51 protein-coding genes, 1 tRNA gene and 1 pseudogene (2 of these 53 only partly in view) are annotated in these 55,670 nt (G+C 73.1%); 30 read left to right on the forward strand and 23 right to left on the reverse strand.

What is annotated here, in order from left to right; translation table 11 throughout:
* From O7595_RS27290 to O7595_RS27305, 4 genes are all read left to right on the forward strand, one after another.
* A protein-coding gene (locus O7595_RS27290; RefSeq protein WP_269731253.1) for a molybdopterin oxidoreductase family protein crosses the window boundary here: on the forward strand, window positions 1-1,315 show its 3' portion. 926 nt of this gene lie to the left of the window's left edge; 1,315 of the gene's 2,241 nt are visible here — the last part of the coding sequence; the start codon falls outside the window, past its left edge; it ends in the stop codon at window positions 1,313-1,315.
* 314 nt (window positions 1,316-1,629) lie between these two features.
* The gene (locus O7595_RS27295; RefSeq protein WP_269731254.1) at window positions 1,630-1,977 is read left to right on the forward strand and encodes a hypothetical protein; all 348 of its coding nucleotides are present in this window, start codon (window positions 1,630-1,632) and stop codon (window positions 1,975-1,977) included.
* Between the two features lie 348 nt (window positions 1,978-2,325).
* Complete coding sequence (locus O7595_RS27300; protein WP_269731255.1) at window positions 2,326-3,717, forward strand: aldehyde dehydrogenase family protein; 1,392 nt, start codon at window positions 2,326-2,328, stop codon at window positions 3,715-3,717.
* A gap of 17 nt (window positions 3,718-3,734) precedes the next feature.
* Complete coding sequence (locus O7595_RS27305) at window positions 3,735-4,817, forward strand: Zn-dependent alcohol dehydrogenase (protein WP_269731256.1); 1,083 nt, start codon at window positions 3,735-3,737, stop codon at window positions 4,815-4,817.
* Between the two features lie 37 nt (window positions 4,818-4,854).
* On the opposite strand, the gene O7595_RS27310 is transcribed toward O7595_RS27305, so the two are convergent.
* Window positions 4,855-5,436 (reverse strand): putative glycolipid-binding domain-containing protein, encoded by a 582-nt coding sequence (locus O7595_RS27310; RefSeq protein ID WP_269731257.1) that lies wholly within the window; start codon window positions 5,434-5,436, stop codon window positions 4,855-4,857.
* A 143-nt stretch (window positions 5,437-5,579) separates the two neighbouring features.
* On the opposite strand from O7595_RS27310, the gene O7595_RS27315 reads away from it, so the two are divergent.
* Window positions 5,580-6,914: an MFS transporter gene (locus tag O7595_RS27315; protein WP_269731258.1), complete on the forward strand. Its 1,335-nt coding sequence runs from the start codon at window positions 5,580-5,582 to the stop codon at window positions 6,912-6,914.
* A 164-nt stretch (window positions 6,915-7,078) separates the two neighbouring features.
* On the opposite strand, the gene O7595_RS27320 is transcribed toward O7595_RS27315, so the two are convergent.
* Window positions 7,079-7,756 carry a TetR/AcrR family transcriptional regulator gene (locus tag O7595_RS27320; RefSeq protein ID WP_269731259.1) on the reverse strand — a complete coding sequence of 226 codons (678 nt, stop codon included), beginning with the start codon at window positions 7,754-7,756 and terminating at the stop codon, window positions 7,079-7,081.
* Between the two features lie 66 nt (window positions 7,757-7,822).
* Here O7595_RS27320 and O7595_RS27325 point away from each other — a divergent pair, with 66 nt between their 5' ends.
* Window positions 7,823-8,974, forward strand: coding sequence for an acyl-CoA dehydrogenase family protein (locus O7595_RS27325; RefSeq protein ID WP_269732645.1), 1,152 nt, complete (start codon window positions 7,823-7,825; stop codon window positions 8,972-8,974).
* A 225-nt stretch (window positions 8,975-9,199) separates the two neighbouring features.
* Complete coding sequence (locus tag O7595_RS27330; protein WP_138056146.1) at window positions 9,200-9,823, forward strand: TetR/AcrR family transcriptional regulator; 624 nt, start codon at window positions 9,200-9,202, stop codon at window positions 9,821-9,823.
* A gap of 134 nt (window positions 9,824-9,957) precedes the next feature.
* Here O7595_RS27330 and O7595_RS27335 read toward each other — a convergent pair whose 3' ends face one another.
* The 4 genes from O7595_RS27335 to O7595_RS27350 form a co-directional block, all read right to left on the reverse strand.
* On the reverse strand, window positions 9,958-10,419 hold the full coding sequence (locus tag O7595_RS27335; RefSeq protein ID WP_269731260.1) for a MaoC family dehydratase: 462 nt from the start codon (window positions 10,417-10,419) through the stop codon (window positions 9,958-9,960).
* Between the two features lie 216 nt (window positions 10,420-10,635).
* Window positions 10,636-11,349 carry a YoaK family protein gene (locus tag O7595_RS27340; protein WP_269731261.1) on the reverse strand — a complete coding sequence of 238 codons (714 nt, stop codon included), beginning with the start codon at window positions 11,347-11,349 and terminating at the stop codon, window positions 10,636-10,638.
* 162 nt (window positions 11,350-11,511) lie between these two features.
* Entirely contained in the window at window positions 11,512-12,123 is a 612-nt protein-coding gene (locus O7595_RS27345) for a hypothetical protein (protein WP_269731262.1), read from the reverse strand.
* 650 nt (window positions 12,124-12,773) lie between these two features.
* Window positions 12,774-14,024 (reverse strand): exo-beta-N-acetylmuramidase NamZ family protein, encoded by a 1,251-nt coding sequence (locus tag O7595_RS27350; protein ID WP_269731263.1) that lies wholly within the window; start codon window positions 14,022-14,024, stop codon window positions 12,774-12,776.
* Between the two features lie 166 nt (window positions 14,025-14,190).
* Here O7595_RS27350 and O7595_RS27355 point away from each other — a divergent pair, with 166 nt between their 5' ends.
* The 3 genes from O7595_RS27355 (at window position 14,191) to O7595_RS27365 (ending at window position 17,270) form a co-directional block, all read left to right on the forward strand.
* On the forward strand, window positions 14,191-14,955 hold the full coding sequence (locus O7595_RS27355) for an SDR family oxidoreductase (RefSeq protein ID WP_269731264.1): 765 nt from the start codon (window positions 14,191-14,193) through the stop codon (window positions 14,953-14,955).
* The gene (locus O7595_RS27360) at window positions 14,952-16,607 is read left to right on the forward strand and encodes an AMP-binding protein (protein ID WP_269731265.1); all 1,656 of its coding nucleotides are present in this window, start codon (window positions 14,952-14,954) and stop codon (window positions 16,605-16,607) included. The genes O7595_RS27355 and O7595_RS27360 overlap by 4 nt, the downstream gene beginning before the upstream one ends.
* Before the next feature lie 69 nt (window positions 16,608-16,676).
* The gene (locus tag O7595_RS27365) at window positions 16,677-17,270 is read left to right on the forward strand and encodes a TetR/AcrR family transcriptional regulator (RefSeq protein WP_269731266.1); all 594 of its coding nucleotides are present in this window, start codon (window positions 16,677-16,679) and stop codon (window positions 17,268-17,270) included.
* A 71-nt stretch (window positions 17,271-17,341) separates the two neighbouring features.
* Here the strand turns inward: O7595_RS27365 and O7595_RS27370 are convergent, their stop codons facing one another.
* From O7595_RS27370 to O7595_RS27380, 3 genes are all read right to left on the reverse strand, one after another.
* Window positions 17,342-18,556: an acyl-CoA dehydrogenase family protein gene (locus O7595_RS27370; protein WP_269731267.1), complete on the reverse strand. Its 1,215-nt coding sequence runs from the start codon at window positions 18,554-18,556 to the stop codon at window positions 17,342-17,344.
* 6 nt (window positions 18,557-18,562) lie between these two features.
* Complete coding sequence (locus O7595_RS27375; RefSeq protein WP_269731268.1) at window positions 18,563-19,585, reverse strand: phosphotransferase family protein; 1,023 nt, start codon at window positions 19,583-19,585, stop codon at window positions 18,563-18,565.
* Between the two features lie 896 nt (window positions 19,586-20,481).
* The gene (locus O7595_RS27380; protein WP_269731269.1) at window positions 20,482-20,778 is read right to left on the reverse strand and encodes a hypothetical protein; all 297 of its coding nucleotides are present in this window, start codon (window positions 20,776-20,778) and stop codon (window positions 20,482-20,484) included.
* A gap of 182 nt (window positions 20,779-20,960) precedes the next feature.
* On the opposite strand from O7595_RS27380, the gene O7595_RS27385 reads away from it, so the two are divergent.
* Complete coding sequence (locus tag O7595_RS27385) at window positions 20,961-21,899, forward strand: NADP-dependent oxidoreductase (RefSeq protein ID WP_269731270.1); 939 nt, start codon at window positions 20,961-20,963, stop codon at window positions 21,897-21,899.
* 48 nt (window positions 21,900-21,947) lie between these two features.
* Here the strand turns inward: O7595_RS27385 and O7595_RS27390 are convergent, their stop codons facing one another.
* From O7595_RS27390 to O7595_RS27400, 3 genes are all read right to left on the reverse strand, one after another.
* Window positions 21,948-22,265, reverse strand: coding sequence for a DUF202 domain-containing protein (locus O7595_RS27390; RefSeq protein ID WP_269731271.1), 318 nt, complete (start codon window positions 22,263-22,265; stop codon window positions 21,948-21,950).
* Window positions 22,262-22,651 (reverse strand): YidH family protein, encoded by a 390-nt coding sequence (locus O7595_RS27395; RefSeq protein ID WP_269731272.1) that lies wholly within the window; start codon window positions 22,649-22,651, stop codon window positions 22,262-22,264. The genes O7595_RS27390 and O7595_RS27395 overlap by 4 nt, the downstream gene beginning before the upstream one ends.
* 80 nt (window positions 22,652-22,731) lie before the next feature.
* Window positions 22,732-23,292, reverse strand: a complete 561-nt coding sequence (locus tag O7595_RS27400) for an NUDIX hydrolase (protein WP_269731273.1) — start codon at window positions 23,290-23,292, stop codon at window positions 22,732-22,734.
* A gap of 197 nt (window positions 23,293-23,489) precedes the next feature.
* Between O7595_RS27400 and O7595_RS27405 the strand changes: the two genes are divergently transcribed.
* From O7595_RS27405 to O7595_RS27425, 5 genes are all read left to right on the forward strand, one after another.
* Window positions 23,490-25,145 carry an FAD-binding dehydrogenase gene (locus O7595_RS27405; RefSeq protein ID WP_269731274.1) on the forward strand — a complete coding sequence of 552 codons (1,656 nt, stop codon included), beginning with the start codon at window positions 23,490-23,492 and terminating at the stop codon, window positions 25,143-25,145.
* 259 nt (window positions 25,146-25,404) lie between these two features.
* Window positions 25,405-26,361, forward strand: a complete 957-nt coding sequence (locus tag O7595_RS27410; RefSeq protein ID WP_269731275.1) for a hypothetical protein — start codon at window positions 25,405-25,407, stop codon at window positions 26,359-26,361.
* A 30-nt stretch (window positions 26,362-26,391) separates the two neighbouring features.
* Entirely contained in the window at window positions 26,392-27,957 is a 1,566-nt protein-coding gene (locus O7595_RS27415; protein ID WP_269731276.1) for an APC family permease, read from the forward strand.
* 63 nt (window positions 27,958-28,020) lie between these two features.
* Complete coding sequence (locus O7595_RS27420; protein ID WP_269731277.1) at window positions 28,021-28,914, forward strand: molybdopterin-dependent oxidoreductase; 894 nt, start codon at window positions 28,021-28,023, stop codon at window positions 28,912-28,914.
* Complete coding sequence (locus O7595_RS27425) at window positions 28,856-29,521, forward strand: cytochrome b/b6 domain-containing protein (RefSeq protein ID WP_269731278.1); 666 nt, start codon at window positions 28,856-28,858, stop codon at window positions 29,519-29,521. The genes O7595_RS27420 and O7595_RS27425 overlap by 59 nt, the downstream gene beginning before the upstream one ends.
* A 6-nt stretch (window positions 29,522-29,527) precedes the next feature.
* Here O7595_RS27425 and O7595_RS27430 read toward each other — a convergent pair.
* Window positions 29,528-29,713: pseudogene (locus O7595_RS27430) on the reverse strand (GntT/GntP/DsdX family permease); the annotation flags it as partial.
* Between the two features lie 86 nt (window positions 29,714-29,799).
* Window positions 29,800-30,309 (reverse strand): gluconokinase, encoded by a 510-nt coding sequence (locus tag O7595_RS27435; protein WP_269731280.1) that lies wholly within the window; start codon window positions 30,307-30,309, stop codon window positions 29,800-29,802.
* A 154-nt stretch (window positions 30,310-30,463) separates the two neighbouring features.
* Between O7595_RS27435 and O7595_RS27440 the strand changes: the two genes are divergently transcribed.
* The 4 genes from O7595_RS27440 to O7595_RS27455 all read left to right on the forward strand — a co-directional run bounded on the left by O7595_RS27440 (window position 30,464) and on the right by O7595_RS27455 (window position 34,864).
* Window positions 30,464-31,165, forward strand: a complete 702-nt coding sequence (locus tag O7595_RS27440) for a FadR/GntR family transcriptional regulator (protein ID WP_269731281.1) — start codon at window positions 30,464-30,466, stop codon at window positions 31,163-31,165.
* Window positions 31,166-31,408: 243 nt separating this feature from the next.
* Window positions 31,409-32,872 carry an amino acid permease gene (locus tag O7595_RS27445; RefSeq protein ID WP_269731282.1) on the forward strand — a complete coding sequence of 488 codons (1,464 nt, stop codon included), beginning with the start codon at window positions 31,409-31,411 and terminating at the stop codon, window positions 32,870-32,872.
* Between the two features lie 280 nt (window positions 32,873-33,152).
* Window positions 33,153-34,238 carry an S-(hydroxymethyl)mycothiol dehydrogenase gene (locus O7595_RS27450; RefSeq protein ID WP_269731283.1) on the forward strand — a complete coding sequence of 362 codons (1,086 nt, stop codon included), beginning with the start codon at window positions 33,153-33,155 and terminating at the stop codon, window positions 34,236-34,238.
* Window positions 34,235-34,864: an MBL fold metallo-hydrolase gene (locus O7595_RS27455; RefSeq protein ID WP_269731284.1), complete on the forward strand. Its 630-nt coding sequence runs from the start codon at window positions 34,235-34,237 to the stop codon at window positions 34,862-34,864. Before O7595_RS27450 ends, O7595_RS27455 begins: the two co-directional genes overlap by 4 nt.
* Here the strand turns inward: O7595_RS27455 and O7595_RS27460 are convergent.
* Window positions 34,837-35,757, reverse strand: a complete 921-nt coding sequence (locus tag O7595_RS27460; protein WP_269732646.1) for a pseudouridine synthase — start codon at window positions 35,755-35,757, stop codon at window positions 34,837-34,839. The two genes, O7595_RS27455 and O7595_RS27460, sit on opposite strands and share 28 nt — an antisense overlap.
* Before the next feature lie 107 nt (window positions 35,758-35,864).
* Window positions 35,865-35,952, reverse strand: a tRNA-Leu gene (locus O7595_RS27465).
* Window positions 35,953-36,153: 201 nt separating this feature from the next.
* Between O7595_RS27465 and O7595_RS27470 the strand changes: the two genes are divergently transcribed.
* The 3 genes from O7595_RS27470 to O7595_RS27480 all read left to right on the forward strand — a co-directional run bounded on the left by O7595_RS27470 (window position 36,154) and on the right by O7595_RS27480 (window position 38,870).
* The gene (locus O7595_RS27470; protein WP_269731285.1) at window positions 36,154-37,479 is read left to right on the forward strand and encodes a M20/M25/M40 family metallo-hydrolase; all 1,326 of its coding nucleotides are present in this window, start codon (window positions 36,154-36,156) and stop codon (window positions 37,477-37,479) included.
* A 228-nt stretch (window positions 37,480-37,707) separates the two neighbouring features.
* Complete coding sequence (gene chpH / locus O7595_RS27475) at window positions 37,708-37,941, forward strand: chaplin ChpH (protein ID WP_093657249.1); 234 nt, start codon at window positions 37,708-37,710, stop codon at window positions 37,939-37,941.
* A 137-nt stretch (window positions 37,942-38,078) separates the two neighbouring features.
* Complete coding sequence (locus O7595_RS27480; RefSeq protein WP_269731286.1) at window positions 38,079-38,870, forward strand: chaplin; 792 nt, start codon at window positions 38,079-38,081, stop codon at window positions 38,868-38,870.
* Window positions 38,871-38,937: 67 nt separating this feature from the next.
* On the opposite strand, the gene O7595_RS27485 is transcribed toward O7595_RS27480, so the two are convergent.
* A complete protein-coding gene (locus O7595_RS27485) occupies window positions 38,938-39,126 on the reverse strand; it encodes a DUF5703 family protein (RefSeq protein WP_093657245.1) in 189 nt (62 codons plus the stop codon).
* A 47-nt stretch (window positions 39,127-39,173) separates the two neighbouring features.
* On the opposite strand from O7595_RS27485, the gene O7595_RS27490 reads away from it, so the two are divergent.
* On the forward strand, window positions 39,174-39,827 hold the full coding sequence (locus O7595_RS27490; RefSeq protein WP_269731287.1) for a hypothetical protein: 654 nt from the start codon (window positions 39,174-39,176) through the stop codon (window positions 39,825-39,827).
* 444 nt (window positions 39,828-40,271) lie between these two features.
* Here O7595_RS27490 and O7595_RS27495 read toward each other — a convergent pair whose 3' ends face one another.
* Both O7595_RS27495 and O7595_RS27500 read right to left on the reverse strand, forming a co-directional pair.
* On the reverse strand, window positions 40,272-42,581 hold the full coding sequence (locus tag O7595_RS27495; protein ID WP_269731288.1) for a helix-hairpin-helix domain-containing protein: 2,310 nt from the start codon (window positions 42,579-42,581) through the stop codon (window positions 40,272-40,274).
* Window positions 42,578-43,561: an aldo/keto reductase gene (locus O7595_RS27500; RefSeq protein WP_269731289.1), complete on the reverse strand. Its 984-nt coding sequence runs from the start codon at window positions 43,559-43,561 to the stop codon at window positions 42,578-42,580. Before O7595_RS27500 ends, O7595_RS27495 begins: the two co-directional genes overlap by 4 nt.
* Window positions 43,562-43,739: 178 nt before the next feature.
* On the opposite strand from O7595_RS27500, the gene O7595_RS27505 reads away from it, so the two are divergent.
* On the forward strand, window positions 43,740-44,789 hold the full coding sequence (locus O7595_RS27505) for an LLM class F420-dependent oxidoreductase (RefSeq protein WP_269731290.1): 1,050 nt from the start codon (window positions 43,740-43,742) through the stop codon (window positions 44,787-44,789).
* Window positions 44,790-45,223: 434 nt separating this feature from the next.
* The gene (locus tag O7595_RS27510; RefSeq protein ID WP_269731291.1) at window positions 45,224-46,009 is read left to right on the forward strand and encodes a ferritin-like domain-containing protein; all 786 of its coding nucleotides are present in this window, start codon (window positions 45,224-45,226) and stop codon (window positions 46,007-46,009) included.
* A gap of 166 nt (window positions 46,010-46,175) precedes the next feature.
* On the opposite strand, the gene corA is transcribed toward O7595_RS27510, so the two are convergent.
* A complete protein-coding gene (gene corA, locus O7595_RS27515) occupies window positions 46,176-47,165 on the reverse strand; it encodes a magnesium/cobalt transporter CorA (RefSeq protein ID WP_269732647.1) in 990 nt (329 codons plus the stop codon).
* A gap of 144 nt (window positions 47,166-47,309) precedes the next feature.
* On the opposite strand from corA, the gene O7595_RS27520 reads away from it, so the two are divergent.
* The 4 genes from O7595_RS27520 (at window position 47,310) to mshC (ending at window position 51,034) form a co-directional block, all read left to right on the forward strand.
* Window positions 47,310-48,017, forward strand: a complete 708-nt coding sequence (locus O7595_RS27520; protein WP_269731292.1) for a histidine phosphatase family protein — start codon at window positions 47,310-47,312, stop codon at window positions 48,015-48,017.
* An 85-nt stretch (window positions 48,018-48,102) separates the two neighbouring features.
* The gene (locus tag O7595_RS27525) at window positions 48,103-48,693 is read left to right on the forward strand and encodes a DUF3090 domain-containing protein (RefSeq protein WP_138056179.1); all 591 of its coding nucleotides are present in this window, start codon (window positions 48,103-48,105) and stop codon (window positions 48,691-48,693) included.
* Window positions 48,657-49,487: an SCO1664 family protein gene (locus O7595_RS27530; protein WP_269731293.1), complete on the forward strand. Its 831-nt coding sequence runs from the start codon at window positions 48,657-48,659 to the stop codon at window positions 49,485-49,487. Before O7595_RS27525 ends, O7595_RS27530 begins: the two co-directional genes overlap by 37 nt.
* Window positions 49,488-49,804: 317 nt before the next feature.
* Window positions 49,805-51,034 carry a cysteine--1-D-myo-inosityl 2-amino-2-deoxy-alpha-D-glucopyranoside ligase gene (gene mshC / locus O7595_RS27535; RefSeq protein ID WP_269731294.1) on the forward strand — a complete coding sequence of 410 codons (1,230 nt, stop codon included), beginning with the start codon at window positions 49,805-49,807 and terminating at the stop codon, window positions 51,032-51,034.
* 420 nt (window positions 51,035-51,454) lie between these two features.
* Here the strand turns inward: mshC and O7595_RS27540 are convergent, their stop codons facing one another.
* The 3 genes from O7595_RS27540 to O7595_RS27550 form a co-directional block, all read right to left on the reverse strand.
* The gene (locus O7595_RS27540; RefSeq protein ID WP_269731295.1) at window positions 51,455-52,537 is read right to left on the reverse strand and encodes a PAC2 family protein; all 1,083 of its coding nucleotides are present in this window, start codon (window positions 52,535-52,537) and stop codon (window positions 51,455-51,457) included.
* Window positions 52,538-53,398: 861 nt separating this feature from the next.
* Complete coding sequence (locus O7595_RS27545) at window positions 53,399-54,070, reverse strand: FadR/GntR family transcriptional regulator (RefSeq protein WP_269731296.1); 672 nt, start codon at window positions 54,068-54,070, stop codon at window positions 53,399-53,401.
* Between the two features lie 105 nt (window positions 54,071-54,175).
* Window positions 54,176-55,670: the 3' portion of a glycerol-3-phosphate dehydrogenase/oxidase gene (locus O7595_RS27550; protein ID WP_269731297.1), read on the reverse strand. The gene runs 116 nt beyond the window's last position; only the last 1,495 of its 1,611 coding nucleotides appear in the window; the start codon falls outside the window, past its right edge; the stop codon is at window positions 54,176-54,178.

Here is a 55,670-nt window from a genome sequence, read left to right on the forward strand (position 1 = left end):
AAGCTGCACCGTCGAGCACGGCACCCTCGCCAGCTGGCTCGTCGACGTCCTCAACGTCCTCACCGGCAACCTCGACCGGCCCGGCGGGGTCCTCTTCCCACTCGCCGCGCACGACCGCGCACCCCGTCCCGCCACCGAACCGGCCCCGCCCGGGAAGGGCTTCGCCCTCGGCCGCTGGGCCAGCAGGGTCGCCGGCCACCCCGAGGCCAAGGGCGAACTGCCCATCGCCGCACTCCCCGAGGAGATCGAGACGCCCGGCGAGGGCCGGATCCGCGCCGTGATCACCATCGCCGCCAATCCCGTGCTGTCCGCGCCCGACGGCGACCGGCTGGACCGGGCGCTCGGCGCACTCGACCTCATGGTCAGCGTCGACCCCTACCTGAACGAGACCTCGCGCCACGCCGACGTCGTCCTGCCACCGCCGCCCCCGTCGCGCAGCGGGCACTACGACTTCTCGTTCAACGGACTCGCCGTGCGCAACCAGGCCCGCTACACCCCTCCCGCCGTCCCGCTCGACGAGGGCGCGCCGGACGAGTGCGAGATCCACGCCCGGCTGATCCTGGCGGTGGGCGGTATGCACGGGGCCGACCCGTCCACGGTCGACGACATGGTCATATCGGCCTCCCTCGGCAGGGCCGTCGCCGATCCCCGTTCGCCGGTGCACGGCCAGGACGCGGGGGAGCTCGCGGGTCGGCTCAGCGGCCGCAGCGGCCCGGAGCGGCGCCTCGACATGATGCTGCGTCTAGGACCGTACGACCTCACCCTCGACGATCTGCTCGCGCACCCGCACGGCATCGACCTCGGGCCGCTGAGGCCGCGGCTGGCCCAGGTGCTCAGGACCCGCAGCGGGCGCGTCGAACTGCTGCCCGGCCCCATCGCGGAAGACCTGCCGCGGCTGCGGCAGGCGCTCGGGGCCCGGGACGACCGGCTGGTGCTCGTCGGCCGCCGTCATCTGCGCTCCAACAACAGCTGGATGCACAACGTCCCGGCCCTCAACGGGGGTTCGAACCGCTGCACCCTCCAGGTCCATCCCGACGACGCCGCCCGGCTGGGGCTGGCGGACGGCGCCCTCGCCCGGATCAAGGCGGCCGGGGGGGAGCTGGAGGCCCCGGTCGAGATCACCGGCGATGTGCGCACGGGGGTGGTGAGCCTCCCGCACGGCTGGGGGCACGACCGCCCGGGCACCCGGATGCGGGTGGCGGCGGCCCGTCCGGGCGTCAACGTCAACCAGCTGCTCGACGGCTCGCTGCTCGACCCGCTCTCCGGCACCGCCGTGCTCAACGGCTTTCCCGTGGAGGTGGCGCCGGCCCACTGAGGTCCCGCGGGGCGGGACGGGCGGTCCTCGCCGCCCGTGGTCCCCGCACCGGTCTTGCGCCGGGCTCTGCGCCCGTCGGTCACTCGTCGACACCTTGTTGACGCGCAGCGCCGGCACCTGGCGTCGTCCGGACCGCCGGCTCCACCGGTGGTCGAGGGCGAACGCGGGGTGCTGCCCCATCCCTCGCTCCCCGTCCGCAGGGAACAGCGACCTTCGGGCAAAGGGCGGAACCGAGCTGAACGCGCGGAGGACCCGCTGCGTACTAGTGGGCACCCGGGGATTCGAGCGTCTGTGCCTCAACGACAGGAGCGGCAATGACTGATGGTGACGGGCCGATCATGAAGGGACTCCCGGACGGCGGGGCCGAGCTGTCCGTGGTGCTCAGGCTGCGGTGGGAGGACGTGGCCGCGCTCGGCCGCGAGGCCAGCCGGCTCGCGGAGCAGCGCGGGGCGCCGGTGACTCTCGACGAGGCGGCCAGTCACCGGCTGCGCACCTGGTCGTCGGTGGCCAAGTCCCCGGAGCAGAAGGCCCAGTCCGCGCCGGCGGCGATCAGCGGGGGTCAGCAGGTCGACCGCGGCCGTGCCCAGGTCGCGTCCATCTCCCCGCCGTCCGCCCGCCCGCCGCAGCCCTCCCCGACGGCGCTCGGTCAGACCCCGGCCTGAGCGCCCCCGCGGTGCGGGGCACCCCCCATCCCCCGCAACCGCGGGCCGGACGCCGGACCGCCGGCCGGGCCCGGGGTCCCGGCGCGTCCGGCTTCCGGTGACGTACCCCCGACATCCGACCCGCTCGTCGCCTGGCCGCCGGCCCCGGTCCGCCGTGCACCGCCACCGGGGGCGAGGCGGGGTGACCGGCCGGCCCGGTACCGTCACTCCCGGCTCCCGGCTCCCGGCTTGCGGAGTGGGCGGTGGGGGAGAATCACATCCCCCCGCGCCCGACCGCCCTGGCGCCGAAAAACTAACACCGCTAGTTTGGGTCGCGGTCAGCTCTTGCCGTGCCCGAAGGAGTAGCGGATGAAGGCCCACGACGGGATGTACATCGGCGGGGCGTGGCGCCCCGCCGCCGGTGCCGACTCCATCGCGGTGGTCGATCCCGCGGACGAGCAGATCATCGCCCATGTCCCGGCCGGCACGCCGGAGGACGTCGATGCGGCGGTGCGTGCCGCCCGTGACGCCTTCCCCGGCTGGGCCGCCACCGCGCCCGCCGAGCGTGCCGGGCACATCGCGGCGCTCCGCGACGTGCTCGCCGCCCGCAAGGACGAGATCGCCGCGACCGTCACCGCCGAGCTCGGCGCCCCGACCAGGCTCGCCGAGACCGTCCACGCCGGTCTGCCGGTCCTCGTCGCCGGTTCGTACGCCGAGCTCGCCGCCTCGTACGACTTCGAGGAGAAGATCGGCAACTCCACCGTGCTGCACGAGCCGGTCGGCGTCGTCGGCGCGATCACCCCGTGGAACTACCCGCTCCACCAGATCGTCGCCAAGGCCGCGCCCGCCCTCGCCGCCGGCTGCACCGTGGTGCTCAAGCCCGCCGAGGACACTCCGCTCACCGCCCAGCTCTTCGCCGAGGCCGTTCACGAGGCCGGGCTCCCGGCCGGTGTGTTCAACCTCGTCACCGGCCTCGGGCCGGTCGCCGGCCAGGCCCTCGCCGAGCACCCCGGCGTGGACCTGGTCTCCTTCACCGGCTCCACCGCCGTCGGCCGCCGCATCGGCGCGACCGCGGGCGGCGCGGTCAAGCGCGTCGCGCTGGAACTCGGCGGCAAGTCCGCCAATGTGATCCTCCCCGGCGCCGATCTCGCCCGCGCCGTGAACGCCGGGATCGCGAACGTCATGTCCAACTCCGGCCAGACGTGCAGCGCCTGGACCCGCATGCTGGTGCACAGGGACCGGTACGAGGAGGCAGTGGCCCTGGCCGCCGAATCCGTCGCCAAGTACGTCCCCGGCGACCGCCTCGGCCCGCTCGTCAGCGACCGGCAGCGGGAACGCGTCCGCGGCTTCATCGAGCGCGGCCTCGCCGAGGGCGCCCGGCTCGTCGCCGGCGGCCCGGAGGCCCCGCGCGAGAAGGGCTACTACGTCTCGCCGACCGTCTTCGCCGACGTCACCCCGGAGATGACCATCGCGCAGGAGGAGATCTTCGGCCCGGTCGTCTCGCTCATGGAGTACGAGGACGTGGACGACGCCCTGCGGATCGCCAACGGCACGGTCTACGGGCTCGCGGGCGCCGTATGGGGCGAGCAGGACGAGGCCGTCGCCTTCGCCCGCCGGATGGACACCGGCCAGGTCGACATCAACGGCGGCCGTTTCAACCCACTGGCACCCTTCGGCGGGTACAAGCAGTCGGGCGTGGGCCGTGAACTCGGCGCGCACGGCCTCACCGAGTACCTGCACACCAAGTCCCTGCAGTTCTGAACCGGGAGACAACCACCGTGGTCCGCGCCGCAGTCCTGCCCGCCGTCGGCTCCGCCCTGGAGATCACCGGCATCCGCCTCCCCGAGCCGGGTCCCGGCCGCGTGAGGGTCCGCCTCGCCGCCGCCGGGGTCTGCCACTCCGATCTGTCCCTGTCCGACGGCACCATGCAGGTGCCGGTCCCCGCCGTTCTCGGGCACGAGGGCGCGGGCACGGTCGTCTCCGTCGGCGAGGGCGTCACCCATGTCGCCCCCGGCGACGCGGTGGTGCTCAACTGGGCGCCGTCCTGCGGGCGTTGCCACCACTGCTCCATCGGCGAGGTGTGGCTCTGCGCCGGTGCGCTCAAGGGCGCCGGCGCCGTCCACGCCGTCACCGAGGACGGCACCGAACTGCACCCCGGGCTCAACGTCGCCGCCTTCGCGGAGGAGACCGTCGTCGCGGCGAACTGTGTGCTGCCGCTCCCGGAGGGCGTGCCGCTCACCGATGCCGCGCTGCTCGGCTGCGCGGTCCTCACCGGCTACGGCGCGGTCCACCACTCGGCCCGGGTCCGGGAGGGGGAGTCCGTCGTCGTCCTCGGGGCCGGCGGGGTCGGCCTCGCCACCGTCCAGGCGGCCCGGATCGCCGGCGCCTCGAGGATCGTCGCCGTGGACGTGTCGCCGGGGAAGGCGGAACTCGCCCTCGCCGCCGGGGCCACCGACTTCGTCGTCGCCTCGGAGAACACCGCCCGCGAGGTCCGCGGGCTGACCGGCGGGCAGGGCGCCGACGTGGCCGTGGAGTGCGTGGGCCGCGCCGTGACGATCCGCGCCGCCTGGGACTCCACCCGGCGGGGCGGGCGGACCACGGTGGTCGGCATCGGCGGCCGGGACCAGCAGGTCACCTTCCACGCCCTGGAGCTGTTCCACTGGGGACGTACGCTCTCCGGCTGCGTCTACGGCAATTCCGACCCGGCCCGGGACATCCCCGTGCTCGCAGAGCACATCCGGGCCGGCCGGCTGGACCTGAGCGCCCTCATCACCGAGCGGATCGGCCTCGACGGCATCCCGGCCGCCTTCGAGAACATGCTCGCGGGCAAGGGCGGCAGAGCGCTCGTCGTCTTCCCGTAGGCGAACCCCCGCAGGCGAATCGCCCGGGGGGTGTCCGTCAGCCCGCGCGGACGGCGATCCCCGGGTACTCCAGCGGCAGCCCGGACTCGTCGTAGACGATCCGGGAAGAGAAGCCGGAGGCGGGCGCCCGGTAGTCGTAGCAGCTGTGGGTGCCCCGGTCGGTGGTACGGGTGTAGGTCTGCTCCAGCCGTCCCACGGTGAGGTCGCGGGCGCGCACCCACACGGCGGGCGCGGACGCCTCGGTGCCGTGGGGCAGCGCCATCCTGCGCACGGGCAGGGCGTTGGTCATCGCCGACGCCTCGAGGTCGACGTCGAAGCAGCCGTCGAGGTACGGCGCCCGTTCGCCGTCGACCGCCCAGTGGCCCGAGCCGTCCGACTCCAGCAGCACCGTTCGGCTGCCGGAGGGCGCGCGGCCGTGGATCCGTGCCGTCCGTGTCCGCCACGTCGTGTCCAGTTCGATGTCGTACTCGACGGCGAAGGCGTCGCCGTCCTCCGTGACCGCCGCGTAGCCGTCGATGCGTCGGCCGTCGTCCGCGAACCGGAAGAACGCCACTTCGAAGCCCTGCCTGGAGTCCTGGTGGAGCCAGGCCGCGGTCGCGGGCGGATGCGTGAATTCCACGGGCCCACCCTGGCACGCCCCGCACGCTACTGACGGGTAATGATCGAGCAAAAAGTCCTGTCGCGCGACCCGTTGACCTCCATACCATCCGGTCGGTACGGTCCCCGCACCCTTCGTCCCCGCACCCATCGGAGTGTGCACGCATGGACACGGCACCCCCTTCCCCGCTCGCCGGAACTCCACGGGCGACGGCTCCCACCGACCGGCACCGCCGCCGCGTGGCCGGTGCCGCCGCCCTGGCCTCGGCCGTCGAGTGGTACGACTACTTCGTCTTCGGCATCGCCGCCGCACTGGTCCTCGGCGACCTCTACTTCCCGGCGGGCAGCGCCTCGGCCGGAGTCCTCGCCGCCTTCGCGACCTTCGCCGTCGGCTTCCTCGCGCGTCCCGTCGGCGGGATCATCGCCGGACAGCTCGGCGACAAGCGCGGCCGCAAGCCGATGCTCGTCCTCGCCCTCACCCTCATGGGCCTCGCCACCACCGGCATCGGCCTGCTGCCGACGTACGAGACCATCGGCATCGCCGCACCGCTGCTCCTCGTACTGCTCCGGGTGATGCAGGGCCTGGCGGTCGGCGCCCAGTGGGGCGGCGCGATGCTCATGGCCACCGAGTACGCACCGGAGGGCAAACGCGGGCTGTACGGCAGCCTCGTCCAACTCGGGGTGCCCATCGGCGTGGTGACCGCCAACACCGTGTTCCTCGCCGCCGGCGCCCTCACCGACGACGCCGCGTTCGCGTCCTGGGGCTGGCGGGTGCCGTTCCTCGTCGGCTTCCTGGTGCTCGGTCTCGCCTGGTACATCCACGCCCGGGTCGAGGAGACCCCCGAGTTCCGGGAGGCCGAACAGGCCCTGGCCGAGAAGGAGAGGAACGAGCCCCGCTCGCCGCTGCGGACCATCCTGCGCCGGCACCTGGGCACGGTCTTCCTGGCGGGCGGCTCCTTCGCCGTCAACACCGCGACCTTCTACATCATCATCACCGGCGTGCTGGACTACTCGACCCGCGAACTCGGGATGGAGCGCGAGGCGGTGCTCACCGTGTCCCTGTGCGTGAGCCTCACCCAGCTCGCACTCATACCGGCGTCCGCGGCCCTCTCCGACCGCGTGGGCCGGCTGCGCATCTACGCGGCGGGCGCGATCGGTCTGCTGGTGTGGGCCTTCCCGCTGTTCCTGCTCATCGACACCGCGTCGCTGCTGTGGCTGGCCGTCGGTACCTTCGTCACCAGCTGTTTCCTCAGCATCATGTACGGGCCCCAGGCCGCCCTGTTCGCCGAGTTGTTCACTCCCGAGATGCGCTACACCGGCGCCTCGCTCGGCTACCAGATCGCGGCCGTCTTCGGTGGCGGTCTGGCCCCGTTCATCATGGTGCTGCTGCTGGAGGCGTCGGGCACGTCGCTGGCGGTCTCCGCCTACATCACCGTGCTGGCCGTCGTCGCGCTCGGTTCGATCAGGGTGCTCGCGAAGCGGGCGGCCGCCCGGGAGTGACACCCGGTGCCCCGCCCCCGTCGCCGGTCCGGTCCCGCCGGGCCGGCGTACGGGGGCGCGGGAGCGCCCCGCCCGCCGGGCGGACCCGCGCGGCCTCCCGCGCGCTTCCGCCCCGGTACGGCAGGCCTCCGGGTGGACGGCGCCGGTTCCGCGGCTTTCCGGGACTAGGAGCGGCCCGAGGGGGCGGCCCCCGTCCGCCTCGTCCGCAGGCCTTCCTCGTACCGCGCCGTCAGCCCGTCCAGCAGGGCGCGCAGTCCCGTCTCGAACGCGCCCTCGTCGATCCTCTCCTGGCGTTCGGCGAGGAGATGCGCCTGGCCCAGGTGCGGGTAGTCGGAGGGATCGTAGGCGGTCGCGTCGTCGACGAAGCCGCCCGCGAACGAGCCGAGGGCCGAGCCGGTGATGAAGTAGCGCATCAGGGCGCCGATGTGGGTGGCCTGGGCGGGCGGCCAGCCCGCGCGGACCATCGCGCCGAAGACCGCGTCGGCGACCTTGAGGCCGGCCGGGCGCCGGCCGGGGCCGCGGGCCAGGACCGGGACGACGTTGGGGTGTTCGGTGAGGGCCGCTCGGTAGGAGACGGCCCAGTCGTGCAGCGCGGTCCGCCAGTCGCGCGGGTCGGACTCGTCGAACATCGACAGATCGACCCTGGCGCTGACGGCGTCGGCCACGGCGTCCAGGATCTCGTCCTTGTTGCTGAAGTGGTTGTAGAGCGAGGGGCCGCTGACGCCGAGCTCCGCGGCGAGGCGCCGGGTGGAGACCGCGTCGAGGCCCTCCGCGTCCACCAGCGCGCTCGCCGTCCCGACGATGCGTTCTCGGCTGAGGAGGGGCTTGCGCGGTCGGGCCATGCGGCACATAGTAGGCCCTGCCGAGCGGAAACTAGCAGTGTTAGTTAAAAGTGGGGTGACCCCGTGGTGAACCTGGAGCTGAGCGAGGAGCAGCGGGCCGTGCGCCGGCTCGCGCGTGACTTCGTCGAGCGTGAGGTCGCCCCGTACGCCGCGGAGTGGGACCGGGCCGAGAACGTCGACAGGGCCATCGTGGAGAAGCTCGGTGCGGTCGGCTTCCTCGGGCTGACGATCGACGAGGAGTACGGCGGTTCGGGCGGCGACCACCTCGCGTACTGCCTGGTCACCGAGGAACTCGGCCGCGGGGACTCCTCGGTCCGGGGAATCGTCTCGGTCTCCCTCGGCCTCGTCGCCAAGAGCGTCGCCGCGTGGGGGAGCGAGGAACAGAAGCGCCGCTGGCTGCCGCGTCTCACCACGGGCGAGGCCCTCGGCTGCTTCGGGCTCACCGAGCCCGGCACCGGCTCCGACGCGGGCAGCCTGACGACCCGCGCCGTGCGGCACGGCGACGGCTACGTGGTCAACGGTTCGAAGATGTTCATCACCAACGGCACATGGGCGGATGTCGTGCTGCTCTTCGCCCGCACCGGCGGCACGCCGGGCCACCGGGGCGTCTCGGCCTTCCTCGTCCCGGCCGACACCCCCGGGCTGACCAGGCGCGCGATCCACGGGAAGCTCGGCCTGCGCGGCCAGACCACCGCCGAGCTGGTGCTGGAGGACGTCCGGGTGCCCGCCGACGCGATGCTCGGACCGGAGGGCAAGGGCTTCTCGGTCGCCATGTCCGCGCTCGCCAAGGGCCGGATGTCGGTGGCCGCCGGCTGCGTCGGCATCGCCCAGGCCGCGCTCGACGCCGCCGTCGGCCACGCGGCCGCGCGCGAGCAGTTCGGCCGGCCGATCGCCTCGTACCAGCTGGTGCAGGAGCTCATCAGCGACATCGCCGTGGACGTGGACGCGGCCCGTCTGCTGACGTGGCGGGTCGCCGACCTGGTGGACCGGGGCCTGGACTTCGCCACCGCCGCGTCCCAGGCGAAGCTCTTCGCCTCCGAGGCGGCCGTCCGCGCCGCGAACAACGCCCTGCAGGTCTTCGGCGGGTACGGCTACATCGATGAGTACCCGGTGGGGAAGCTCCTCCGCGACGCACGGGTGATGACGCTGTACGAGGGCACCAGCCAGATCCAGAAGCTGATCATCGGGCGCGCCCTCACCGGGGTGTCGGCGTTCTGAGGGGCCGCCGCACCTGCGCGCCCGGTCGCGCGCCGTGCGGCCTCCCCCGCCCCCGCGCGTGCGGCTTCGCCGCGAACGGCCTCGAGCATGTCGTGGGGCCACCGCCCTGCCCGCGCGCGTGCGGCTTCGCCCGGGAAGCCGCGCCGATGCCCTAAGCGCTTGCTCAGGTTCGGGGTATGGTGTTCGTCCCGCACTCACAGGGACGGCGGGCAGAAGGGGTGAGCCATGACTGCGGCGCAGGACACGACGGCCGAGGACGTGCCGTGGGGCGAGGTCGCGCCGGAGGCCGCGCGCAAGCTCCTCGTCGCCGCCGTCGAGGCCTTCGCCGAGCGGGGCTACCACGCGACGACGACCCGGGACATCGCCGGGCGGGCGGGCATGAGCCCGGCCGCCCTGTACATCCACTACAAGACCAAGGAAGAACTGCTCCACCGGATCAGCCGGATCGGGCACGACAAGGCGCTCGAGGTGCTGTCGGCCGCGTCCGGTAGCGGTGGCACACCGGGTGAGCGGCTCGCCGAGGCGGTGCGCTCCTTCGTCCGCTGGCACGCCGGCCGGCACGACACCGCGCGCGTGGTGCAGTACGAGATCGACGCCCTGTCCGAGGAGCACCGGGCGGAGATCGTGGAGCTGCGCCGGCGCAGCGACGCGGTGGTGCGCGAGATCCTGCGCGACGGCGTGGAGTCGGGCGAGTTCGACGTCCCCGACGTGCCCGGCACCACGCTGGCGGTGCTGTCGCTCTGCATCGACGTGGCGCGCTGGTTCAACGTCCGGGGGCGCAGGACGCCGGAGGAGGTCGGCGAGCTGTACGCGGACCTCGTCCTGCGCATGGTGTCCGCGCGCAGGTAGCGGCCCGGCCGCGGGGCGGGGCCCCTGCTGCGGGCCCCGGGCCCCGACAGCGTCGACGACGGCCTCGGCGGAGCGGAAGCGGCGGCCGGTCCGTGCCGGAGGGTCCGCCCGTGACGCGGGAGAAGTCCCGTGACTCAGAAGAAGTAGCGGGACACCGACTCGGCGACGCACACCGGCTTGTCGCCGCCCTCGCGCTCCACGGTGACGACGGCGGTCACCTGCACGCCGCCGCCCGCCTCCTCGACGCTCTTGAGGGCCGCGCTCGCCCGCAGCCGTGAGCCCACCGGGACGGGGGCAGGGAAACGGACCTTGTTGGTCCCGTAGTTGATACCCATCCGCATGCCCTCGACCCGCATGATCTGCGGGACGAGGGCAGGGAGCAGCGAGAGCGTCAGATAGCCGTGCGCGATGGTCGTCCCGAACGGCCCGGAGGCCGCGCGCCCGGGGTCCACGTGGATCCACTGGTGGTCGCCGGTGGCCTCGGCGAAGAGGTCGATCCGCTTCTGGTCGACCTCCAGCCAGTCGCTGTGTCCCAGGTGCTCGCCGACCCCGGCGGCCAGTTCCTCGGCGGACGTGAAGATCCTCGGCTCGGTCATGTCCCTGCCTCTCTCACCCTTGTCCCTGCGCGCATCTAAGCGACTGCTTAGTCTGGCCGGATCGGCGGCTGCTGTCAACGGACGGCCGTAGGGAGATCCCCCACCGCCGGTACCGGGCACGCCTCTGGCGAGGGTCGTCGGGCCCAACCCGGGAACTCCTCGGGCAACCCGAACGGTGCGCCACGCTCTCGCCGACCGCGCCCGCGGGACGTGCCGTCAGCCGGCCTCGGACGTCCTTTCCCGTGGCACCAGGGCGAAGCTCAGCGCGATCGCCACCACCAGCACCGCCGTGACCAGCAGGACCACGGCCGCGCTGAGCCGGCCGTCGTGCAGCAGCCACGCACCGGACAGACCGCCGGCGAACATGGCCGCCACCGAGGCGGCCCGCCGGACCTGGTTGCCCGCGCCGGACGCGATACGGGCGTCCACCGCGAGCGGGGAACCCCCGATCAGCGCCGTGAACGCCCGGGTCGTGACCGTCGTCGGCATGCCCGGTACCCCCACGCGGAGCGTGGAGACGTTTCTGATCCCCATGGCCAGGCCCACCAGCCCGGTCACCATGTGGTGCCGCCCGGCGGGCGACTCGCCGTGCCGCTCGACACCCCACGCCACCGCGGCGGCGACCGCCAGCACCAGGCCCTCGGCGAGGAGCGCCTCCCGGAACCACCGGCGGCCCCGTACCTGCGACCGCGACTCGAAACGCGCGGCGAGCAGGGCCCCCACGGTGAACCCCGCCAGCGAGGCCAGACACGGAGTGGTGGACAGTCCGGCCACTCCGGCCAGCGCGAACGACAGCAGCAGCATGGTGCCGGTCTGGACGGCGGTGAACACCGGCCCCAGCACGAGGAAGCTGACCGCCTCGACCATCCCCGTCGTCAGCGTCAGCGCCACCATCGTCCAGGTCAGGAAGGGACCGTGTTTCACCTGCACCCGCCGAGTCTCCGCCCGCCCCGCTCAGGCCGGGACCCATTGCGCCGACCGTGGGCCCGGGCCCACGGTCGGTCAGGGGGCGTACGGCGGTCCGTACCCCGTGACGGGCCACCGTGCGCCGGACGGCCGGTCAGGGGACGTCCGGCTCGCCTGGTCCTCGCGCTACGCCACCGACGCCAGCTGCCTGCCGGGTGCCTCCTTGGCGGCCCTCAGTGCCTCGTGCGTCAGCACGGGCTGGGGCACCACGATCCCGCAGCCCGAGCACACCGGGCCGAACCAGGGCTCGTGGTCCAGGTCGTGCCGCCAGACGATCCGGTGTTCCGCGCACACCGGGCAGACAGCCGAGGGGGTCGCCTCCAGCGCGGTGATCAACCGGCGCAGCACATCGGCGAGCGGATCCGTCGGGTGCACCCGGGGGTCGTCGCACCGGGCGATGCCGTTGCCGCCCCAGGTGCGCCGGTGCCAGTCGTCGAAGGACCCCGGCCGCCGCAGACCGTCGTGCTTCTCGCGCCTGCGCCGAGCCGCGAAGTCCCTTTCGTACGCGAGCCATACGGTCCGCGCCTCCTCCAGTTCGTCGAGCGCGGCCACCAGCCGCGCCGGATCGGGATCCCTGTCGTCGGGCTCGATCCCGTGCCTGGAACACAGGTGGTCCCAGGTCGCCCGGTGCCCGTAAGGGGCGAACCTCTCCAGGCACTTGCGCAGTGAGTGGCGCCTCAGCGCCAGATCGCACCGCGGGTCGCGCACCTGTCTCGCAAGACTCCGGAATCCGGCCATCGCACTGCCACCTCCGTCGCTCGAACACCGTCGCTGGTACTTCCGCGTCAAGGAATGGACGTACGAGTACCCCGTCCGGCTCCCTCGAACATCCGTACAGCCGGATATGTGCGGCGATTCGGAAAGACCGGCGTACCGGCGGAGCGAACCGGCCGTGGTGATCCGGGGGGAGACGGACGACCATGTCACAGCCGCCGGCGGGTCGCCGCGGGAGGTGCCGGATCCCTCCCTCTGCCGGGCGTTCGCGACGGACGGCGTCGGGCGGCGCGCTCCTCCGCCGGCGCCGGCCCGCGGAGCCGCAGAGGGAGCGCGGGTCCAGGTGGTGGTCGTACGGGGCCACCCGGTCCGGGGTGCCCCGTGCGCGCATGTCGGCCGGGACCCGAGCGCGAACGTCCGCACCGGTCGGCCCCGTTCACCGGGCTCGTGGGTGTCGGGGGAACCCCGTCCGAAGGTCGTTCCGACGCTCACGCGGTCATCGCCCGCGGCGTCCCTCACGAAGGCGCCCTGAAGTCGTGGGTACTGACCGGGTTTGGCCGATTCGTGACCCACGTGCGTCGGCACGCGGACGACTCCCCGATCCCGGGGAGTCGGCGGGCCCGCGGGGCCCGCCGTCCCGACGAGTCCCCGGTCCGGACCGGGGGCGACCCGCCTCACCGGTACAGCAGGTACTCCCGCCGCACCGCGCGGAACGCGGCCAGTTCCCGCTGCCACGCCCCGACGACCTCGTCCGTCCCGGCGCCCGCGTCGATCATCGTGCGCACCCGTGCGGAACCGGTGAGCTTGTCGATCCAGTTGTCGGGCCGCCAGGCGAAGCCGCTCCAGCTGCGCTTCGCCGTCACCAGCAGTCCGATGCCGGTGCGGACGGGGTCGAACGCCTCGCGGTCGTGCACATGGAGCTGCACCCCGCCCACCGTCTTGCCCTGGAACTTGGAGAAGGTCGGTGCGAAGTAGGCCTCGCGGAAGCGCACGCCGGGCAGGTCGAGCGCGTTCGCCGCCTCCGCCCACGCACGGTCGACGCCCTCCGCGCCGAGCAGTTCGAAGGGGCGTGTGGTCCCTCGCCCCTCCGACAGGTTGGTGCCCTCGAAGAGGCAGGTGCCGGAGTAGACGAGCGCGGTCTCCGGTGTCGGCATGTTGGGGCTCGGCGGCACCCAGGGCAGCCCCGTCGCGTCGTGGAAGTCCTCCCGCCGCCAACCCGACATCCGCACCACGTCCAGCTCTGCCGGCGTGGTCAGGAACTCGCCGTTGAACAGCCGGGCCAGTTCGGCGACGGTCATGCCGTGCGCCTGGGCGATCGGCTCACGGCCGACGAAGGTCGCGAACGCCTTGTCCAGGACCGGGCCGAGGGCCGCGCGCCCGGTCACCGGATTGGGCCGGTCCAGCACGACGAACCGCTTCCCGGCCAGGACCGCCGCCACCATGCAGTCGTACAGCGTCCAGATGTACGTGTAGAAGCGGGCCCCGGCGTCCTGGATGTCGAACACGACCGTGTCCACGCCGGACGCGGTGAAGATGTCGGCGAGCGGCTGCCCGCTCTTGAGGTACGTGTCGTAGACCGGGAGTCCGGTCGCGGGGTCGTCGTGGCGGCCCTCGGAGCCGCCGGCCTGGGCGGTGCCGCGGAAGCCGTGCTCCGGCCCGAAGACGGCGGTCAGGTCCACCCGGTCGTCCGCGTGCATCACGTCGACGACATGACGGGTGTCGCGGGTGATCCCGGTGGGATTGGTGACGACGCCGACCCGCTCGCCGGACAGCATTCGGTAGCCGTCGGCGGCGAGCCGTTCGAAGCCGGTGCGCACCCGGCTCCGCCCGCCGTGCGCCGACGCGGGCGAGGCGGTGGAGGCGGTCGCGGCGAGGGCGCCGGCGGCGCCTCCCGCGACCAGCAGACCCCGTCTGGACAGGCTCATCGCACTACCTCCGTGATAGCTACAACTGTCATGGTCATGCACGCTAGCGCGAGGCCCGGCCGCGGGGAACGCTCCCGGCGCGATGTTCGCCACGGCCTCTTTCGCGCGGACATACCGACTGGTTAGTCTGCCGTCCAGAGCGAGCCGCGACGGAGAGGCAGGTCCGATGAGTACGGTGCAGGGTGCGAACGTGGTGGTCACCGGCGCGGGCGGCGGCATCGGCGCCGCGCTCGCCCGCCGATTCGCGGCGGAGGGCGCACGCGTCGTCGTCAGCGACATCGACCCCGGCAGGACCAAGGCCGTCGCGGACGAGATCGGCGCCCTCGCCGTCCCCGGTGACGCCTCCGCCGTCGTCGAGGAGGCCAGGGAAGCGCTCGGCGGCACCGTCGACGTCTACTGCGCCAACGCCGGACTCGCCTCGCCCGGCGACGCCCTCGCCGACGAGGACGTCTGGGCCTCCGCCTGGGACGTGAACGTGATGGCACACGTCCGCGCCGTGCGCGCCCTGCTCCCCGGTTGGCTGGAGCGCGGCAGCGGCAGGTTCGTCTCCACCGTGTCCGCCGCCGGACTCCTCACGATGATCGGCGCCGCCCCGTACAGCGTCACCAAGCACGGCGCACTCGCCTACGCCGAATGGCTGTCGCTGACGTACCGCCACCGCGGCCTGAAGGTGCACGCGATATGCCCGCAGGGGGTCCGCACGGACATGCTCACCGCGGCGGGTTCGGCGGGCGAACTCGTCCTCGCCCCCAGCGCCATCGAGCCCGAGGACGTCGCCGACGCCCTGTTCGAGGGCATCGAGACGGACCGCTTCCTCATCCTGCCGCACCCCGAGGTCGCCGGGTACCACCAGGCCCGCGCGGGCGACCCCGAGCGCTGGCTGGGAACCATGAACCACATCCAGCAGAAGTGGGAGGGCACGGCCCGGTGACCGCCTCCCTCTACGCGGCCCGGCCCTGGCTCGCCCAGCTGACCGACGCCCAGCGCGCCCCCGTGCACCCGCCCGCGAGCGTCGTGCACTCCTTCCGCGCCGCGGTCGGACGCGCCCCGGACCGTACGGCCCTCGCCTACTTCGACGGACGCCTCAGCTACCGCGAGACCGACGCACTCTCCGACTCCGTCGCCGGCCGTCTCGCCGCCCGCGGAGTGGCCTCCGGTGACCGCGTCGCGCTGATGCTCCAGAACACGCCCCAGTTCGTCCTCGCCCTGCTCGGCGCGTGGAAGGCCGGCGCGACGGTGGTCCCGCTGAACCCCATGTACAAGTCGGCCGAGGTCACCCATGTCCTCGAGGACTCGGGCGCGACCGTGCTGATCTGCTCCGACCGCGCCTGGGAGACGCATCTGCGCGACACCGCCGCGGCCACCCCCGTCCGGTTCGCCGTCACCGCCTGCGAGCTGGACCTCCAGACCCGCAACGACAGCCGGGTCCTCGGCTTCGAGCGGCTGCCGGAACCAGGCGACACCGACGACCTCCTCACCGTCGCCCGCGCCGGGCTCGCCGCGCCCGGGGGCCGGGACCCGGCCGCCACGGACGTGGCCCTGATCAGCTACACCTCCGGCACCAGCGGCAGGCCCAAGGGCGCCATGAACCTCCACGGCGGCATCACCTTCAACGCCGAACGCCAGCGCACCGGCCATCCCGTCCCGGAAGGCGCCTGCTACTTCGCCCTCGCGCCGCTCTTCCACATCACGGGCATGGTGTGCGAACTGGCGGCCTGTGTGGCCAACGCCGGCACCCTCGCGCTCGCCTACCGCTTCGAGCCGGGCGTCGTACTCGACGCCTTCCTCGAGCACCGGCCCGCCTACACCGTCGGCCCCTCCACCGCCTTCATGGCCCTGGCCGCCCATCCCGGCGCCGTCCCCGACCACTTCGCGTCCTTCGCCGTCGTCTCCTCCGGCGGCGCGCCCTTACCGCCCGCCCTGGTGGAGAAGTTCCGCGCGGGCTTCGGGCCCTACATCCGCAACGGCTACGGGCTCACCGAGTGCACGGCGCCCTGCGCCTCGGTGCCCCCCGAGAAGGAGGCGCCGGTCGACCCGGCGTCCGGGACCCTCTCCGTCGGCCTCCCCGGTCCCGACACCGTCGTACGGATCCTCGACGACAACGGTGACGAGGTCCCGTTCGGCGAGCACGGCGAGATCGCCGTCCGCGGACCGCAGGTCGTGCCCGGCTACTGGCGGCTGCCCGAGGCCACCGCCGCCGGTTTCCCCGACGGCGAGCTGCGCACCGGGGACATCGGCTTCATGGACGCGGACGGCTGGCTCTACGTGGTCGACCGCAAGAAGGACATGATCAACGCCTCGGGCTTCAAGGTCTGGCCGCGTGAGGTCGAGGACGTCCTCCACACCCACCCGGCCGTCCGGGAGGCGGCCGTCGTCGGCGTGCCGCACGCCTACCGTGGCGAGACCGTCAAGGCGTACGTCAGCCTCCTGCCCGGTACGGTCGTCGGCCCCGACGAACTCGCCGGATACTGCGCCGACCGCCTCGCCGCGTACAAGTACCCGCGGCAGGTGGAGATCCTGGACGAGCTCCCGAAGACGACTAGTGGGAAGATCCTCAGGCGGGAACTGCGAGCCCGCACATGAGACACCGCCGCGCCCCCGCCACGAGGGGCGGCGGCGCACGGCGACCGAGCGGAAAGGCGGGTGGCGGCAATGGCCAGGACGACGGACGGGAGCGGCACCCCCGTCCCCCAGAGGCTACTGGCCGCCGCCACCCGGCTCTTCGCAGAGCAGGGCTACGACCGCACCTCGGTCCAGGAGATCGTCGAGGCGGCGGGCGTCACCAAAGGCGCCCTCTACCACTACTTCGGCTCCAAGGAGGACCTGCTCCAGGAGGTCTACTCCCGGGTCCTCAGGCTCCAGCAGGAGCGCCTGGACGCGTTCGCGGAGGCTGACGCACCCGTCGACGAGCGGCTGCGGTCGGCAGCCGCCGATGTCGTCGTCACCACCATCGAGAACCTCGACGACGCCTCGATCTTCTTCCGTTCGATGCACCACCTCAGCCCGGAGAAGAACAAGCAGGTCCGCGCCGAGCGCCGGCGCTACCACGAGCGGTTCCGCGCGCTCATCGAGGAGGGGCAGGAGAGCGGGGTGTTCTCCGACGCGACCCCCGCCGACCTGGTGGTGGACTACCACTTCGGCTCCGTGCACCATCTGTCCACCTGGTACCGCCCCGACGGCCCGCTCAGCCCGCAGCAGGTCGCCGACCAGCTCGCCGACCTGCTGCTCAGGGCACTGCGTCCCTGACACCCCCGCGGGTGCGGTCCGCGCGGCGGCCGGAGGGCCGGAGCCCTCCGCCCGCCGCCGGAGGCACGCCGCTACCGGTACTTCCTCAGCTCGCGCCGCGCCAGCGACCGCTGGTGCACCTCGTCCGGACCGTCCGCAAGCTGCAGCGTCCGGGCCGCCGCCCACAGCTCGGCCAGCGGGAAGTCCTGGCTCACCCCGCCCGCGCCGTGCACCTGGACCGCCTTGTCCAGGACGTCCGCGACCGCACGCGGTGTGGCGATCTTGATCGCCTGGATCTCGGTGTGGGCACCCCGGTTGCCGACCGTGTCCATCAGCCACGCGGTCTTCAGCACCAGGAGCCGCAGCTGCTCCACGGTCACCCGGGCGTCGGCGATCCAGTTCTGCACGACGCCCTGCTGTGCGATCGGCTTGCCGAAGGCCGTACGGGACACGGCCCGCCGGCACATCAGCTCGATCGCCCGCTCGGCCATGCCGATCAGCCGCATGCAGTGGTGGATGCGGCCCGGCCCGAGGCGCGCCTGGGCGATCGCGAACCCGCCGCCCTCCTCGCCGACCAGATTCGACACCGGTACCCGCGCGTCGTCGAACACGACCTCGGCGTGGCCGCCGTGGGAGTGGTCCTCGAAGCCGTACACCCGCATCGCCCTGCGCACCTCCACGCCGGGGGTGTCGCGCGGGACGAGGACCATCGACTGCTGGCGCCGGATGTCCGCGCCCTCCGGGTCGGTCTTGCCCATCACGATGAAGATCCGGCAGTCGGGGTTCATCGCCCCGGAGATGTACCACTTGCGGCCGTTGACGACGTACTCGTCGCCCCGGCGCTCGATCCGGGTCTCGATGTTCGTCGCGTCCGACGACGCCACCTCGGGCTCGGTCATGGCGAAGGCGGAGCGGATGTCCGCGGCCAGCAGCGGCTCCAGCCACTGCTTCTTCTGCTCGTCGGTGCCGAACTGGGCCAGCACCTCCATGTTGCCGGTGTCCGGCGCCGCGCAGTTCAGCGCGATCGGGGCCAGGTGTGGGCTGCGGCCGGTGATTTCGGCGAGCGGCGCGTACTGCAGGTTCGTCAACCCGGCGCCGTGCTCGGAGTCGGGCAGGAAGAGGTTCCACAGACCCTGCCTGCGTGCCTCCGCCTTGAGCTCCTCCACCACTGCCGGGGTGTCCCACGGCGAGGCGAGCTTCGCGCGCTGCTCCTGCTCGACCGGCTCGGCCGGGTACACGTACTCGTCCATGAAGGCGAGCAGCCTCGCCCGCAGTTCCTCGGTACGGGCGTCGAATGCGAAGTCCATGGGTGGTCAGCCTTCCTGAAGGGTGGTGAGACCGTGCTCGATGAACAGGGGGACGAGTTCGCCGATCCGGTCGAAACCGGCACCGACGGTCTGGCCGAGGGTGTAGCGGTAGTGGATGCCCTCCAGGATCACGGCGAGCTTGAACCAGGCGAAAGCCGTGTACCAGGAGACGGCGCTGGTGTCCCGGCCGGAGCGGGCCGCGTAGCGCTCGACCAGTTCCAGGGCGTCCGGGTGGCCGGGCGCCCCGGCCGTGGTGCTGATGGGGGAGTTCGGCAGCTCCAGCTTCCGGCTGTACATCACCAGCAGCCCGAGATCGGTGAGCGGGTCGCCGAGCGTGGACATCTCCCAGTCGAGGACGGCCTTGATCCGGTCGTCCTCGCCCACCAGCACGTTGTCGAGGCGGTAGTCGCCGTGGACGACGGTGGGCGCGGGGGAGTCGGGCAGGGCGCGGCCGAGGGCGGCGTGCAGTTCGTCGATGCCCGCGAGGTCGCGGCCCCGGGAGGCGGCGAGCTGCTTGCCCCAGCGGCGCAGCTGACGGTCGAGGAAGCCCTCCGGGCGGCCGAAGTCGCCCAGTCCCACGGCCTCCGGGTCCACGGCGTGCAGCTCGACGAGGGTGTCGACGAGGCCGAGGACGGCCGCGCGGGTGCGCTCGGGCCCGAGCGGCGCGAGCTCTTCCGCCGTGCGGTACGGAGTGCCCTCGACGAACTCCATGACGTAGAAGGGCGCGCCGAGCACGTCCTCGTCCTCGCACAGCAGCAGCGGCTCCGGCACCGGGACGGCCGTCGGGTGCAGCGCGCTGATGACCCGGTGCTCGCGCTTCATGTCGTGGGCGGTGGCGAGCACATGGCCGAGCGGGGGGCGGCGGACGATCCACCGGCCGGTGCCGTCGGTGACGGAGTAGGTGAGGTTCGAACGGCCGCCCTGGATCAGCCGGGCCTCGAGCGGTCCGCTCACCAGGCCCGGCCGCGCGCGGTCGAGATGGACCCGCAGCTTGTCGGGGTCGAGGCCCGGGGGGTGGACTGAGCTCATCGGGGTACCTCCGGTGGGGCGGCAGATCGGCTGCGCTCATGATGACCGACCAGTCGGTATGTCGTCCAGGGCGAGGCGGTGCCAGTGCGGGAACCCGGCTCCCGATCCAGATCGTCCGATCGTGTCCGTGAACGGGGTTCATGCATGGGTGCCGAGCCGCTTTGTCGCCAGGGCCGAGCAGGCATCGCCCCACGGCCGGCCGCCGGTCACCCGGGGATTCCCGCGGCCCCTCGACGTCGAGGCCGTTCGTCGAGGTGGTGCGCCTCCGGGGTGTGCGGTGTGGGGGAGACCCGCGGCGGGGCACCCGCGCCGCGGCCGCTCGCCGAGGCACTGCCGGGGCATCCGGTCACGGATCTGAACGACCTCTGTCGTCCCGGCCGGCCAGATGTGCGGTGGCTCACGGGCCGTCGGCGACCGGGTCGGCGCGGACGGACCGAGGGGTGCGGACCGCGCGGAAGCGTCGCTTCCCTCCCGTACGCGCCGTCGGGGCCGCGTGCCTCGACACGCCCGGCGAGGGGGCGGATGGTGTACGTCGTGGTCGGTGGATCGGCCATCGGCCCGTGGCGGGGAAGGGCCGTCCCGGCGCTCGACGTGCCCGGCGAGGGGGCGGATGGGGTACGTCGTGGTCGGTGGATCGGTCATCGGCCCGTGGCGGGGAAGGGCCGTCCCGGCGCCGAGGGAGCGGAGCGGCCCGACTGCGCGGGCGCGCCTCGGCGCGCCCGTCGGGACGAACCGCGTTCCGCCCCGGAGGGCCGCGTCCCCGGTGAACGCCACGACGGGATACGGGAGACGGTGATCGCGTCACCCGCGGTACGGGCGGCGCCGGGGTGCATCGGCTGCGGGCGGCGCCGGTCGGGGGCCCGCCGGGTCGGGGGCCCGGTGGGGGCGGGGTCGCGTCAGTGGTCGTCCCAGTGCCCGTCGTGGGCCGCGTGGCGGTGACCGTCGTGGACGTAGTCGACGTGGTCGCCGTGCCGGACCGACACGTGTCCGCAGCCCTGTCCGTGCTGATGGGGGTGGTCGGCGTGGGTGTGGTGGCCGCCCGGTTCGCACTCGTCCCAGTGGCCCTGGTGCGAGCGGTGCAGGTGCCCGTCGTGCGCGTAGTCGATGTGGTCTCCGTGCACGATCTCGGTGTGCCCGCAACCCGGGCCGTGGGCGTGCTCGTGGGTGGGGTGTTCCTGGTGGAGAACGGTCATGCTGCTCACCTTCGGAGTCGTTCGGGCCGTGATGGTCCGGTGACCATCCGACCGGCACCACGCTAGTCCGGAAAGTCTGTTTGTTCTGTTTTCTTCGCTCGCGCCGCGAGTTTCCCGCCCCGTGCCGCGAGCCACGGCGTCCCGGCTTGCGGAAGCCATGCGTGCGCCGGAGTGTCGGACGTATGAAGGCGATCAGCTACCGCCGCTACGGCGGTCCCGAGGTCCTGGAGTACGGCGAGCGCCCGATGCCCAAGACCGGCCCGGACTCCGTCCTGGTCAAGGTGCGCGCGGCGGCCGTCAATCCGGTCGACTGGAAGTGCCGCGAGGGCCATCTGGACCCGGTCCTCGACGCCGTCTTCCCGGTCGTCCCGGGCTGGGACCTCTCCGGTGTCGTCGTCAGGCCCGGGGTGTCGGTCCCCGAATTCTCCGAGGGCGAGGAGGTCATCGGGTACGTCCGCGAGGACTTCCTGTCGCGAGGCACCTTCGCCGAGTACGTCGCGGCCCCGGTCCGCACCCTCGCCCGCAAGCCGCGCAATCTGAGCTTCGAGGAGGCGGCCGGACTGCCACTGGCCGGCCTCACCGCCTACCAGGTGATCACCCAGGGGCTGGGGGGAGTCACGCACGGCGACACGGTCCTGATCCACGCGGCGGCCGGCGGAGTGGGGTCGATCGCGGTCCAGTTGGCGCGGCACTTCGGCGCACGGGTGATCGGCACCGGGAGCGAACCGTCCCACGAGTACCTGCGCGACCTGGGCGCCGAGCCGGTGGCGTACGGCGAGGGGCTCGCCGAGCGGGTTCGGGCCATGGCCCCGGACGGGGTGAGCGCGGTCTTCGACTGTGTGGGGGGCGAGGCGCCGGTGCTGTCCGCCCCGCTGCTCGTCGAGGGCGGCAGGATCGCCTCCATCGCCGATCCCGCCGTGACCGGTTTGGGCGGGCGCTATGTGTTCGTACGGCCCAACACGGCCGACCTCTACCGGCTCAGCGAACTCGCCGAGGAGGAGGTCGTCTCCGTCCACGTGGCGCGGGTCCTCCCGCTGGAGCGGACGGCCGAGGCTCACCGGCTCAGCCAGGAGGGCCACACCCGCGGCAAGATCGTGGTCACCGTCGCGGACGCCTCCTGACGGCGGGGGAAGCCCCACCCCTCGCCGGCCGCTTCCCGCCGGCGTCCCTCACCACACGATCGCGACCGCGAACACGGCGAGTGCGAGCGTGCAGACGGTCGCCGCCGCCGCCTGACCGAAGGGCATCGCACCCGGAGGCTGCCGCAGGGCCATGGCCCGGATGCGCCGGTGCGCCACCGCGAGGAATCCGAGCCACACCACCGCGCTCAACGCGAAGGAGACGACATCGCCCGCCGTCACCGTGCCGTGGCGCACCACCTGCCGGACCGCCAGCACCGCCGCGACCGTGAACGCCAGCGTCGTACGCCGCCAGGCGAGCCGGGTCCGCTCCGGCTGGAGCCCGGGATCACGCGCGAGGGCGCTCATCCCCGCCCCGAGGCCACGACCACCACCATGGTGACCGAGACGGCGCCCACGACCATCGCCAGCACGGAGGGGAAGCGGGACAGCGGCAGGTCCTCGCCGCGCCGCATCGCCAGCTCGCAGCGCACCCAGTGGTGGACCGCGCGGAACGCGCACAGCACCCCCGTCCCGATCAGCGCGAGCGACAGCCCCACGCGAATCCCCCACCGCAGGTCGGGCAGGAACTGGTCGACGGCGAAACCTCCCGCGATGAGCGCGAGCGCGGTCCGGATCCACGCGAGGAACGTACGCTCGTTGGCGAGCGAGAACCGGTAGTCCGGGGTCTCGCCCTCCTCCTGGATCCGCTGCGGCGCGAACCACAGCCGCAGGCTCCGCACGAAGTCGCTCACGCGCCGCACCCTACCCGCGCGGCCGGGCGCCACCCCGTCCGGCGGGGCCGCGGCACCGCGGCGCGGCCGGACGGCGGCGCTCAGCGCTGCCGCTCCCGGTGCCGGCGCAGCCGCTCGTACGCCGCGAGTCCGTCCGGGACCCACTCCCACTCGGCGAGCCGCGCCTCGAGCTCGGACTCGGGCAGGAACCGGTGCCAGGCCACCTCCTCCGCCTGCGGGTGCACCGGGAGTTCGCAGCGCACCTCGTAGACCGCCGACCACCAGGTGTGCCAGACCGGCTCGGATCCGCCGGCCGGCGCCGGCGCGGACGCCTCGTAGAGGAACTTGAAGAGCGGGACCGGACGCGGCAGCCCACGGACCCCCAGCTCCTCCTCGGCCTCGCGCAGCGCCGCGTCGTCGTACGACTCGCCCGCGCCGACGACACCGCCGACGAACATGTCGTACAAGGACGGGAAGACGAGCTTCGCCGCTGTGCGGCGGTGCACGAACACCCGCCCCTCGGCGTCCCGCGCGAGGACGAACACACAGCGGTGCCGCAGCCCGCGCGCATAGGCCGCGCCGCGCGGCGCCCGGCCCACGACCTCGTCGTTCTCGTCGACGATGTCCAGGATCTCCTCGGAGGGATGCGCAGAGGTGTTCATGGCGCCATCAAACCAGCCGGGGAGCGGACGCCGGGCCGGCCCGGGGACCGTGCCCTCGGGGCCCAGGGCCCGCCGCCTTCTCCCGGTGCCGCCTTCTCCCGGTGGGAAGTGTTGACGAGTTACTGCCGCGTACAGAAGATCGGAGCCACCGCACTGGGTCGCGCCGCCGGGCGCCCGCTCCGAGAGGGACACCAACCATGGCGTACGACGCTGATGTCATCGTGATCGGGGCAGGGCTGGCGGGCCTCGTGGCCACCGCCGAACTCGTCGACGCCGGGCGGAAGGTCGTCCTGCTCGACCAGGAGCCGGAGCAGTCGTTCGGCGGGCAGGCCCACTGGTCGTTCGGCGGGGTCTTCCTGGTCGACTCGCCGGAGCAACGGCGGATGCGCATCAAGGACAGCCATGACCTGGCACTCCAGGACTGGCTCGGCACGGCCGGGTTCGACCGCGACGAGGACCACTGGCCGCGCCGCTGGGCGGAGGCCTACGTCGACTTCGCCGCCGGTGAGAAGCGGCCCTGGCTGCACGCGCGGGGCGTCAGGTTCTTCCCGGTCGTCGGCTGGGCCGAGCGCGGTGGCTACGACGCGAACGGGCACGGCAACTCGGTGCCCCGTTTCCACATCACCTGGGGGACCGGGCCCGGCATCATCGAGCCGTTCGAGCGCCGGGTGCGGGAAGGGGTCGCCCGGGGGCTGGTCGAACTGCGCTTCCGCCACCGGGTGACGGGGCTCGGCCGTACCTCTGGCGCCCTCGACACCGTCACCGGCGAGATCCTGGAACCGTCCGCGGTGGAGCGGGGCGGGGCGAGCAGCCGTCAGGTCACCGGGTCGTTCCAACTCCGCGCCCAGGCCGTCGTCGTCACCTCCGGCGGCATCGGCGGCAACCACGACCTCGTACGCGCCCAGTGGCCCGAGCGGCTCGGCACCCCGCCAGGGAAGCTGCTCTCCGGCGTCCCGGCCCATGTCGACGGACTGATGCTCGGCATCGCCGAGTCGGCCGGCGCCCGCCACATCAACCGCGACCGCATGTGGCACTACACCGAGGGCATCGAGAACTGGAACCCCATCTGGGCCCGGCACGGCATCCGCATCCTGCCCGGGCCGTCGTCGCTCTGGCTGGACGCGCGCGGACGGCGGCTGCCCGTCCCGCTGTTCCCGGGCTTCGACACGCTCGGGACGCTGGAGCACATCACCCGGTCCGGCCACGACCACACCTGGTTCGTGCTCAACCAGCGCGTCATCGGCAAGGAGTTCGCCCTCTCCGGCAGCGAGCAGAACCCCGACCTCACCGGCCGCTCCGTCCGCGGGGTCATCGGCCGGGCGCGGGCCGAGGTTCCGGGACCCGTCAAGGCGTTCATGGACAACGGGGCCGACTTCGTGGTCGAGAAGGACCTGACGGCGCTGGTGCGCGGGATGAACGCGCTCACCGGGGAACCCCTCATCGACGAGGCCGCGCTGCGCCGCGAGATCGTCGCCCGGGACAGGGAGATCGCCAACCCCTTCACCAAGGACCTCCAGGTCACGGCCATCCGTGGCGCCCGCAAGTACCTCGGCGACAAGCTCATCCGCACCGCGTCCCCGCACCGCATCCTCGACCCGGGGGCGGGCCCCCTCATCGCCGTGCGGCTCAACATCCTCACCCGGAAGTCGCTCGGCGGCCTGGAGACGGACCTCTCGTCCCGGGTCCTCACCGACGGCGGCGAGCCGCTGCCGGGCCTGTACGCGGCGGGTGAGGCAGCCGGGTTCGGCGGCGGCGGCGTGCACGGCTACCGCTCCCTCGAGGGCACCTTCCTCGGCGGCTGCATCTTCTCGGGGCGCGCGGCGGGCAGGGCGGCGGCGAAGGCGGTGTCGTGACCGCGGCCGCGCGGGCGTGGCGCCGGTGCGACATGACGGGTGGTCGGCACAGGCTCCCGCGGAGGCGGCCGGAGGGCATCTCCGCTGGACAGCGGCCCCGGCCAACCCGTGTGTGAGCGGGGCGGGTCTACCCGTCCCACATGGCGCGGATGGGCAGCGGCGGGGGATGTGGAAGGGCCGGTCTTGACGGGGAGCCTTCCCTACCGCTTTGCTGAGCGCGATCATTCGCTCACAGCCTGATGTGAAAGTAGCAACGCGGATGCCCCCACCTCCGCCTCCGCTCGGCCGCCGCCGTCGCGCCGGGCGCTCCGGCCGGCCCTTCGACGCCGCGCTCGACGACACCGAACTCGCAACGGCGCGCGCACAGTTGACCCAGGGACGGTGGAGCGCCGTGCGGTCGCTGCTCACGGCGACCGGTGACGACTGGGACCGCCGGGGCCATCGGCTCGTCGTCCTCGGCGAGCCGCCGTCGAGCGCCGCCTGGGCGCGCGACTGGCTCCTCGCGGAGCCCGACAGCGCCGACGCCGCGATGCTGCTCGCCTGCGCCGAGGTCCGGGCCGCCCTGCGCGGCAGGGAACGACCGGACTCCGCCAGGGCCGCCTGCCTGGTGGCCGCGGGGCTCGCGCCCCGCGACCCGACGCCGTGGCTGGCCCAGCTGCTCCTCGCCCGCACGCTGGGCACCGAGGAGGAGGTCGTCCGTCTCTTCGACGAGGTACGGGTCCGTCACCCCGAGCACCACCACGCGCACCATCTGATGGCCGCCCGGCTCGCCGAGCGTCACGCCGGCGCCGGGCAGGACCCGCTCCACGAGGTGTACGACTTCGCGTCCTGGGCGGCCGAGCAGGCCCCGGCCGACTCCCCTCTCGCGGTCCTGCCCGTCGTCGCGCACACCGAGCGGTACCGGGTGCTGGCGGCGGCCGGCCGCGAGCCGGCCGACCCCCTGGCCTCCGGCCACTGGACCGGCCGACGGGCCCGCCTGGTGATGAAGGCGGCCTTCGACTGGTGGCTGGAGTGGGAGGGCGAGGACCACCCGCGCAACCGTCTCGACCTCAACTTCCTCGCCCACGCCAAGTACTGCGAGGGGCGCTCCGCCGAGGCGGCCGCCCTGTTCCACCGCATCGGGCCGCACGCCACCCCAGACCCCTGGTCCTACCCGGACCGGGACCCGCACCACGCCTTCCAGGCCGCGCGCGACGCCGCGCTCGGCTCCGTCTGAACGAACCATCCCCGAAGGGACCGCCCCGCCATGCCGCCGGCCAGTTCGAGCACCAGCACGAGCGCCACCAGCACGAGCGAGATCAACACCTACAAAGGCCAGGAACGGGCGCTGCGCGCCGACCGGCTCGGTACCGCGGGCCTGCTGCTCTCGGTCCTCGCGGCCAGCGCACCGCTGATGGTGGTGGCCGGGGTCATGCCCACCGTCTACGGCGTGATGGGCATCGTGGGCCAGCCCCTGCTGTACGTCGTCCTCGGCGTCGTCCTGATGCTGTTCAGCGTCGGCTACGCCGAGATGAGCCGCCACGTCCACAACGCCGGCGCCTTCTACGCCTACATAGCCCGCGGCCTCGGCCCCACCTCGGGCGCCGGGGCCGCGCTCGTCGCCCTCGTCGCGTACAGCGCGATGCAGGTCGGCATCTACGGCATCCTCGGCTTCGAGGTCTCGGGGCTGCTCGCCACCCATCTCGACGTGACCGTCGCCTGGTGGGTGCCCGCGTTCGCCGCCGCCGCCGTCGTCGCCGTACTGGGCTGGTTGAAGATCGATCTCAACGCCAGGGTGCTCGGCGTCCTCCTGGTGGTCGAGTGCGCCCTCGTGGTCGTCTTCGACGTCGCCGCCGTCGCCGACCCCGGCCCCGAGGGTCTCTCCCTGAGCGCCTTCGACCCCGGCACCCTCACCGGCGCGGGTCTCGGCACCGCCCTCTGCTTCTGCATCGCGGCCTTCGTCGGCTTCGAGCAGTCCCCGGTGTACGCGGAGGAGACCAGCCGTCCGCAGATCGTCGTCTCACGCGTGATGTTCCTCGCCGTCGGCTACGCCGCGCTGTTCCTCGCGCTCAGCGCCTGGGCGCTCACCGTCGCCACCGGCCCCGGCGCCGTCACCCGCGAGGCGGCCGAGCAGGGACCCGGCCTGCTGTTCTCGCTCACCGGCAGCCGGCTCGGCGCCACCTTCACCGATGTGCTGCACGTCCTCTTCCTGACCGGCATGTTCGCCGCGCTGCTCAGCTTCCACAACGTCGTCGCACGGTACGCATTCGCCATGGGCAGGGAGGGCCTGCTGCCCGCCGGCTTCGGCCGGACGAGCCGCACGAGCGGCGCGCCCGCCACCGGATCGGTGCTCCAGTCCGTCGTCTCCGTCGCGGTGATCACCGCCTTCGCCGCCACCGACGCCATGCCGGCGGGCGACCCGACCACCCCGGTGCTGCGCCTGTTCACCTGGATGGGCAACATCGGGGCCCTCGGGGTGATCCTGCTGATGGCGGCTGCCTCCTTCGCCGTGATCGCCTTCTTCGTCCGCCGCGGCGCGGCCGGCCCGCTGGCCTGGCGGCTCGTCTGCTCCGGGCTCGCGGGACTGGCTCTCCTCGTGATCGCCGTCTACACGGTGAAGGACTTCGACGTCCTGATCGGCGCCGGCCCCGGCTCCTCGCTGAGCTGGATCCTGCCCGGCATCATCGGCGGCTCCCTGGTCGGTGGGCTGGTCTACGGCGTGGTCCTGAAGTCCGTACGGCCCGAGGTGCACGCCCGGATCGGGCTCGGCAACGAGGCCTTCCGGCTGGAGCAGGCCGCCGGGAAGGAGCCCGCGCACGGCGCCGAGGTGTGACGGAACTCTGACGGATGCCCGCGGCCGCTGGATCCCGGCGGCCGCGGGTGCTCGAATCCAAGGGTGAACGAAACCACCCCGCCCCCGGGTCCGGCGCCGTCCGACCCGCCGGCGCCGGACCCGGGCACCCCCGCGGGTCCGGGCACGTCCACCGCCGCAGGCGCGTCGGCGGCCTCGGACCCGGCCCCCGCCCCCGCCTCGGCCCCCGCCCCCGTCCCGGAGCCGCACTCGGAGGGCGCGCCGGACCCGGACTCGGAGGGCGCGCCCGTCGGCCGGCGCACGGTCCTCACGGTGCTCGGCCTCGGCGCCGCCGGCGTCGCCGCGGCGCCCTGGCTCCAGCGCGGCCTGGAGGCCGTCCTCGGGTCGGTCGCCGACAAGGACCCGACCAAGCTCACCGGCCTGCTGCCCAACGGCGGCGGCTTCCGCTACTACTCGGTCGCCGCGTCCGTGCCCCGCAGGACCGCCGCCGACTACCGGCTCACCGTCGGCGGACTCGTCGAGCGCCCCGCCGAGTTCACCCTCGCCGCCCTGCGCAGACTGCCGCAGACCCGCCTCGTGCGCGACGTCCAGTGCGTGACGGGCTGGCGCGTCCCCGACACCCCGTTCGAGGGCGTCCGGCTGTCGGAGCTGCTGGACGCCGTCGGCGTGCGGCCGGAGGCCAGGGCGGTCCGGTTCATCTGCTTCGACGGCGCGTACAGCGAGAGCCTGACCCTCGACCAGGCCCGCCGCTCCGACGTCGTCGTCTGTCTGCGGATGCGGGACGAACCGCTCTCCCACGCGCACGGCGGCCCGGTACGGCTGTACGTCGCGCCCATGTACTTCTACAAGTCCGCGAAATGGCTCTCCGGGATCTCCCTGACCCGTGACGTGCGCCCCGGGTACTGGGAGGAGCGAGGCTATGACATCGACGCCTGGGTCGGCCGGTCGAACGGCCGCGACGACGCCCCCACCGTCTGAACACCCAGGCCGCGTCCGGAGGTTCGACACCGCCGAGCGCCTGGTGCACCGGGCCACGGCCGCGCTGATGCTGCTGTGCGTCGCCACGGCCGCCTGTCTCTACGTGCCCGCACTCGCCGAACTAGTAGGCCGGCGCGCACTCGTGGTGACCCTGCACGAGTGGTCGGGGCTGCTGCTCCCGGTGCCGTTCCTGCTGGGGCTGGGCTCCCGCGCGTTCCGCAAGGACCTGCGGCGGCTGAACCGCTTCGGGCCGCACGACCGCATCTGGCTGCGGGCCGCGCTCCGCCGCGGGCGCGGACCCGGGGAGCGCCCCGCCGGGAAGTTCAACGCCGGACAGAAGCTGTACGCCGCGTGGATCGCGGGCGCGGTGCTGGTGATGCTCGGCACGGGGCTGCTGATGTGGTTCACGCATCTCGCCCCGCTGGTCTGGCGCAACGGCGCGACGTTCGTCCACGACTGGCTGGCGCTCACCATCGGAGTCGTACTGATCGGGCACATCAGGATGGCGCTCGCCGACCCGGAGGCACGCCGTGGAATGCGTTCCGGGTCGGTCGAGCGCCCGTGGGCCCGCCGGGAGCACCCGCTGTGGGACCCCGACCGGGACTGAACGTGGCTACAGCACGAGGGACAGCAGCAGTACGCAGGCGATGCCGACGACCGAGATGATGGTCTCCATCACCGACCAGGTCTTCGCCGTCTGGCCGGCGTTCATCCCGAAGTACTCCTTCACCAGCCAGAATCCGGCACCGTTGACATGGCTGAGCACGACGATGACGGCGATGCCGGCGAGTACCGCGATGCCGAGCCGTGCGTCGCCGCCGCGGTTGTCGCTCCGGTGGCGTCCGCTGCCGGCATCTCGACGCCGAGACGGGTCACGGTGATTCCTCAGTCCTCGAGCCGGCGCAGCGCGGCGACGGCCCGCTCGGTGATTTCCCGGGGGGAGCCGGAGACGTCGACGGCGACGCCGGCCTCGTCGTCCTGCAGGGGCTGCAGGGTGGCGAACTGCGAGTCGAGCAGCTCGGTGGGCATGAAGTGGCCTTTGCGCTCGGTCATCCGGCGCTCGATCAGCGCGCGGTCGCCGGTCAGATGGAGGAACTCGACGTCCGGCGCGGCGGCCCGTAGCCGGTCCCGGTAGAGCCGCTTGAGCGCGGAGCAGCCGACGACACCGCCGAGTCCGGCCCTGCCGTGCGCCCAGCGGCCGATGGCGTCCAGCCAGGGCCCGCGGTCGTCGTCGTCCAGCGGGATGCCGGCGGACATCTTGGCGATGTTGTCCGCGGGATGGAAGTCGTCGCCCTCGGCGTAGGGGACGCCCAGTGCCTCGGCGAGCAGAGGACCGATGGTGGACTTGCCGGTCCCTGCCACGCCCATCACCACGACGACATGGGGGGTGCTCATAGGTGCCTCGCTGTCCTCGTCGATGTCGGCCCGGACGTCGATCGGGCGCCGGGCCGTGAGCTACTGAAACCTATTAGGTATGACGTATTCAGGAGTCCAGGAAGTAAACGTCATACTTTTCCTTGCCGTGGTACGTCCCCGTACCCTTTGGGTCATGACCACAGAGGGCCACGGACTGCACACACACGTTCTGGACAGCCTCGGCCTGGCGATCACCGCGGGCGAGTACCCGCCCGCGAGCGTGTTGCGTACCGACGAGGTGGCCCAGCGCTTCGACGTCTCGCGCACCGTGGTCCGTGAAGTGGTCCGGGTCCTGGAGTCGATGCACCTCGTCGAGTCCCGGCGCCGCGTCGGGGTGACCGTCCGACCGGCCGACGAGTGGAACGTGTACGACCCGTGCGTCATCCGCTGGCGGCTCGCCGGCGCCGACCGGCCCCGCCAGTTGCGCTCGCTGACCGTGCTCCGCTCCGCGATCGAGCCGGTCGCCGCCGGGCTCGCCGCCCGCCATGCCACCGCCGGCCAGTGTGCCGCGCTCACCGAGTGTGCCCTCGGCATGGTCGCCACCTCCCGCGGCCACCAGTCGGAGGGCTACCTCAAGCACGACATCGCGTTCCACCGGATCGTGCTCAGCGCGTCCGGCAACGAGATGTTCGCCCGCCTCGGCGACGTCGTGGCCGAGGTGCTCACCGGCCGTACCCACCACCAGGTGATGTTCGAGGACCCTGACCCGGCCGCCGTCACCCTCCATGTCCAGGTCGCCGAAGCCGTTCGCGAAGGCGACGCCGATCGCGCCGAGCGGCTGACCCGGGAGATCGCCGTCGGGGCCCTCCAGGAGCTGGACGTACTCGCTCCCTGAGGCGGTCTGCCATGCCTCGATGAGATGGCGCACCCTTGCTTCGCCTTGTCGAAACCTCTGAAATACCTCAGATTTACATCTGAGTGAGGTTCGCCACTGCCAAAATCCCAGGCTTGCCGTGATCATGTGGTGTCGGGCCGTCTGGGCCCGCCCTGCCTCGCCGCGGTGCCACCTCCGCACCGCAGGAAGGCCACCGGAGGAATTCCGGTACCGCACACCCCCCTCACGAAGGCGAACCCCTACATGAGTGACCGCACCATGACTGCGGCCGACACGCCTGTCGCCGGCACCCCGGCCACCGGCACCCCCCACGTGGACGCCGGAGACGCCGGGTACCGCAAGGACCTCAAGTCGCGGCACATCAACATGATCGCCATCGGCGGCGCCATCGGTACGGGCCTCTTCCTCGGCGCGGGTGGCCGGATGGCCGGCGCCGGCCCGTCGCTCTTCATCGCCTACGCCCTCTGCGGCGTCTTCGCGTTCTTCGTCGTCCGCGCGCTCGGCGAGCTGGTCCTCTACCGGCCCTCCTCCGGCGCCTTCGTCTCCTACGCCCGTGAGTTCATGGGCGAGAAGGGCGCCTACACCGCGGGCTGGCTGTACTTCCTCAACTGGTCGACCACCGCGATCGCGGACATCACCGCGGCCGCGGTGTTCGCCCACTACTGGTCGGCGTTCAGCGACGTCCCGCAGTGGGTGCTCGCGCTGGTCGCCCTCGCCGTCGTCCTCACCGCCAACCTGATCTCGGTGAAGTACTTCGGCGAGATGGAGTTCTGGTTCGCCATCATCAAGGTCGGCGCACTGGTGCTCTTCATGCTGATCGGCATCTTCCTCGTCGTCACCCAGCACGACGTCGGCGGCCACACCCCGGGCCTGTCCACCATCACCGACAACGGAGGCGTCTTCCCCAGCGGTGTCATGCCGATGCTGCTGCTCATCCAGGGCGTCGTCTTCGCCTACGCCTCCGTCGAGCTGTGCGGCGTCGCCGCCGGTGAGACCGAGAACCCCGAGAAGATCATGCCGAAGGCCATCAACTCGATCATGTGGCGCGTCGCCTTGTTCTACGTCGGCTCCGTGGTGCTGCTCTCCCTGCTGCTGCCGTACACGGCCTTCACCGGCGACCAGAGCCCCTTCGTGACCGTCTTCAACAAGCTCGGCATCCCCGGCGCCGCGAGCATCATGAACCTCGTGGTGCTCACCGCAGCGCTCTCCAGCCTGAACTCCGGCCTCTACTCCACCGGCCGGATCCTGCGCTCGATGTCGATCTCGGGTTCCGCGCCGAGGTTCACCGGCGTGATGAACAAGGGCGGCGTCCCCTACGGCGGCATCCTGCTCACCGCGGGCTTCGGCATCGTCGGCGTCTTCCTGAACTACGTGATGCCGGGTGACGCCTTCGAACTGGTGCTGAACTTCGCGTCGATCGGCATCATCGGCACCTGGGGCATGATCATGGTCTGCTCGCTGCTGTTCGTGAAGCGCTCCGAGGAAGGCCGGCTCACCCGCCCGTCCTACCGGCTGCCGTGGGCCCCCTGGACCCAGATCGCCACGCTGGTCTTCCTCGCCTCCGTCCTGGTCCTCATGTGGATGGACGGCGGGATCAGCCGCACCACCGTCAACTGCCTGCCGCTGATCGCGCTCGCCCTCGTCGGCGGCTGGTTCACGGTCCGCAACCGGGTCCGGCGCATCGCCGCCGGGCACCGGTCCGTCTGACGCCCCCGGCCGCCGTACGGCACCACCCGGACGAGGCCCCCGCCGGAAGCGGATGCTGTTGGTCCAGCAGCATCCGGTAGCGGCGGGGGCCTCGCCGTGCCCGGGAGCGCGCCGACGCCGGTCCGGGGCACGGTGTCCCGCCGGCCGGACCGCTCCGAACACCGGTCACCCGCGCTCCGCACGAGCAGGTGCCTCTCGGCGCACGGCGCGCACGGACCACCCCCGTCGCACGCCATAGTGGGTGGTGACGTCCACTGCGCGACGAAGGGCAGGTCCAGCAATGCCGCAGCAGGTGCAAGGTGTGGTCGCACCGGGGAAGAACGAGCCGGTACGGGTCGAGACGATCGTCGTTCCCGACCCGGGCCCGGGGGAAGCCGTGGTGAAGGTGCAGGCGTGCGGGGTCTGCCACACCGATCTTCACTACAAGGAGGGCGGGATCAATGACGACTTCCCGTTCCTCCTCGGCCACGAGGCGGCCGGCGTCGTCGAGTCGGTCGGCGACGGCGTGACCGAGGTCGGACCGGGCGACTACGTGATCCTCAACTGGCGGGCCGTGTGCGGCCACTGCCGCGCCTGCCGGCGAGGACGCCCCTGGTACTGCTTCGACACCCACAACGCCCGGCAGAAGATGACCCTCACGGACGGCACGGAACTGTCGCCCGCCCTGGGCATCGGCGCGTTCGCCGAGAAGACCCTCGTCGCCGCCGGCCAGTGCACCGGGGTCGACCCGGCGATCTCCCCGGCCGCGGCGGGCCTGCTCGGTTGCGGGGTGATGGCCGGCATCGGCGCCGCCGTCAACACCGGCCAGGTGGGGCGGGGGGACTCCGTGGCCGTCATCGGCTGCGGCGGTGTCGGCGACGGGGCCGTGGTGGGCGCACGACTGGCCGGGGCGACCCGGATCATCGCCGTCGACGTCGACGACCGGAAGCTCGAGACCGCCAGGACGATGGGCGCCACCCACACCGTCAACTCCCGTACCGGGGACCCCGTGGAGGCCATCCGCGAGCTGACGGACGGCTTCGGCGCGGACGTCGTGATCGACGCCGTCGGCCGGCCCGAGACGTACCGTCAGGCGTTCTACGCCCGCGACCTCGCCGGCACCGTCGTCCTCGTCGGCGTCCCCACCCCCGACATGAAGCTGGACCTGCCGCTCCTCGACGTCTTCGGCCGGGGCGGCGCGCTCAAGTCCTCCTGGTACGGGGACTGTCTGCCCTCCCGCGACTTCCCCACGCTCGTCGACCTGCACCTCCAGGGCCGGATCGACCTCGACGCGTTCGTCACGGAGACCATCGGACTCGGTGACGTGGAGAAGGCCTTCGCCCGCATGCACGCGGGCGACGTCCTGCGCTCGGTGGTGGTCCTGTGACCGCCCGCATCGACCACCTGGTCACCTCCGGCACCTTCTCCCTCGACGGCGGCACCTGGGAGGTCGACAACAACGTCTGGATCGTCGGCGACGACGAGGAGGCGATCGTCGTCGACGCGGCCCACGACGCCGACGCGATCGTCGCCGCCCTCGGCGGCCGGACGCTGCGCGCCATCGTCTGCACCCACGCGCACAACGACCACATCGACGCGGCGCCGGCGCTCGCCGAGGCCACCGGCGCGCCGGTCCTGCTGCACCCGGACGACCTCCCCCTGTGGAAGCGGACCCATCCCGGCCGGGCCCCCGACGGCGAGCTCGCCGACGGGCAGACCCTGACCGTCGCCGGCACCGCGCTCACCGTCCTGCACACCCCCGGCCACGCGCCCGGCGCGATCTGCCTCCACGCTCCCGAGCTGGTCACCGTTCTCACCGGTGACACCCTCTTCCAGGGCGGCCCGGGAGCGACGGGCCGGTCGTTCTCCGACTTCCCGACCATCGTCGACTCGGTCCGGGACCGGCTCCTCACCCTCCCGCCGGAGACGCTGGTCCGTCCCGGCCACGGAGAGACGACCACGATCGGCGTGGAGGCGCCGCACCTTCAGGAGTGGATCGACCGCGGCCACTGAGCGAGTCGCCGGCGGCTGGTGAACCGGCACGGCTCCCCGGTGACGGGGTCGGTGAACTCCAGCGTCCGCGCGAGCAGTTGGAGCGGACGCGAGAGGTCATCCGGCCGCTCGGCCGGTAGCGCCGCGGGGTACAGCGGGTCGTCCAGGATCGGCAGCCCCAGACCGTTCATGTGCACCCGCAGCTGATGGGTACGGCCGGTGGCTGGCAGCAGCCGGTACCTGCCCAGCCCGCCCCTCCGCTCCAGCAGCTCGATCCGGCTCTCGCTGTTGGGCTCGCCGGGCACCTCCCGCGCCGCGGGCACCCCGCGTTCCTTCTCGATGCGGCTCCGTACCGTCACGGGCAGCGCGACCCCCGGGGCGTACGGGGCCACCGCCTCGTACTCCTTGTGCACCCGGCGGTCGCGGAACAGCGTCTGGTACGCGCCGCGGTCACCGGGCCGCACGACGAACAGCACGAGGCCCGCGGTGAGCCGGTCCAGCCGGTGCGCCGGCTGGAGACCGGGCAGTCCCAGGTCGCGCCGCAGCCGGGCCAGGGCGGTCTCCGTGACGTGGCTGCCACGCGGTGTCGTCGCCAGGAAGTGCGGCTTGTCCGCGATCACCATCCGTTCGTCGCGGTGGACGATCCCGATCTCGAACGGCACCGGCGTCTCGGGCGCGAAGTCGCGGTGGAACCACACGTACCGCCCGGCGGTGTACGGCTCGTCCGGGGCGACCGGGCCGTCCGTGCCGACGAAGCGTCCTTCCCGCAGCATGGCGTCCACCCGCCCGGCGCCGACCGCCCCGGCGAATCGGTGGACGAGATGGTCCCGCACCGTGGGCCAGGCGCCGTCCGGGTCCTCGGGAAGCCGCAGCCGCACCGGGTCGATCCCGTCCCGCTGCGGCAGTGGGGCCACCGGCGCCGCCCGCCGTCCGCGTCCCACAGCTCCTCACCTCGTCCCCTACCGGCCGGTGCGCCAGTCCGGCACAGACAAAGAACCCCAGCTGGGCTGGGGTTCTCTGGTGGTGTCCGAGGGGGGACTTGAACCCCCACGCCCGATAAAGGGCACTAGCACCTCAAGCTAGCGCGTCTGCCATTCCGCCACCCGGACAAGGTGTCTGTCTCCCGGCCCTGGGCCGTTCCGACGTGGAAAACCATAGCAAACATTCGGGGGTGCTCGATCAGGCCCCGTCCCCGGCACCCGGGCCGCCGTCGGTGACGGGCGTGTGTCGGCGGGCGGCCGCCCTTGGGGCGCGGCCCCGGGCGCGGGAGGATGTGGGGGACCACCAGAGCGACAGCGGGAGGAATCAGCGTGAGCGAGACGGACACCGCCCGGAAGGTCTCCGGCGAGGACGAGGTCGTCGACCTCTGTCGCGATCTGATCCGGATCGACACCAGCAACTACGGCGACCACTCGGGCCCGGGCGAGCGGGCGGCCGCCGAGTACGTGGCGGAGAAGCTCGCCGAGGTCGGTCTGGAGCCAAGGATCATCGAGTCCCACCCGGGCAGGGCCTCCACCGTGGCCCGGATCGAGGGCGAGGACCCCTCCCGCCCGGCACTGCTCGTCCACGGCCACACCGACGTCGTTCCGGCCAACGCCGAGGACTGGACCCACCACCCCTTCTCCGGGGAGATCGCCGACGGCTGCGTCTGGGGCCGGGGCGCGGTGGACATGAAGGACATGGACGCGATGACCCTCGCCGTCGTGCGCGACCGGCTGCGCAGCGGCCGCCGGCCCCCGCGCGACGTGGTGCTGGCGTTCCTCGCGGACGAGGAGGCGGGCGGCACGTACGGCGCCCGGCACCTCGTCGACAACCACCCCGACCTCTTCGAGGGTGTCACCGAGGCGATCGGCGAGGTCGGGGGCTTCTCCTTCACCGTCAACGAGAACCTGCGGCTCTACCTCGTCGAGACGGCCCAGAAGGGCATGCACTGGATGCGGCTCACGGTCGAGGGCACCGCCGGGCACGGCTCCATGACGAACCACGACAACGCCGTCACCGAGCTCTGCGAGGCCGTCGGCCGGCTCGGCCGCCACACCTGGCCGGTGCGTGTGACCAAGACCGTGCGGTCCTTCCTGGACGAGCTGTCGGACGCGCTGGGCACCCCGCTCGACCCCGAGGACATGGAGGCGACCCTGGCCAAGCTCGGCGGCATCGCCAAGATGATCGGGGCCACGCTCCGCAACTCCGCCGCGCCCACGATGCTCGGCGCCGGCTACAAGGTGAACGTCATCCCCGGACAGGCGACCGCACACGTGGACGGGCGCTTCCTGCCCGGCTACGAGGAGGAGTTCCTCGCCGACCTCGACCGGCTCCTCGGCCCCCGGGTCCGCCGCGAGGACGTCCACGCCGACAAGGCGCTGGAAACGAGCTTCGACGGCGACCTCGTGGACGCCATCCAGTCGGCGCTGCGCGCCGAGGACCCGATCGCCCGGGCCGTGCCGTACATGCTCTCCGGCGGCACCGACGCCAAGTCCTTCGACGACCTCGGAATCCGCTGCTTCGGTTTCGCGCCGCTGAAGCTGCCGCCGGAGCTGGACTTCGCCGGGATGTTCCACGGGGTGGACGAGCGCGTGCCGGTGGACGGCCTGAAGTTCGGCGTACGGGTGCTGGACCGTTTCCTCGACGCGAGCTGAGCCGGCCCCGACCGAGGTCGGGGCCACGTGACACGGCGGGGCCCGGTCGCGTCCCTCGACACGGGCGGGGTGGGCCTGCCGTGCGGATGCGGAGCGGCGACATTCGTCCGCGCGTGCGTACTTGACTGAAAAGGGTGAATGGGCTCATACGCTAGTAGCCCCATTAGCCCCTCCTCGTTACAGGTGTGCGGTCCGCAGTTGGGATCGCATTGCCAACTAGGAGGAATAATGATCAAGAAGGTCGTCGCTGCTGCGGCTGCCACTGGTGGTCTGGTTCTCGCGGGTGCGGGCATGGCCGTCGCCGATTCGGGTGCCCAGGGCGCCGCCGTGAACTCCCCCGGCGTGCTTTCGGGCAACGTCGTGCAGGTGCCCGTCCACGTGCCGGTGAACGTCTGTGGCAACACGATCTCCGTGATCGGTCTGCTGAACCCGGCCTTCGGCAACGTCTGCGTCAACGACTGACGTTGCGTCTCGCCCCTGTGAGGGATTGACCCGGCGGCCCCGGAGTGCACGCCGTGCACTCCGGGGCCGCCCGCATTCACCCCGCTCCCGGGCACCGTGCCCGGGGCAGTCCGGAAGTCAGAAGGCAGGAACCAGCTATGCGACAGGTCACGCGCAAGGGCCTGATCACCGTGGCGGCCGCGGGCGGCGTGCTCGTCCTCGGCGGCGGCTACGCACACGCGCACGGCGGCGCGGGGGCCCACGGCGGCGCCTCCGACTCCCCGGGCGTGCTCTCCGGGAACACGGTCCAGGTGCCGGTCCACGTCCCGGTCAACGTCTGCGGCAACACCGTCAACGTCATCGGCGCGCTGAACCCCGCGTTCGGCAACGGCTGTGCCAACACCTCGGAGGACGACGGGGACGACGGGGCCCACGCCGAGGGGGCCACGTCGAACTCCCCCGGCGTCGGCTCCGGCAACACCGTCCAGGTGCCCGTCCACGTGCCCGTGAACGCCTGCGGCAACAGCGTGACGATCGGCGGCCTCGGCAACGGCGCGTTCGGGAACGAGTGCGGCAACGGCGACGGCGGCGGAAACCCGGGAGAGCCGGGGGAGCCCGGTGAGCCCGGTGAACCTGGTGAACCTGGTGACCCGGGAGAGCCCGGTGAGCCGGGGGAGCCCGGTGAGCCGGGGGAGCCGAACGAGCCCGGTGAACCTGGTGAGCCCGGGGAGCCGAATGAGCCCGGGACGCCCGTCCAGCCGGGTGAGCCGGGCACGCCGGTCGAGCCCACCGCTCCGAACGCGCCGGGTGCCAACACCGTCACACCGCCCAAGGCCACCGAGGAGCTCGCCCGGACCGGGGCCGGCACGGTCGGTCTGGGGGCATCAGCGGCCGCCGGCCTGCTGCTCGGCGGAGCCCTCCTCTACCGCAAGGCCCGTGCCTCCGTGTGATGGTGCGATGACACGACGGAGCGGGCCCGCGACCGCGGGCCCGCTCCGTCCTTCGTGCGGCAGACGCTCACCAAGTGGCGCGCACCTGACGGATGATGCGACGGCGGAGCCGCACGCGGCGGCTGCCGTCACGGAGGAGAGTCAGCCTGTCCAACTCCCAGTGTCCGTATTCGGCATGGTCGGTCAGCAGACGGGTGGCTTCCTTGCGGGAGACCCCGCGAGGCACGTACACGTCGACAAATTCGTATTCCGGCATCGCATCTATTGTGCGGGCACGGGCCGAGTACGGATAGCGTCTGCACTATGTCTGATGCATCCGCTCCTGCGCAGCCCACGGCTGCCGAGGTCCGCGCCGCCGCCGAGGCGGTCAAAGCCGCGCTGGACCGCCACCTGGAAGCGGTCGAACGCCGCACGGGAGAGGACGACCCGGCGGTCCACGCGGCCTTCAACGCCCTGGCCGCCGCGGCCGAGGCGTACGACGAGCGGCTGTACGACCGCTATGACGAAGTCACTCCCTTCGAGATCCCAGGCGCGGACGACTCGATGCCGCCGTACACGGGACCGGACGAACCGAACGCGCTGAGTGTTCTCATCCGCCGCGACTACGCCGTCGTGGAGCCTCAGCGGCTGCTCGCACAGGCCCAGCGGGTCGCGGATCTCGACCGGGACGAGACCGCGGACGACGCATCCGCGGCCGTCGTGGGGGCGAGTGTGCATGCCGCGCTGGGCGTGCTGTTCGGCGAGTTCGAGCCGGACGAGATCGCGTCGCGGCACAAGGAGTTCGGTCTGGAGGAGGGTGACTCCACCCTGTGGGTCTCCGCCGCCGACGAACTCCCCGAGCCCGGCGAGTGGCTCAGCACGCCCTTCGACCAGGCGGACCCGGAGCGCGTCGTCTGCCGCTTCGACGTCAGCTCCGTCTTCGACGAGGAGGACCTGGACGACCTCCACTCCGCGTGAGCGGAACCGCCCGGCGCGCGGCGCGGGGCCCCGCGCGGAGATCGTGCGTCTCCACGCGGGGCCTCGTCGCGCCGTGCGACGCGGGCGGATGCCGGGGCGGCGATCGGGCCGTCCGTGGGCACCCGCGGTTCTGGTGCCACGTCCCCTTTCCGGCGCTCCGGCGAGGCCGTTCACGGCGGTGCTCGGCCGCCGGCCGGGGCTCACCCGGGCGCCGTCATGCCGCGCCCGGCCGCGAGAGGCACCGCGCAGGGGGCCGTGGGGGTGCCGTTCGCGTTCGGGACGGGGCATCGTGGCACCGCGCGGTGGCGCCCGGGGTGGGGACACTTGCGCCCGGGCGCCGCTCCGTGGCGCGGCGGTGCCCGGCGGGGCGGTCGCTCGCACCTGGGTGAGCGCTTTCGCCGGGGCGCCGCTCCGAATCGCGCCGCGTCGGAGCGCCGAGTCCGCTCAGGCGCCGACGGCCTCGGCGCCCGGCGCGAGCAGGCTTTCCAGAAGCGGGCGCAGCCGGGTCGTCCGGTCCTCGGACGGGATCTCGGCCACCGCGCGCGGCAGGGCCTGCTCCACTCCGTGGACCACGGACAGATGGCGCTCACCGCGGCTGAACGCCGTGTAGACCCAGGGGCGGCTGAGGCCCTGTGCCGCGTCCCCCGGCAGCACCACGACGACCGCCGGCCAGCGCATTCCGGCCGCCTGGTGCGCCGTGAGCGCCCAGCCGTGCCGGAGCGTCGACTCCACCAGGTCCTTGGGGACGAGGACGGCGGTGCCCTCGCAGTCGAGGCGCAGCCCTTCCGCGTCCGCCGAGACCACCGTGCCGGTCAGGGTCCGCCCGGGGGCCGGGGCGTAGGCGACGCGATCGGCCGGGTCGAAACCGCCGAATCGGCCGGGACCGGGGTTGAACCGCTCCTTCAGGGCGGCGTTGAGCGCCCTCGTGCCCGCGGAGCCTCCGTGGCCGACCGTGATGACCTGGGTATCGGCCGACGGCACCCCGATCGCCCTCGGGACCGAGTCGGCGACCAGTTGGACCGTACGGTGCACGGCCTCGCCCGCGTCCCGCACCGGAACGATCACGACCTCCTTGCCGGGGGCCTCGACCCGGGTGAGTTCGCCGACGCCGATCCCGGAGACCAGCTCGCCCAGTGGCCCGGGATCGGGCGTGCGGGAGGCGACGACCGGGCACACCCGGGCGGCCAGTACATCGGCGAACACCCGACCCGCGCCCGCCGACCACAGCACGTTCGGGTCCCCGCTCAGCACCAGCCGGCAACCGTCCGGCAGGGACTCCACCAGCACCGCGGCGGTCTCGACGTCGAGCTGCGGCGCGTCGAGGACCGCGAGCAGATCCACGGCCAGCGTCCCGTCCTCGTCCCGGCCGGGGCCCTCGGTGCCGGAGAGCAGCCCCCGCACGGTGACCGCGTCGGCCCCCAGCCCGCGCCGGCCGTTCTCGCTGTGTGCGGCGGCGACCGCCCGCAGACCGAGGGCGCGGGCGGCCTCCACCAGCGCGGCCGGCTCGGTGCGGGCCGTCTCGCCGCCCGTGTGCGCGACCAGGCCGTGCCCGGCGGCGGCGCGGACCAGCTCCGAGGCCGACGGTGTCCCCGCGGCCCCGGCGGCCTCCTCCCAGGACGCCGGCTGCGCGGTCCTGACCAGCCGGGCCAGACCGTCGGCGAGGCTCTCCTCCGCCAGGGCGTACCGGTCGAGGCCGAGCAGGACCGGCACCGGTGCCGGTGGCCCGGAGTCCTCACGGGACTCCGACGCCCCGTGATCCCCGGGCCCTTCGGGACCCTCGGCCTCCTCCGGTCCCACGTCCTCGACGCCGTCCTGGAAGACGAGCACGACGCCCTCGGCGATGGCGTGCTGCAACGCCTCGTCCGGGTCCGGCACCGACTGTCCGGCGAGCGCCGTACGCACCGCCGCGGAGTCCAGAGCCGTGTGCCCCCGGAGCGCGGCACGCTCCAGCATCCGGCCGACCAGTGCCGCGGCCCGCCGGCCGTCGTCCGGCCGGCACTCCGCGCCCAGCAGGGCCCGGGCGAAACCGTCCGCCTCCTCCGGCCGCACCCCGGGCACCGCCAGCAGCCGCCAGGGGTCCTCCCGAAGGGCGTCGGCCGCCCGCTCACCGAGTACGCCGGCGACCCGTGCGGCCAGGCCCCCCGGCGCGCCGCCCGACACCAGTACCTCCAGAACGGCCGCCACCGTGCCCGGGTCGACCTGCGGACGTGCGGGCTCGGGCGCCGGCACCCTCGGTCGCCCCTGCCCGGCCACCGACGTCGGAGCCGGCCGCCTCGGCGCGGCGGATGCCTCGGAGAACGTGCCCGACGGCTTCGCGCCGCTCTCCACGGCCCGCACCGCCGCCAGAAGATCGGCCGCGGTACCGCTCAGCTTCCCGCCGGCCGCGATCGGCCCGGCCTTCTCGGCCTTGCGCTTCTCGATCCGTGACCGCAGCTCCCGCTGCGCGGCCAGCTCCGCCTGGGCCTCGGAGACCCCGGCGGCGTCGTCGGCGGCCTCGCCGGCGACGGCGCTCCCGGCCCCGGAGGACTCCTCGGCGGAGGAGCCCTCAGCGGTTCCTGCGCCGTCCGCCGCCCCGCCCGGCTGAGGCCCGGCCCCCCCGGCCGCCCCGGCACCGGGCGCCTGGTCCGGCTCCGTCCCGGCACGGCGCCGTTCCGCGGTGACGGGCGTGCCCGGACCGGAGTCCCCGGACGCGGGGTCCTCGGACGCGGGATCCTCGGCGGGGGTGCCGGGGCTCGCCCCGGGAAGCGCAGTCACAGCGTGCTCCAGTCCTGGTCGGGATAGCGGTGCACGGGCGCCGAAACGTCGTCCAGCGCCCGGCAGATCTCGTCAGGAAGACTAAGACCCTCCACTGACAACGCCTGCGTGAGCTGCTGCGCGTTGCGGGCACCGACGATCGGCGCCACCACGCCCGGCCGGTCGCGGACCCAGGCCAGCGCCACTTCGAGCGGAGTCGTCGCAAGTCCGTCCGCGGCCGTGACGACCGCGTCCACGATGCGCGTCGCCGACTCGTCCAGGTACGGCTCCACGAAGGGGGCCAGCTGCTCCGACGCCCCGCGCGAGTCCGCGGGCGTCGCGTGCCGGTACTTGCCCGTGAGCACACCGCGGCCGAGCGGGGACGACGGCAGCAGCCCCACGCCGAGGTCCCGCGCCGCGGGCAGCACCTCCCGCTCGACGCCGCGCTGCAGCAGCGAGTACTCCATCTGCGTGCCGGCGAGACGGGTCCGTGTGCCCGGCACGGCGAGCTGCCACGTGGCGGCCTTCGCCAGCTGCCAGCCGCAGAAGCCCGACACCCCCGCGTAGCGCGCGCGGCCGCTGCTCACCGCGATGTCGAGCGCCTGGAGCGTTTCCTCCAGCGGTGTGTGCGGGTCGAAGCCGTGGACCTGCCACAGGTCCACGTGGTCGGTGCCCAGTCGCTCCAGCGAGGCGTCCAGGGCCGTCAGCAGATGACCGCGCGAGCCGTCGAACCGCCGCGTGGGGTCGAGCACGCTGCCGGCCTTCGTGGCGATGACCAGTTCGCGCCGCGGCACCAGCCGTTCCACCAGCTGCCCGAGCAGGTACTCCGCCTCGCCGCCGCCGTACACGTCCGCCGTGTCGACCAGCGTGCCGCCCGCGTCCCAGAAGACCTTCAACTGGTCGGCAGCGTCGTGCTCGCCGGTGTCCCGCCCCCATGTGAGGGTGCCGAGCCCGATCCGGGACACGCGCAGGCCGGTACGGCCGAGTTGCCTCTGCTCCATGGGCGCGAGATTACTGGCCACGGCCCCACCCGGAGCGACCCTGTGGACAACTCGCCCGCGAAGCCGTCACCGGGCCACCCCTGACGTGACGCCGTCACCCGCGCTAGAGTCCGCGACAAGGACGTTACTCGTCGGTAAATCGGACATCCGAAGCACACGGAGCGGTAAGGGGAGCGGTATGCGGCTGGGCATCAACCTCGGCTACTGGGGCGCGGGCATGGACGGCGACAACCTCGCCGTCGCCCAGGAGGCGGACCGCCTCGGCTACGACGTCTGCTGGGCCGCCGAAGCGTACGGCTCCGACGCGCCGACGGTCCTCTCCTGGGTCGCCGCCCAGACCGAGAGCATCGACGTGGGCTCCGCGATCCTCCAGATCCCCGCCCGCCAGCCGGCGATGACGGCGATGACCGCCGCCACCCTGGACTCGCTCTCCGGCGGCCGGTTCCGCCTCGGCCTCGGCGTCTCGGGGCCGCAGGTGTCGGAGGGCTGGTACGGCGTCAAGTTCGACAAGCCCCTCGCCCGCACCCGCGAGTACGTCGAGATCGTCCGCAAGGCGATGACCCGCGAGCGCCTGACGTACGAAGGCGAGCACTGGACGCTCCCGCTCCCCGGCGGTCCGGGCAAGCCCATCAAGCTCACCGTCCACCCCGAGCGCGAGCGCATCCCGCTGTACATCGCCGCCATCGGTCCCAAGAACCTGGAGCAGACAGGCGAGATCGCCGACGGCGCGCTGCTGATCTTCCCCTCGGCCGAGCACCTCGAGGACACCGCGCTCCGGTACATCCGCGCGGGCCGCGAGAAGGTCGGGAAGACGATGGACGGCTTCGACGTCTGCCCCACGGTGCCGCTCGCGGTCGGTGACGACGTCCGGGCCCTCGCCGACACGTTCCGCCCGTACACGGCGCTCTACGTCGGCGGGATGGGCAGCCGCAAGCAGAACTTCTACAACCAGCTGGCCCAGCGCATGGGCTACGAGAAGGAAGCCGTGGAGATCCAGGACAAGTACCTCTCCGGGGACAAGGCCGGCGCGGCGGCGGCCGTGCCGCACGAGCTGATCGACTCCACCGCCCTGCTGGGCACCGTCGACCGGATCGCGGACCGCATGCGGGCCTACGCCGCCGCCGGCGTGACCACCCTGACCCTCGCCCCGGCCGGCTTCACCCTGGACGAGCGGCTGACCGCCCTGCGGGTCGGTACCGAGGCCCTGGAGCGCGCCGGACTCGCGTAACGGGCCGCCGGGCGGGCCGGACCCGCCCGGCGGTGCACGGCCCGAACCGTGGCCGGCCCTCCCTCCGGCCGGAGGCCGCCGGTCACCAGCCGTCCGCCGCGGGCGGCGCCGGACATGCCTGCGGCCGTGGTGGGGGCTCGGGGTCATCCCCGCCACGGCCGTCACGAGGTCTAACGTCTCACCCCGTCCTCGGTCACGCCCCGGACGCGGTGCATCGGCGAGATTCCGGCGTCGGGCGTGGTCGCCACCGGTCCGCGCCCGCCGGGCGCCTCCGGCGGGCGACGCCCTTCCACCTGCCGAGGTCCGGTATGCCCCTGTACTCCTTCTTTCGGCGGAGTCGCCCCGCTCACCTGTTGCCTGTCGGTCCGGTCCGCATTTGACTCGTTCTCTGCGGACGCCCGTCGCCCACGGGGTGCCTCACGGAGGTGGCAGTGATGCTCTCGGCCCGAAGCCTTTTCCAGGAAATCCTCGAGAACGACGATTCGTACCAGCTCTTCTGTTCGATCGCGGCCAGCGGCGAGGCCCAGGGCGGCTGGGAGAACGGCCGTATCGCCGCGCTCGTGCCCGACTCCATGCGGGCGCTCGCGCCGAAGATCACCCGGCACGGCGCGGACGAGGACAAGCACGGCCGGATCTTCAACGCCCTGCTCAAGAAGCGGGGCCTGGACCCGGTCGACGTCCCGCCCGAGACCGACTACACGATGCTCCTGGAGCAGCAGGGGATCGGACTGGCCCACGAGAAGCTGCGCCGCGACGAACGGCTCACCGAGCGGGACATCGTCGTCTACCTCTCGCACAGCCGGGTCACCGAGCAGCGCGCCGCCGACCAGATGGACATGCTGGTGAGGTTCTTCGGCGACCACCCCGAGGTGGGCAGGGCCGTGAAGCAGATCTGCAACGACGAGGACAACCACCTCGCCTACTGCCACGAGGAACTGCTCCGCCTCGCCCGCGCCGGGCACGGCCGCGCCATCCAGGGCACGCTGCGCGAGTGCGCCCTCACCGAGATCGCCGTCCACCGGGACGTCAGCCTCGCGGTCATGTCCCACATGGGGCGGATCCTGAACTGGCCCAGAGCCAAGTCGGCGGTGCTCGCCGGCGGTATCCACGCGATGTACGCCTTCGAGCGCGCCGGCGGCTGGCGGCGCATGGTCACGCTCAGGATGCCGGAGCGCCGCGACGCCCTCGGCGGTCCCGCGACCACGGCCCCCGTCGTCTGAGGCCCGGCAGGGCATGGAGCCGATGCCGGTGACCTCGCGGCGCTCCGCGCCGGCCGTCCGCACGTCGTTCCGGGCCGTCCGCGTGCGAGAGCCGCCGGGCCACCACGGGCGCGGGCGCACCGGGCAGCGCACCCGAGGGCTGTCCCGCGGGATCGCGGGACGGTCGTCAGAGCCAGCCGCGGCGCTTGAAGAGCCGGTGCAGCCCGTACACCACGAGGACCATCAGGGCGATCGCGGCCGGATAGCCCCACTTCCAGGTCAGCTCGGGCATGTGCTCGAAGTTCATCCCGTAGACGCCGGCGACCAGCGTCGGCACCGCCGCCATGGCGGCCCAGGCGGAGATCTTGCGCATGTCGTCGTTCTGCCGCACGCCCGTCTGCGCGAGGTGGGCGGACAGCACGTCGGACAACAGCCGGTCCAGTCCGTCCACCTGCTCGTTGGCACGCGTCAGATGGTCGTTGACGTCGCGGAAGAACGGCTGGGAGTGCTCGTCCACGAAAGGCACCGACGCACCGGCGAGCTTGGCCATCGGCGCGGCCAGCGGCCCGGTCGCCCGCCGGAACTCGAGCACCTGCCGCTTGAAGCCGTAGATCTTGGCAGCCGTGTGCCGGGTGTCGCCGGCGGGAGCGAAGACGGCGGCCTCCAGCTCCTCCAGATCCACCTGGAGCTCGGCGGCCACCTCGATGTAGCGGTCCACGACCGCGTCGCTGACGGCGTACAGCACGGTCGTCGGCCCGTGTCGCAGGACGTCCGGGTCGGCCTCCAGCCTCCGTCGCACCGCCCCGAGGGGCGCTGCCTCGCCGTGCCGCACCGTCACGACGAAGCAGTCGCCGACGAAGACCATCACCTCGTCGGCACTGACCGTGTCCGACTCCGGCTCGTACACGACGGGCTTGAGGACCACGAACAGCGAGTCGTCGTAGATCTCCAGCTTGGGCCGCTGATGGGCCTTGAGGGCGTCCTCGACCGCCAGCGGGTGCAGCCCGAACTCACTGCTGACACGGTCGAACTCCTCTTCGTTCGGCTCGTGCAGCCCGATCCACAGGAACGTGTTCCCGGACGTACGGGCCAGTGCGAGCGCGTCGGAGAGGTCCTCGGGGCCCTCGGTCCGGCGGCCGTCCCGGTAGATGGCGCAGTCCACGATCACGGCGCGCATTCTGCCGCCCCCGCGCCCCGCGCGCACCTCGGCGGCGCGAACCGTCGGGCGCACCGCTCACCTCGCGCGGAGGGAACGCCGGACGAGCCGCCCGGCGAGCGACGCACCACCCGGGCTCCCCGAACACGTCCTAGGCTGGCCGGCATGGCCACGCTGATCCTCGTACGCCACGGACGGTCCACCGCCAACACCGCGGGGGTGCTCGCCGGCTGGACGCCGGGCATCGCCCTCGACGAGCGCGGCACCGCGCAGGCGTCCGCCCTGCCCGCGCGGCTCGCCGGGCTGCCCCTCGCGGCCGCCGTCACCAGTCCGCTGCAGCGCTGCCGGGAGACCCTGCAGCCGCTGCTCGACGCACGGCCGGGCCTCCCGCTCCACGGCGACGAGCGGATCGGCGAGTGCCACTACGGAGAGTGGTCCGGCCGCAAGCTGACGGAACTCGCCGGGGAGCCGTTGATGGAGGTCGTCCAGCGGCACCCGTCCACGGCCGCCTTCCCCGGCGGCGAGTCGATGCGGGCCATGCAGGGCCGGGCCGTCGACGCGGTGCGTGACTGGAACGCCCGGATCGAGCGGGAGCACGGCGAGGACGCCGTGTACGTGATGTGCTCCCACGGCGACGTCATCAAGTCCGTCGTGGCGGACGCCCTCGGCATGCACCTCGACCTCTTCCAGCGGATCCACGTCGAACCGTGCTCGGTGACGGCGATCCGCTACACCCGTCTGCGGCCGTTCCTGCTGAGGCTCGGCGACACGGGTGACCTGGACTCCCTCCGGCCGCGCGAGAACGTGAACGAGCCCCGTGAGGGCGGGGCGGACGGGTCGGCGGTGGTCGGCGGCGGCGCGGGCGCACCGTGATCGCCGGGCGCAGTAGGGTGGACGGGCCGAACCCCGGAAGCCCGCTTCCGGCACCGAAGATCCTCTGAATCCAAGGGAGCAGGACGTGACCCGTCAGGTGTTCCTGTACGACCCGCCGGAGCGTTTCGTGGCCGGCACGGTCGGGCTGCCTGGACGTCGTACGTTCTTCCTGCAGGCTTCCGCAGGGGGGCGGGTGACCAGCGTCGCCCTGGAGAAGACCCAGGTGGCCGCGCTCGCCGAGCGGATCGACGAGCTGCTCGACGAGGTGGTGCGGCGCACCGGGGGCAACGCCCCCGTCCCCGCCGTCGCCCCCACGGACATCGCCGACACGGCGCCGCTGGACGCGCCCGTCGAGGAGGAGTTCCGGGTCGGGACGATGGCGCTGGCCTGGGACGGCGAGGAACAGCGCATGATCGTCGAGGCCCAGGCCCTGGTGGAGCTGGACGCGGACTCCGAGGAGGACCTCGCGGAGGCCGAGGAACGGCTGTTGCAGGACGAGGAGAACGGTCCGCCGATGTTGCGCGTGCGGCTGTCCGGCGCGCAGGCGAGGGCCTTCGCCAAGCGCGCGCTGGACGTCGTCAACGCGGGCCGGCCGCCGTGCCCGCTGTGCAGCCTGCCGCTCGACCCGGAGGGACACGTATGCCCGCGCCAGAACGGATACCGCCGCGGAGCGTGACCGCGCACGACGGGCACCTGGAACTCCTCACCCGGGGCGGGATCACCGTGCGCGGCCGTATCCGCGAGGCGTCCAACGCCGCGCTGTACTGCACCGTGGCCCTCGACGGCCGGGAGGCGCACTGCGTCTACAAGCCCGTCGCCGGCGAGCGCCCGCTGTGGGACTTCCCCGACGGCACGCTGGCCCGGCGCGAGGTGGCCGCGTACGAGCTGTCCGAGGCCACCGGATGGGGGCTGGTGCCACCCACCGTGCTCCGTGACGGTCCGTACGGTGAGGGCATGTGCCAGCTGTGGATCGAGGCCGATCCGGAGCAGTCCCTCCTCGCCCTCGTCGACGGCGACGAACCGGAGGACGGCTGGAAGGCGGTCGGCCTCGCGGAGGTGGGGGAGGGGCGCACGGCGCTCCTGGTGCACGCGGACGACCCCCGGTTGCGCCGGCTGGCCGTGCTCGACGCGGTCATCAACAACGGCGACCGCAAGGGCGGGCATCTGCTCCCCGCTCCGGACGGACGCCTGTACGCGATCGACCACGGTGTCACGTTCCACGTGGAGGACCGGCTGAGGACCCTGCTGTGGGGCTGGGCGGGGGAGCCGCTGACGGAGGAGGCCCTGTCCGTCCTGGAGGACCTGGACGCATCCCTGGACGAGGGGTCACCACTGGCCGGGCGGCTGTCCGAGCTGATCACCCGGGGCGAGACGGCCGCCCTGCGGGGCAGGGTAAGGGCGCTGCGCACCGGCGCCCGCCACCCGCAGCCGGCGGGCAACTGGCCCGCGATCCCCTGGCCGCCCGTGTAGCACCCGCGTGGCGGGCCGGGACCCCCACGGGTGGGACCAGGACACCCGGGCCGGCCCGGCACGGCTCTCCCGGATGCCGTCGTCACGCGTCCGGCCGCGTGCGCGACGCGGCGCGGGCGGCCGAGTGGCCGATGCCACGCGTCGGCCCGGGCGCCGGTGCGCCCGGCCCGTCCGAGTGCCGGTGCGCCCGGGAGGGCCGGGGCACCGGCCCACTGCTGCCGTTACCCCCACGGCAGGGGCAGGCGCAAGAGCGCCCAACCGGCCGAGAGAGGGCGTCCGGTTCGTATCCGGAACATGCATCCGGTTACGCTCATGACATGCATGCCTGGCCCGCTTCCGAGGTCCCCGCCCTGCCCGGCAAGGGCCGCGACCTCCGGATCCACGACACCGCGACCGGCGGCCGCGTCACCCTCGCCCCCGGTCCCGTCGCCCGTATCTACGTCTGCGGCATCACCCCGTACGACGCGACCCACATCGGTCACGCGGCGACCTACAACGCGTTCGACCTCGTCCAGCGCGTGTGGCTCGACACCAAGCGGCAGGTTCACTACGTCCAGAACGTCACCGACGTGGACGACCCGCTGCTGGAGCGCGCCCAGCGCGACGGCCAGGACTGGACCGAGCTCGCGGAGCGGGAGACCGCCCTGTTCCGCGAGGACATGACCGCGCTGCGGATGCTGCCCCCGAGGCACTACATCGGCGCCGTCGAGGCCATCCCGGGAATCGTTCCGCTCGTCGAGCGGCTCCGCGACGCGGGTGCCGCGTACGAACTCGACGGCGACGTCTACTTCTCCGTCGAGTCCGACCCCCACTTCGGCGGGGTGTCGCACTACGACGCGGAGGCGATGCGCGCGCTGTCCGCGGAGCGCGGCGGCGACCCCGACCGCGCCGGCAAGAAGAACCCGCTCGACCCGATGCTGTGGATGGCCGCCCGGGACGGGGAGCCGAGCTGGGACGGCGGCAGCCTCGGGCGCGGCCGGCCCGGGTGGCACATCGAGTGCGTGGCCATCGCCCTCGACCATCTCGGCATGGGCTTCGACGTGCAGGGAGGCGGCTCCGATCTCGCCTTCCCGCACCACGAGATGGGCGCCTCGCACGCCCAGGTCCTCACCGGTGAGCACCCGTTCGCCCAGGCCTATGTGCACGCCGGCATGGTCGCCCTGCACGGCGAGAAGATGTCCAAGTCCAAGGGCAACCTCGTCTTCGTCTCCGCGCTGCGCCGTGACGGCGTGGACCCGGCCGCCATCCGGCTGGCGCTGCTGGCGCACCACTACCGTGCCGACTGGGAGTGGACCGACGAGGTCCTCCAGGAGGCCGTGGACCGCGTCGGCCGCTGGCGCGCGGCGGTCTCCCGGCCCGACGGGCCCTCAGCCGACGCGCTCGTCGAGGAGATCCGTGCCGCCCTGGCCGACGACCTGGACGCTCCGGCGGCGCTCGCCGCCGTGGACCGCTGGGCCGAGGCCCAGCGCGCCGAGGGCGGTGCGGACGAGGGTGCGCCCGGCCTGGTGTCGCGCGCCGTGGACGCCCTGCTGGGTGTCGCCCTGTAATCCGGACACGAGCCGGGGAACCGCCCCGGTGGACCGGTCGCCTCCCGGACCCGTGAGGGTCCGGGAGGCGACCGGGAGGCGACCGTTTTCCGTCCACGGCGCAGCGGAGTCGGCGGAATCGGACCCGGAGGACACGGCGCCGGGGCCGTCCGTCCCCGGTGCCGTGTCCTCCGCAGCGGCGGGGCAGGCACCGGGCGCCGGCACAGCGGGGAACACCGACGGCTCCGCGTCCGGTGACCACGCGGTCCGGACGGCGGCGGCCCGCTTCCGCTGCGGCTGACGGGTCCGCGTGAGTCCGGCGGTGCCGGCGGGACGGCCGGACCGGAACGGGAACGCGCGAGCGGGTGGCCGGTTTTCGGCACCACCCGCCCGCGCGCTGCGTACGTCGCCACCAGGAGCCTCGGCGGAGCTTCCGAGGCGTCAGTCCTCCGAGGACTCCGGGGAATCGGGCGACTCGGGGGACTCGGGGGACTCGGGAGGAGGACCCGACGGCCCGGTGGAGCCGGACGACCCGTCCCTCGCGGAGTCGTCGTCCTCGGACCCGTCCGTCCCGTGCTCGGCGCGCTGCGGCTTCGGCGGCTTCGTCCGTCCGCCCGCGGTGTCCCGCAGGTACGAGCCGTCCCCGGCCTCCGTGGCATGACCGCCCGGCCCCTGCCCGGGGCCGCCGTCACGACGGCGCAGATAGCGCTCGAACTCCCGGGCGATGGCCTCGCCGGACGCCTCGGGCAGTTCGGCGGTGTCCCTGGCCTCCTCCAGCGTCTGCACGTACTCCGCCACCTCGCTGTCCTCGGAGGCGAGTTGGTCCACGCCGAGCTGCCAGGCCCGTGCGTCCTCGGCCAGTTCGCCGAGCGGGATGCGGAGGTCGATGAGGTCCTCGAGCCGGTTCAGCAGCGCCAGTGTCGCCTTCGGGTTCGGCGGCTGGGAGACGTAGTGCGGCACGGCGGCCCACAGCGACACGGCCGGGACCCCGGCGTGGGTGCAGGCCTCCTGGAGGATGCCGACGATGCCGGTCGGGCCCTCGTAGCGGGTCTCCTCCAGGTCCATCGTCCTGGCCAGATCCGGATCCGAGGTGACACCGCTCACCGGTACGGGCCGCGTGTGCGGGGTGTCGCCGAGCAGCGCGCCCAGGATCACCACCATCTCGACGCCCAGTTCGTGGGCGAAGCCCAGCAACTCGTTGCAGAACGAGCGCCAGCGCATCGACGGCTCGATCCCGCGGACCAGCACCAGATCGCGGGGCTTCTCCCCGCCGACCCGCACCACGGAGAGCCGTGTCGTGGGCCAGGTGATCTTCCGCACCCCGCCGTCCAGCCACACCGTGGGACGGTTGACCTGGAAGTCGTAGTAGTCCTCGGCGTCGAGCGCCGCGAACACCTCGCCCTTCCACTCGCGGTCCAGGTGCGCGACCGCGGTGGACGCGGCGTCGCCGGCGTCGTTCCAGCCCTCGAACGCGGCCACCATGACCGGGTCGATCAGCTCGGGAACCCCCTCGAGCTCGATCACCCAGGCCTCCTTCCGACGTTCCCTCTCGTACGCCCCAACCTTACGGCTTCGGGGGCGCCCGCCCGCAGTCCCCGTGCACGGCAGGGTGAACTTCCGTACGGCGGCGGCGCAGGCCGGAAGAACGGCAGTTCCGGCCGGAGAGCCGGCCGAGCCGTCACCGCGATCAGAGGAGGTGGACCCGGACCTCCGGCTCGCCACGACGCCTTCCGTCGGACGCCCGGGAGGTCCGACGTCCGACGGTGTGCGAGGCCGTGAGTGCGGAAGGGGCCGTCGCCGCCGGATCCGGGCAGAGCGAGCCGACGGCCGGCGCCGGCCACGAGGACGTACAACGGCTGGAAATCGATCGTGGCACGGCCGGATCGGCCGGCCTGCCACCTGCCGCCCGTTGCGTCGAGTACGTCGACCACCTCCACGAACACGTCACGGACCCGCCGTGGTCCACCGGGGACACCACGTGGCACCAGGGGTACCCGGATTCTCCTCCCGCATGCGGCCCGGACCACCCGTCGCGCAGCGCTGCTCAGGCGGGCCCGTGCCGCGGGCCCGCGTGTCGCCTCCGAGGACGGGCGACCCACGGCGACGGCACGGGCTCCGAGGGCCGTCGACGGATCCCGAGCGGAGCGATCGCCGTCGCCCCGCCGGTGATCCCCCCGTTCCGCACGCGGGGGAGACAGGGCCGGTCGAGGCGGGCGGCGGCGGGCAACGGGCCGCCACGGGACCGGCGCGCGGTGCGCGGCGGTACGACCCGGGCCGCCGCCGGGGCCCCGCCCTCCACCGGCCCGCCGTCCGCGGGCGCCGGCCGGCCCGGTGTCCCGGCCTGCGGTCCGGGCCCGGGCGCCCGCCGCGTCGGATGCGGTCCGGTCAGAGCGCGGACCTGAGCCACCGCTCCGCGCCCGCGATGTGCACCGTCGCCCAGGACCGGGCCGCCTCGGCGTCCCGGTCGCGCAGCGCCGCGAGGATCGCCCGGTGCTCGTGGAGCGTACGGTCGACCGCGTCCCCCCGGGTGAGGGCCCGCCACACCCGGTCCCGGGCGACCGGCCCGGAGAGCCCGTCCAGCAGGGAGCAGAGCACGGTGTTGCCGGAGGCCCGCACGATCCCGCGGTGGAACTCCCGGTCGGCGCGGACCAGTTCCTCCACCGAGGGCTCCGGACCGAGGGCGTCGAGCTGCGCGGTGAGCCGGTCGAGTTCCTCTTCGCCGATGGCGGACGCCGCCATCGCCGTCGCCGCCGGCTCCAGGATCCGGCGCACGGCCAGGAGCTCCAGGGCCGTGTCGTCGCGGTGGAAGTCCACGACGAAACCCAGCGCCTCGAGCAGCAGTTGGGGGTCCAGGCTGGTCACGTACGTGCCGTCGCCCTGGCGCACGTCGAGGACGCGTATCAGCGAAAGCGCGCGGACCGCCTCGCGGAGCGAGTTCCTCGACAGGCCGAGTTCGGCGGCGAGTTCGCTCTCCTTGGGCAGCCGGTCGCCGGGCCGCAGCGCACCGGAGACGATCATCCCCTTGATCTTCTCGATGGCATCGTCGGTGACAGCCATGGCTTCCCCTCGCGCCGGGAGTCATCCGATGACTGAGCGTACAACGAGGGCGGCTCCGCATGGAGCCGCCCTCGTCGTACGGACCGTGCCCGCTACGGTCCCGTCTCAGGCCCGCTTGTGCAGCAGGTCCTCGACCTTCCCCCGGACCTCGTCGGTGGCGAGGCCGCGGATCGTCAGCGTGGTGCGTCGCCGCAGCACGTCGTCCGCCGTCTCGGCCCACTCGTGGTCGCGCGCCCACACGACCTGGGCCCAGATCTCCGGGGCGTCCGGGTGGATCCGCTCCGCCAGGTCGGGGTTCTCGTTCGCCAGCCGGGCGATGTCGAAGGACAGCGAGCCGTAGTGCGTGGCGAGGTGGCGAGCGGTGTCCGCCGACATCCGGGGCCCGGGCGCCGGGGCGTCCACCAGCAGCCGGTGCGCGACGGCGCGCGGGTTGGCGATGCCGGGCAGCGGGAGCTTCTTCGGCAGGTCCGAGATCGGCTCCATGTCGTCGGCGAGCGGACGCCCCGGAAGCTCGGCGAGCTTGTTCAGCACCGTGCGGCCGATGTGGCGGAACGTCGTCCACTTGCCGCCGGCCACCGACAGCATGCCGCCGCGGCCCTCGGTGACCACGGTCTCCCGCTTGGCCTTGGAGGTGTCGCCGGGTCCGCCCGGCAGCACCCGGAGGCCGGCGAAGGAATAGGTGATCAGATCGCGCGACAGCTGCTGGTCGCGGATGGAGAAGGCGGCCTCGTCGAGGATCTGGGCGATGTCCTTCTCGTTGACCGCGACGTCCGCCGGGTCGCCCTCGAACTCCTCGTCGGTCGTGCCGAGCAGCAGCATGTCCTCCCAGGGGAGGGCGAAGGTGATGCGGTACTTGTCGATCGGGGTGGCCAGCGCGGCCTTCCAGGGGGAGGTGCGCTTGAGGACCAGGTGCGCGCCCTTGGAGAGCCGGATCGAGGGCGCCGCGTCCGGGTCCTCCATCCTGCGCAGGTGGTCCACCCACGGGCCGGTCGCGTTGAGGACCAGCCGGGCGGTGACACCGAACTCGGTGCCGTCCGTGCGGTCCCTGAGCTCGGCGCCGGTGACCCGGCCCTTGGTGAAGCGGAGTCCGGTGACCTCGGCGTGGTTGAGGACGACCGTACCCGACTCGGCGGCCGCGCGGACCGCCATGAGCGCCATGCGGGCGTCGTTCATCTGGTCGTCGCCGTAGACGGCCACGGCCTTCAGGTTCTCCGTGCGCAGCTCGGGCACGTCACGCTGGGCCTTGGCGGGCGATATGACGTGTCCGACGCCGTCGCCGAACGCGGAGAGCGCCGAGTAGGCGAAGACTCCCGCGCCGAGCTTGGCCGCTCCGTGCGGTCCGCCCTTGTAGACGGGCAGGTAGAAGGTCAGCGGGTTGGAGAGATGGGGCGCCACCTCCCGGGAGAGGGCGCGGCGCTCGAAGTGGTTCTCCGCCACCAGCTTCACGGCGCCGGTCTGCAGATAGCGCAGACCGCCGTGGAGCAGTTTGGAGGAAGCGGAGGAGGTGGCGCCGGCGAAGTCGCCGGCCTCCACCAGGGCCACCCGCAGCCCGGCCTGCGCGGCGTGCCAGGCCGTGGAGATGCCCAGGATGCCGCCGCCT

The sequence above is a fragment of the Streptomyces sp. WMMC940 genome, from assembly GCF_027460265.1.
Lineage (GTDB): Bacteria > Actinomycetota > Actinomycetes > Streptomycetales > Streptomycetaceae > Streptomyces.

What these genes read in the sequence shown, in the direction of transcription:
- O7595_RS27295 (WP_269731254.1), top strand. Translation starts at nt 1,630, where the DNA reads ATGACTGATGGTGACGGGCCGATCATGAAGGGACTCCCGGACGGCGGG.
- O7595_RS27300 (WP_269731255.1), top strand. Translation starts at nt 2,326, where the DNA reads ATGAAGGCCCACGACGGGATGTACATCGGCGGGGCGTGGCGCCCCGCC.
- O7595_RS27315 (WP_269731258.1), top strand. Translation starts at nt 5,580, where the DNA reads ATGGACACGGCACCCCCTTCCCCGCTCGCCGGAACTCCACGGGCGACG.
- O7595_RS27320 (WP_269731259.1), bottom strand. Translation starts at nt 7,756, where the DNA reads ATGGCCCGACCGCGCAAGCCCCTCCTCAGCCGAGAACGCATCGTCGGG.
- O7595_RS27330 (WP_138056146.1), top strand. Translation starts at nt 9,200, where the DNA reads ATGACTGCGGCGCAGGACACGACGGCCGAGGACGTGCCGTGGGGCGAG.
- O7595_RS27335 (WP_269731260.1), bottom strand. Translation starts at nt 10,419, where the DNA reads ATGACCGAGCCGAGGATCTTCACGTCCGCCGAGGAACTGGCCGCCGGG.
- O7595_RS27345 (WP_269731262.1), bottom strand. Translation starts at nt 12,123, where the DNA reads ATGGCCGGATTCCGGAGTCTTGCGAGACAGGTGCGCGACCCGCGGTGC.
- O7595_RS27350 (WP_269731263.1), bottom strand. Translation starts at nt 14,024, where the DNA reads ATGAGCCTGTCCAGACGGGGTCTGCTGGTCGCGGGAGGCGCCGCCGGC.
- O7595_RS27355 (WP_269731264.1), top strand. Translation starts at nt 14,191, where the DNA reads ATGAGTACGGTGCAGGGTGCGAACGTGGTGGTCACCGGCGCGGGCGGC.
- O7595_RS27365 (WP_269731266.1), top strand. Translation starts at nt 16,677, where the DNA reads ATGGCCAGGACGACGGACGGGAGCGGCACCCCCGTCCCCCAGAGGCTA.
- O7595_RS27370 (WP_269731267.1), bottom strand. Translation starts at nt 18,556, where the DNA reads ATGGACTTCGCATTCGACGCCCGTACCGAGGAACTGCGGGCGAGGCTG.
- O7595_RS27375 (WP_269731268.1), bottom strand. Translation starts at nt 19,585, where the DNA reads ATGAGCTCAGTCCACCCCCCGGGCCTCGACCCCGACAAGCTGCGGGTC.
- O7595_RS27380 (WP_269731269.1), bottom strand. Translation starts at nt 20,778, where the DNA reads ATGACCGTTCTCCACCAGGAACACCCCACCCACGAGCACGCCCACGGC.
- O7595_RS27385 (WP_269731270.1), top strand. Translation starts at nt 20,961, where the DNA reads ATGAAGGCGATCAGCTACCGCCGCTACGGCGGTCCCGAGGTCCTGGAG.
- O7595_RS27390 (WP_269731271.1), bottom strand. Translation starts at nt 22,265, where the DNA reads ATGAGCGCCCTCGCGCGTGATCCCGGGCTCCAGCCGGAGCGGACCCGG.
- O7595_RS27400 (WP_269731273.1), bottom strand. Translation starts at nt 23,292, where the DNA reads ATGAACACCTCTGCGCATCCCTCCGAGGAGATCCTGGACATCGTCGAC.
- O7595_RS27405 (WP_269731274.1), top strand. Translation starts at nt 23,490, where the DNA reads ATGGCGTACGACGCTGATGTCATCGTGATCGGGGCAGGGCTGGCGGGC.
- O7595_RS27410 (WP_269731275.1), top strand. Translation starts at nt 25,405, where the DNA reads ATGCCCCCACCTCCGCCTCCGCTCGGCCGCCGCCGTCGCGCCGGGCGC.
- O7595_RS27415 (WP_269731276.1), top strand. Translation starts at nt 26,392, where the DNA reads ATGCCGCCGGCCAGTTCGAGCACCAGCACGAGCGCCACCAGCACGAGC.
- O7595_RS27425 (WP_269731278.1), top strand. Translation starts at nt 28,856, where the DNA reads ATGACATCGACGCCTGGGTCGGCCGGTCGAACGGCCGCGACGACGCCC.
- O7595_RS27435 (WP_269731280.1), bottom strand. Translation starts at nt 30,309, where the DNA reads ATGAGCACCCCCCATGTCGTCGTGGTGATGGGCGTGGCAGGGACCGGC.
- O7595_RS27440 (WP_269731281.1), top strand. Translation starts at nt 30,464, where the DNA reads ATGACCACAGAGGGCCACGGACTGCACACACACGTTCTGGACAGCCTC.
- O7595_RS27445 (WP_269731282.1), top strand. Translation starts at nt 31,409, where the DNA reads ATGAGTGACCGCACCATGACTGCGGCCGACACGCCTGTCGCCGGCACC.
- O7595_RS27450 (WP_269731283.1), top strand. Translation starts at nt 33,153, where the DNA reads ATGCCGCAGCAGGTGCAAGGTGTGGTCGCACCGGGGAAGAACGAGCCG.
- chpH (WP_093657249.1), top strand. Translation starts at nt 37,708, where the DNA reads ATGATCAAGAAGGTCGTCGCTGCTGCGGCTGCCACTGGTGGTCTGGTT.
- O7595_RS27480 (WP_269731286.1), top strand. Translation starts at nt 38,079, where the DNA reads ATGCGACAGGTCACGCGCAAGGGCCTGATCACCGTGGCGGCCGCGGGC.
- O7595_RS27485 (WP_093657245.1), bottom strand. Translation starts at nt 39,126, where the DNA reads ATGCCGGAATACGAATTTGTCGACGTGTACGTGCCTCGCGGGGTCTCC.
- O7595_RS27490 (WP_269731287.1), top strand. Translation starts at nt 39,174, where the DNA reads ATGTCTGATGCATCCGCTCCTGCGCAGCCCACGGCTGCCGAGGTCCGC.
- O7595_RS27500 (WP_269731289.1), bottom strand. Translation starts at nt 43,561, where the DNA reads ATGGAGCAGAGGCAACTCGGCCGTACCGGCCTGCGCGTGTCCCGGATC.
- O7595_RS27505 (WP_269731290.1), top strand. Translation starts at nt 43,740, where the DNA reads ATGCGGCTGGGCATCAACCTCGGCTACTGGGGCGCGGGCATGGACGGC.
- O7595_RS27510 (WP_269731291.1), top strand. Translation starts at nt 45,224, where the DNA reads ATGCTCTCGGCCCGAAGCCTTTTCCAGGAAATCCTCGAGAACGACGAT.
- corA (WP_269732647.1), bottom strand. Translation starts at nt 47,165, where the DNA reads ATGCGCGCCGTGATCGTGGACTGCGCCATCTACCGGGACGGCCGCCGG.
- O7595_RS27520 (WP_269731292.1), top strand. Translation starts at nt 47,310, where the DNA reads ATGGCCACGCTGATCCTCGTACGCCACGGACGGTCCACCGCCAACACC.
- O7595_RS27530 (WP_269731293.1), top strand. Translation starts at nt 48,657, where the DNA reads ATGCCCGCGCCAGAACGGATACCGCCGCGGAGCGTGACCGCGCACGAC.
- mshC (WP_269731294.1), top strand. Translation starts at nt 49,805, where the DNA reads ATGCATGCCTGGCCCGCTTCCGAGGTCCCCGCCCTGCCCGGCAAGGGC.
- O7595_RS27545 (WP_269731296.1), bottom strand. Translation starts at nt 54,070, where the DNA reads ATGGCTGTCACCGACGATGCCATCGAGAAGATCAAGGGGATGATCGTC.